Below are 57671 nucleotides of genomic sequence, written 5' to 3'. Positions count from 1 at the left end.
AGATTGATCCCACTTCGAGATGATCTAGCTTGATTATTACCGTTACCTAGAAGTGTGCGACCTAAGTTATATAATTCGTCTACTCCTCCCCTACCACTATTTCTATAAGTGTTAACAGCTGTGGTCTGTTGTCCATTATCAGCAGAAACTAAGTTTTGGAACACACTATTACGTACAACATAAGCATCTTTGTCACGGGGTACTGTCAAGACAATCCGACAAGAAGGGTTAGCTTCAGTTGTCACGCAGACAACGTTTTCATTATTCAATGTCCCTGTCTGGAGTTCTTGTAAGCCATCTGGGCGATATAACTCTAAGCGGCTAGCAATTGTTTGACAGCGCCTTAGTGGATCCCAGCCACCACCTAAAGCCGCAGGAGTCGCCCAAGGAAAGTATTGTCCTGGTTGGCTTTGGGGCTGATACATGACGGTATATTGACCATTGTAAGACTGGCAAAAAAACCGAGTCCCATTGTTAACGTTGGGCGAAGCGGGTATGTTTGTTGGTGTATTTATAGGTATTGATGTGCCTGTTGATGTTGATGAACCTGATGGTACAGTTGGTACAACAACACCATCGCTACTAGAGTCATATTGGGCAAAAGCTACAGAGTTACCCAAAGATAGGGATAAACCAAGACAGCTTAAAGAAACAAACTTCAGCAGTTGTGATGACATAAATCTTCTCCAGCAAAAATGTGGTAGGGAATTGATACTTTCATTGACGAATTATTTTATGTTTTGATTCATCAAGAATTCTGCTTTTTTTCCTCTCGTTCTTTTTTCTTTCGTTCTTTCTTTTCTTTGAGTAGCTGCTTTACCCTAGCTTTAACCTCTGCATGACGACCTACTCCTTCATAAGCGTAGCGGTTGTAGCCACCACGAGTAATGAGGTCTTCTATATAACTAACTCGTTCATTACCGCCTGGATGAGAAGACAACCAAGTAGGAGGAGAATATTTCTTTTGTTTGTCTAATGTCACCATTAAATTACGCAAGCCATCAGCAGCATAGCCGCTAGCAACAATTAAGCGAGTGCCAAGGGTATCTGCTTGACGTTCCATATCACGGCTGTAACTTAATCCGAAAAGTTGACCAACAGTACCACCTAGGGGAAGATACTGGGTGACGTTAGAGACGAGGTTCCCTTGAGTAACTAATTGAAAACCGTGGGATAGAACTACATGAGATAATTCATGACCAATTAACCCAGCCAATTCTGCTTCTGAATTAGCTTTAGCGATCGCACCTGCATTAATAAAGACTTTACCTCCAGGCAGAGCAAAGGCGTTAAGGTCTTCTTCTGGAATGACGAAGAATTCGTATTTAAATTCATCTCGTCCTGCTACTTTCGCTAGTTTTTGCCCAATTTCATTGACGTATCCCACAATTTGGTCATCTATGATCACCTCCAGCTGTTTTTTTGCCTGTTTTGCTACCGACTCACCTACAGATTCTTCACCTTGTAGCAGCAAAATAGTAGAGTCAATCGCAGAAAATGGCCCCAAAAGGCTGCCAGTTACGGCATAACCTAATGCACCTGTGATAATGTTGGCGAGGGCATTGCCTCTAATTTCTTCTCGGATGTGGGATTTGTAACGTTTGAGATTTGTTTGGGCTAAATTCGTAAACTCAGGTGCTTGTGGATCTTTGGGGTTGAGAATAGCAAATTGACGCGCCGCTAAAGAAGCTTCCATCCATTTTTTGGCTTCAGCTAAAGCTGTGACTCTAGCTTTAATCAATTCTGGCTGATTAGGATACAGAGAAGTTGCCCGTTCTAATACTTCTAATGCTTCCTGGGGGCGATCATATTGTTTGAGTACTTCGGCATAGCGAATATTACCAGGAATAAATTCTGGATATTGCTCAACCAATAATTGTAATGGTACTAAAGTTCGAGTTTGCAGTTTAGTAGCAATTCCCGCTTCTGCTTCCCGCCAATAAACTTTACCTGCTGGGGATAGTTGTGCTGGATCAAGTATCGCTGGTTTGCGCGCTGGAGGCGCAATTATTTTTGTAAAGGGTTTTTTGGCTTCTCGATACAGTTTTTCTGCTTCTGGAATTTGTCCTGCTAAATAAAGCCTATCTGCTTCTATTAGTTTTAGCTGACGGGTGATTTCTTCAGGAGTAAGTGTAGGTTCTTGGGTCGAATCTGGCTTTTCTGAATCAGTGGTTTCTGGAGTAGATGTAGGTTGGTTGGGATCTGTTGTGGCTTCCGGAGTTGCTTCTGGGGTAGATGAACGTTGCAGCGCATCTTGTAGCTTTTGTGCTGGGGTTTCTGGATTGGGTGTGCTTGTAGTTTCAATAGTGCTAGAAGCAGGTTCTTGTGCTGGAACGGGTGCGATCGGTTGTGTCAAGATAATTAAAATCGTTGTACCAACTGAAAGCAATAACCAGTTCAAGGCTAGCAGCAGAGACTTTCCGGTTCGTTTCATGCTGAGATATATACAATACAAAAGGCTCTTTAATTAAATGTAGGAGCGATCGCCCTCATCCGCCTAGGGTAATTTGATAAACTTCTTGCGAAACTTAGAGAGTAGACAAAAAACTTTAAACAGCTGCTATGTTTTTCTGAGGAATCTTGACAGTAAATGTTGTTCCAACTCCTACTTCACTATTTACAGCAATTTCTCCTTGATGACGCTCTACACATTTTTTAACGACTGCTAATCCGAGTCCAGTACCAGCAACATTTTCAACATTTTGTCCTCGATAAAAAGGCTCATAGATTTTTTCTCGTTCTCCTAGTGGAATGCCTATTCCCTCATCTATTACCTGGAAAATTATAGTTCCTGGCTCCGAATTTAAAATTAAGTATATTTTACCTCCATCAAATGAGTATTTGATGGCATTTAATAACAGATTGCTAAGTATGCAATACAAAAGTTTCTCATCTAAATTGGCACGAAAATATTGACCATTGCTTATAAATTTTATCAATTGTTGATTTGTGCCAAACAATTGTACTTCTTCTATCAAATTTAAACAAAAATTTTCTACGTTGATGGTTTGAGGTTTATAATCTAACTGATTTGCTTCTGCTCTAGTTAAAGTTAATATATCGGTTAATAGATGATTCATTAATTTTGCCGAAGATTGAATCCGGGAAAGATTTTTTAATTGTTGCTCGTCTACTAATTCTTCTAAAATTTCTCGTAATAATTGTGACGAAAGTAATATCACACTTAAAGGTGTACGAAATTCATGAGAAATCATAGAAAACAAACGAAGTTTTAGTTCACCTAATTCTTTTTCTTGAGATAGAGAAAATTCTAAAATTTCAATTTTTTCACGTTGCACCCACTGACGTTCAAGTATGATGCATAAACTAGAAATTACTAAAAAGCTTAGAATTGTCCCTAGTATTTCTATTAATATTCTTAAATGAATACTATACTTAGATTGCTGTAGAGAACTTTGCAGATAAAGTTGCTCTTCAGCCTTCATATCTGCCATTACAGGTAGAATTTTTTCTCGGAGTTTAACACTGCGTTCTGTAATATTGGTTTGTAGTTCTAATTCTGTTTTATCTTTTTGATAAAGTTGTATTGATTGCTCTAAAAGAGCTAATCTCTGATTGACTAATGAGTTCAATTGTGTCAGTCGCTGTTGTTGAATAGAACTAGGATGTATCTGTTCCTTTAACAACTTTAGTTCAGACTGCATATTGATTATTTCATTTTGATAGCGCTTTAAATCTTGTTTATTTCCTAAAAATATATACCCCCGTCGTGCCGATTCTGCAACTGTCATTGCCGCATAGAAATTCGTCAAAGTATTGAGGGTTTGATAAGTATACTGTACTTGATTAGCACTTTTTTGAATTTCACTGGTATTTTTAAATGAAGCAAAAGTGACTAATCCCATAAGTAACAGGGTTAAAGTAAATCCTACTGCAATCCATTTTCTTGTAAAAGACCATTTTATAAATTGCCGATTCATAAATTTTTTGGAAAAATAACTGATTTCATGCTTGCTTATTCTATAAAAACTAAAGAGTGGGCGTACCATGTAAATGTTTACATGGTAAAGTTAATGTCATACCTCCGTGCTTATTTCCTGCTGAACCTAGGGATAAATTATGCGAATTCTGGTAGTTGAAGATGATACTCAACTGGCAGAGGTATTAACAGAAGCTTTAAGCAGACGCCAGTATGTAGTAGATATTGCTAAAGATGGAGAAGCAGCCTGGAATTCAGCAGAGTCAATGAAATATGATTTGATGGTGCTAGATGTGACACTACCAAAGCTAGATGGCATCAAGTTTTGTCAACGCTTACGTACTACTGGAACCACTAATCCAGCACATCGTAACTCTGGCGTACCAGTGCTGATGTTAACAGCTCGCGATACTGTAGCCGATAAGATTGCCGGGTTAGATGCAGGAGCAGATGATTATGTAGCAAAGCCATTTGACTTAGAAGAGTTAATGGCTCGGATACGTGCTTTACTCAGGCGTGGTAATTCTGCAACTACAGTGAGTTTATCTTGGGGGAAATTACACTTAAATTCCAGTACTTATGAAGCTACTTACAACGATTCCCCTCTGTCATTAACTCCCAAAGAATATGCGATTTTAGAATTGCTGATTGCCAATGGCAGAAGGGTATTGAGCCGTTCTAGTATTATTGAGCAAGTTTGGTCAGTAGACGACTCTCCAGTAGAAGAAACTGTGAGGTCTCACATTAGATGTCTTCGGCAAAAACTGAGAGCTTTAGATGCGCCGGACAATTTTATTGAAACGGTTCATGGACTAGGGTATCGCCTCAAATAGTCCGCTATTTCTGATACATACATTTATTCAAATTGTTGTATCTGCACAATTTCTACACAAATTCTACACAGTAATTGCATGTGTAGGTTATATTCTTTTGGTCAGATGTGGTGAGGAAATACAAATATTTAAATCAATGAACCAAGAGAGTAGCTGTCGATGAAATGGAAATATTTATATCATGGTTGGCTGATTGAATTGATACCCTTGCCTCAAGGCTACGTATTTAAATGTTGGATGCCAGATGAGCAAATAGGAATCAGTAATTACCATGTTTATCCTCAAATATGTGACGCTATCAGGGCAGCCAGAAAAAGAGTGCAACTGGAATCTACAAGTTTGTCGCTGATGCGGTTTTTAGATGAATCATACAAAAATCACTATCTCAGTTCTAAAGAACATCTGGCTTTGGTAAGTTCCGTTTTCGACTTTACTATTTCAGCCAATAAACCTAAAATTTAAGACTTTTAACTTTAGTAATGAATAACCAAGTTTTTTATTTATACAAAAATATAGCTATTCCAACCCCAAGCGATCGCATATCCAAACACTGCTGTAATCAAGTAGGGTCAGAAACCTTTGGGAACGTTAAACACTATGACCGCGGTAGTGGCAGGTAATAATTGACCAGTTTTAATTTTCAATTGGAGCGAAGCGACTGATTCAGTGGTCTACAATCAGTAGTGGGTTCAAACCCTTACTGATTGTAATTTTACATTTTTAATTTTTAATTGGTTTAACACTCCCTTTGCCTGATAAGCAGCGGGAGAGTCAAACCTAATTTTTCATCACTCCATCTAGCAGCACACCAGCATCAAAACGTACCGGATCGGTACAGGGTAGCCCAGTTTCTGCGGTTGTTTGGGTGATCGCCTCTAGAGCTGTCAATTCATCTAAATGAGCAGTATTCAAAGCTATAGCCGCTACTGGCACGTTTCCAAAGGCTCCGCCTGCACTAGCAACAGTTTCATAAAGCTGAATTACTTTTGGTAAAGGTGGAATTGGTACATGGGGATGATTGCGATTATGAGTTTGCCCCGCCCGATGTACTAATACTAATTGGGTTGGTTGGGAACCACGGATGAGGGGTAGAGTTGCTGTGGAACTAGGATGCAATAGTGAACCTTGTCCTTCAATGTGCAAGATATCATAGTTTTTGCCATAGCGCATCACTATTTGTTCCACAGCACCCGCGGCAAAGTCAACGCGCACGGCATCTAATGCCACACCATCACCCTCTAACATCACACCAGTCTGACCTGTGGCCAAAAATTTAGAACGCCAGCCTCGCAGTTTTGAAGCCCAATGTAACTCTAAACTAGTTGACATTTTACCGATCGCCATGTCGGTTCCCACAGTCAATACCCGCCGACAAGGCAAGGTGCGGGCGATTCCACTGGCAACACTTAAATTAGATGGTTCTTTCCGTACATCCCAAATTAATTGCCCAGTTTTTAACAGTGCATTTAATTCCGGTATATTTGCCAATGGTGTATGCAAACCGTTTACCAAAGACATGCCAGCTTCAAGAGCGTTTTTGATTTCCAGCCAGTACTCATCTGGAATAGCACCACCACCTGGGGCAATGCCAATGACTAAGACTTCTGGCTTGTAATCTAACGACTCCGTTACTGATGCCACAATTGGGACATCACGCTTGATACCTGTTAATTCTGGTAAAGATTTGTCCGCAGACTCGCGATCAATTACGACTACGATTGGCGCTTCACTGTAACGTAAAAGTGACAGCCCCGTTTTGCCATGAGGCCCGCTAACTCCTTCATGCAGCAGAATTGCTATTCGTTGATTAAGTGGTAGACGCACTGTGTTGTACCCCCAAACCTGGTAAATCGTTTGGCAAAACTCTTCCTTGTTGTATCAATGCACCTGTAAAGGGGTCATCGATTAAGTTAAGGTGACTATCTAAATCTAAATAATCAGCTAGTGGCGCTAGTTGTGCCGCTGCTGTATTCGCTAAGGTGCTGTCAGAATAACAGCCGAACATGACTTGCAAACCGTAGGCTCGTGCTGTGTGTACCATCCGCATGGCCTCGGTTAGTCCTCCTGATTTCATCAGTTTGATATTGATGCCATCTACATAGTTTGCCAGATGGGGAATATCAGCGCTAGTAAAGCAACTTTCATCGACAAATATCGGTAGGGAAGATTCCTTTTTGAGTTCTGCTAAACTCTTTTCTTGCCCCCTTGGCAATGGTTGTTCTACATACTTTATCTCTAAATTGGCCAGCCAATTACACATTTCAATCGCATCTGACAAACTCCAGCCCCCGTTTGCATCCACGAAAAATTCTTGGTTTTTTGCTTCTTCTTGCACTGCTAATAGCATTTTGCGATCGGCATCTATGCCCTCTGGACTGCCTAATTTGACTTTAAAAAGACGAACATCGGTAAATTGCAACCAGTCTCGCGCCCTTGCCCTGGCTCCTGCTGGTGAATTAATGCCAATTGTTACAGAAGTTGGTACTATGACATGGCGATCGAGTCCCCAGATTTGCCATAGAGGTAAACCCACACGCTTGCCTAGCCAGTCGTGCATTGCTATATCCAATGCTGCTCTTACGGAAGAAGGAACCTGCTGTTTTATTAATACTTGCTCAACTTCCTGCCGCTGCAAAGGACTGAATGCTTGCAAGACTGGCGCGAGTTGCTCTAAGCAGTTTTTGATTGTATCAGTTGATTGTGAATGATTGCCAACCCCAAATGGCGACGCTTCACCCCAGCCTTCGAGACCATCCTGCAAAATCCTCACCCATACATTCGTTGTCTGCGCCGTTGTGCCGCGACTAATGGTCAAAGGGAATCGTTTGTTAACCGTAAATAGATTTACTTCAACTTGCATAAGTCTGCTCAATCTTTGGCTAGAGCAAAAACAGTGTAAATTCAAATTCTAGATGATCTGAGGTATCTGTTATACTTTTTTACCATAATTCTATTTTTTAATTTATCTATGAACAACTTAAAAAAATGGAAAATATTACAATCAAAAATGGTATTAGATCACCGCTGGTGTCAGGTCAGACAAGATGAAATAGAATTACCAAACGGTCAAATTATAGATGACTTTTTTGTAATTGTTAGACCAGAAATTGCCTTAATTTTACCCATCACAAATCAGCAAGAGATTGTTTTTGTACGTCAATATAGACATGGTGTTGGTGAAGTTTTATTAGAACTACCAGCAGGAGGTTTTGATGCCACAAAAGAAGATGCTGCGATCGCAGCAGTCAGAGAATTGCAAGAAGAGACTGGTTATATTGCCCAAAAAGTTACTAAATTGGCTACTTTATACGACAATCCTGTCAAAGATACTAACAAAATACATTTATTTTTAGCAGAAAATGTTACTAAGTCTGGAGAACGAAATTTAGATATTACAGAAGAAATTGAAGTTGTATTAATTCCTATAGAGTCAGTGTTAGATAAAGTTACTCAAGGCGAAATTTCTGTAACAGGAACTATTACAGCTCTATTTTTAGGTTTAAAATTTCTCAATTAATTTCTATAACTTAAACACACTCTATAAATTTTTAGCATTCTTGGCGTTTTTGGCGTTCTTGGCGGTTCGATTTCTTCTTTTTTGTGAATTAATTTTGTATAGCGACTTAATAAACAATTGCCATGTTCTGAATACGCCACACTCCTTGTTGTCGAATTAAATCATATCGGACACGTAAAGTTTCATCAGAAGATTTTTTTGCCTGACTATTTTCATAAAACTGTGTTACTTCCTTAACCGTAGCTACCGCTACTGCGCGATCTGGGTAAATCTCAGCTTTATTGATATATTCCACTTTAACAGTGTGATTGTACTGGCGATAACGGTTTGCTGCTCTTTCTTGCTGGGCAATTAACCGCCACTGAGATAAAGCCGAACCAACTAAAATATCCTGTAAACCATCTACTTCATGATTTACTCCTAAAGCCGCAGCTTTAGTAGATAACCAAGTTTCAATAACTTCTTTTGCAGTTTCCTCGCTCAGAGTTCCTTCTGGTGATTGTAATTTACTGTTGCTGTCAGGAATAGTTATTGGTGGTTCATTAAGCTGTACAAATAATTGTTTTCCTTGCAAAGATGGCGCAGGAGAAAACAGATTCTTTACCCATCCAAAAGTTGTGGAAACTAATAACCAAAAAACTAATATACCCACCAATGAAGCAAAAACTGTCCAGACTAATCGTGTTTTACCTTCTAGGGTACTGGCAAAGGTTCGCCGTTGCCCAGATGGTGTACGCTCCCGGCTGACAGGTTGACCAGTTTTGCGCTTCCTACGCTTTTTGACCTGACGGGGTGGAGAGGTTTTAGTTGAACCATTCAGGTTGTGATTAGTTGTTTTAGCTGTGCGTTCCGCAGTAGAAAGCGGTGTCGTTGGTATTTCTGATCTTGCACTTCCATTAGAGTGAGTATTTGGTGATGTATTGGAGTTGGTTGGTGAAGAAGTGGAATACTCAGGTCTTTTGTGGTTTAGTGTTTCCGGTAATTCTGGGTCAGATGTTTTACTATGATGAAATTGTTGGGCAACATTAGTAGAATGACTGCGTTGACGTAAGTTATTTGTCTGTGGTTGGGAAAAAGACTGGCGATTAATTACAGCCCATTCATGAGTAGTTTCTGCATCTGTAGGTAGTCCTTCTAAATAAGCTTGTACCTGTTGGTTAGCAAAGTAATCTTTCAGCGAAGCTTGTTGCCTAGCCAAATCTCGAAAGTGGGGAAATACTTCATGTTGTAACCACTGTTCTGCATATAAACATAATCCCGGTAGCAAGTCTGGAGAGTCTTGGGATTTTTCCCGAATAAAAACTAAGGCTTCGTATTCTTGACTTAGCTCTAAAACACGGGTTGCTTCTTCGGTTTGGCCTAGTAATAGGGCACATAGCGACTGTTCTAAATGTACATCTTGGCGTTTACCCAGATGTATCAGCAATTGCTTGGACTGACGAATTAAAGCTGGTTGACGTTGAGCAAATCCTCGCGCTATGAGAGCATAAACCGCTAAATAGGTAGCAACAGCCGAAGGACGCTTGCTTTCGGCTTCAAAGAGTTTGTGCTGTTCTGCGACTGTGAGGTGGTTACGTAATTGTTGAATAAATCGCAGAAAGTCATCAATGTTTAAACCCGATTCATCATTACCAGTACCATCAATTCCCCCGCGATCGCTTAAAATATTTTGCAATAATTCTAGACCTTGGCGGCGTTCGGCAGTTTTTTCTAGAGGTAGTGCGAGTAATTCTAAAATTCGGTACGGTCGCAATTTGTAAAGGTCAGCCTGCATTTCTGCTTGTACACTTGCAAACAGACCGCCACGAGCTAGCATTTGTTGTCCAGTTTCTAAAGACACCGCAGCATTTTCATAGTGACCTTGCTGCCATTGTTCTCGACCTAATTCTAAGCAGGCCAAAGCAACAGTCAAAACAATATCTGGACTTTCAGTACTTTCTAGAAATTCTTCACTTGCCAGATTATTACCTATGCTGGCAACTGCTGTACCGTTTTGATTTGCTAGGTAGGTATGACCTAGTTTCAGTACCAGTTCGTATTCTCCTAATTCTTGCAGAATTAATAAAGCACCAACTAATTCCTGTGGAGAAATTTCGATACTGAGACTCTGTGTATCAGGATCACCGTGGTTACTTTGGGCACGATCTCCCAATGCTACTCTAGCGTTAGCCGTACCATCAGGGTCATAGGCGTGGGCAAGATAAAGCTGGTCGTAACTGCTACGTTCTTTAGGATTTGATAAAACCACGTAAGCTTCTTCTATAAGTTGTTTTCGAGAAGAAATTGCTGATTGAGAATACTCCCGTCGCGGCAATTGTACAATGCGATCGCTGTATGCTTGCCGCAACTGTTCATCACTTGCCGCTAACGGTAGTCCTAAAATTCGGTAGTAATCTAGCGGAATTCGCACAGCCTACTTCCCCTGCACCGTGATCAACATAATTCACCTAGAGCATTCCAGGCATGTAAAACCGTGCCATAATAATAACGGTTAATAATACCGCGAGTTACTTACACTATAAGTGTATGTTGCAACAATTAGTTTTATGACTTCCCTAAATTTGAGTCATATTTTAGTACTAATATTTTGCCACCGCCTAGAAAGCACTAATATATTGTCTTAATTCTTAGTACTCTTGTGTTTAAGAACTGATGTAAGCCTGTAACACTATAAGAAAAACCATAATAAATTTCATTGGTGGATTGGTGTTGTACTGGTAGAAATCTATGATTGATTGTATTTAGTACTGCGATCGCCCTGGTGATACGGTGATAAAAACACCACCGTAGGGTAGATTTTTATAACAATAGGGAAAAGTATAGTAGCATAATTCAAATTAAACTACAACTTTATACTTAGACTCATAGAGATTTTCAATGCCATCTTTTCTAAATTGTTCATGGATAGGCAGAAACCAAGCTATTCTGTTTGATAGCCTATAAGCGGGATCTGGGAGTAGAAAAACTCAGAGAACGGCTATTACCGTTAAGGTTAAATCCTCGTTAAGTCAAGGATAAAAACGCAAAGTTTGCCCATTCTCTATTTACCTATTCTCCATAACCTTTTGTGGTGCATAAATTTTAGTTGTTGACTCCAGCACTTCCCAGCTTGTTAAAAGCAGATATTGTGTGAAAGCAACCTATTTTTGAGTTGGTAAATTTTAGTTTTACTAAAGGGATACTAAAAAATAATGGTTCAAGAACGCACGTTACCTACATATAATACTGCCACTACCCAGATCACCAAAGAAGAAGGGTTACGGTTGTACGAGGACATGACATTAGGGCGCTTTTTTGAAGACAAATGCGCTGAAATGTACTATAGAGGTAAAATGTTTGGTTTCGTCCATCTGTACAACGGTCAAGAAGCCGTTTCTACTGGTGTGATTCAAGCAATGCGACCAGGTGAAGATTTTGTTTCTAGTACTTACCGCGACCACGTTCATGCTCTGAGTGCAGGAGTCCCAGCAAAAGAGGTAATGGCAGAGCTATTTGGCAAAGCCACAGGCTGTAGTAAAGGGCGTGGTGGTTCTATGCACATGTTCTCTAAGGAACATGGCTTACTAGGTGGCTATGCTTTTGTGGCTGAGGGCATTCCTGTAGCAGCAGGCGCAGCTTTTCAAAGTAAATACCGCCGCGAAGTACTGAAAGATCCCAACGCTGACCAAGTAACCGCTTGTTTTTTTGGTGATGGTGCTGCCAACAACGGTCAGTTTTTCGAAACTTTGAATATGGCCGCCCTCTGGAAACTGCCTATTCTTTTCGTAGTAGAAAATAATAAGTGGGCAATTGGAATGTCTCACGAACGAGCAACTTCCCAGCCAGAGATTTACAAAAAAGCCAGCGTGTTTAACATGGTGGGCGTAGAAGTAGATGGTATGGATGTATTGGCAGTGCGAGCCGTAGCCCAAGAAGCTGTCGCCCGCGCCCGTGCAGGTGAAGGCCCAACATTAATAGAAGCTCTAACCTACCGTTTCCGGGGTCATTCCCTCGCAGACCCAGATGAACTGCGAAGCAAAGCTGAAAAGGAATTCTGGTTTTCCCGTGACCCAATTAAGAAACTTGCAGCTTATCTTCTAGAGCAAAATTTGGCAGATGAGCAAGAACTAAAAGCTATTGAGCAAAAAATTCAGGATGTAATCGACGATGCCGTTAAATTCGCCGAAAGCAGCCCTGAACCTAACCCCAGTGAATTGTATCGCTTCATATTTGCAGAAGACGAGTAATTGAAATGGGGCATGGGGCATTGGGAAGAAGGGTAAAGGGAAAGGGGTAAGGGGGAAAGGATTTGTTTCTTCATCCTTTACCCTTTAACCTTTAACCCCTTTGGGGTTCGCCAGTCGCTCATGGGGGAAACCCCCAAGACCGCGCTGGCTCACCTTTTCCCCTCTAGCTGCTCCCCTGCTCCCTGCTCCCTCTAGCCCCCAACCAAGGACTCAAATTTGTGTTTACCATTGACCTTCAACAGCAACAGTACAAAACCTACATCCTTTCTGATGAAACTGCTGGTTCTCAACTGGAAGTTGTACCAGAACGCGGCGGTATTATCACCTGTTGGCGCGTCCAAGGGCAAGAAATTTTCTATCTGGATACTGAGCGTTTTGCTAATCCTGATTTGAGTGTCAGAGGTGGAAATCCAATATTATTTCCTATCTGCGGCAACTTGCCAGATAATTCTTACACCCACAACGGCAAACAGTACAATCTCAAACAGCATGGCTTTGCCCGCGATTTACCTTGGGAAGTAACTGAGCAAGCAACCCAAAATCAAGCTAGCCTTACCCTCGTCCTTAATAGTACAGAGCAAACTAAAGCTGTTTATCCCTTTGACTTTCAAGTAGTTTTTATCTACAAGTTGCAAGGCAATACTCTAGAAATTCAGCAGGAGTATAAAAATCTCTCGTCCACACAACTGCCTTTTTCTACAGGTTTCCATCCTTACTTTTCGATAAAGGATAAAACTCAGCTAAAATTTGAAATTCCTTCCCACGAATACCAAGACCAGAGAAATAAGGAAATTCACCGATTTAATGGGAATTTTGACTTTAATCTCGATGAAATTGACGTTGCCTTTAAAGAACTCACAAGTCAATCGACTACGGTGATAGATAACAGCCGGAAGTTAAAATTGACTTTAGATTACGGCAAGGAATATCCCATTTTGGTATTTTGGACAATCAAAGGCAAAGACTTTTATTGTTTAGAACCGTGGACTGCCCCACGTAATTCTTTGAACACTGGTGAACACCTAACTGTGTTAGAATCAGGGGCTAGCTACAATGCATCTGTAAGGTTAACAGCTAATTTTTTCTAGACCCCTTTACAAAACTACAGATGTCTGTGCTATACTGGGAAAGTTGCGAAATGCAACGAAAGGGTCGCTAACTCAACGGTAGAGTACTCGGCTTTTAACCGATTAGTTCCGGGTTCGAATCCCGGGCGACCCATATAAGAATTATTGATGGTTATTCAAAGCTGACTCAGAGATATTCTGAGGCGATCGCTTATTTATAAAAATGTTGTTTGAAGACCCTGAAATTTAATCCTAAATTTAATTTTTGTCTGTAGCACCTAACATCTGTAAAAGTTTCTCAGCATTATCTAAATCCCCCACAATTCGCCGAATCGGCACAGGCCAGACTTTAACAAGGGTAGGAGTCGCAGAAACTTGATCGATTTCTGCTTGTTCTGGATTAGTTAAAACATCAACAACTTTCATAGTGTAGGGATATCCTAGCGATCGCTCTAACATTTCGTGCAGATTCTGGAGGATGCGTTCAGTATTGGCGCTATGCCCAGCAACAAACAGACGCAGGACATAACATTGTGGTTTTAACTGTACATTTTGGGCTGCTATGACTGGTTGAGAGTATTTTGGTACTGGTTGGGAAAGGTCTAAGTTTACGACTAAATCATGATCTTCCCAAAGTTGGGGAAATGAGGAGCGATAAGTTGCTAATACCATGCGATCGCACAAACCCTCTTGCCAAGGGGCTGTTTGCCAAACTAGCTCACCTGTACCGAAAATAGCGTTAAGCACAGCCTGATGTCGGATCACTGCTGGATAAGCCTCTGCAAATGTTCGCACTTGGTGGCTGTGCGGATCAAGCCAGTGGTCAATCGTCGCGGTGTAGCAAGGTACTAAAAAATGAGGTGGTTCTGGCAAATCTAAAATTTCTTGTAAAGCAGTGCATAAATGCAAATGCCATCGACCTTGTTTGTTTGAGTCGATGCAGTAAATTAAATCTCCTCCAGGTGTGAATAAGGCAATACCTTTGAACAACTGGGGTCTGGATAGTTTGTCTGTAGTCAAGTCAGTTACAGGGGCTAGGTAATTCAGAGAAGGGGAGCAGGGGAGCAGCTAGAGGGGAAAAGGTGAGCCAGCGCGGTCTTGGGGGTTTCCCCCATGAGCGACTGGCGAACCCCAAAGGGGTTAAAGGTTAAAGGGTAAAGGATGAAGAAACAAATCCTTTCCCCCTTACCCCTTTCCCTTTACCCTTTTTCCCAATGCCCCATGCCCCATTTCAATTCTTACCTTTTACTGTACCTAAACTCGTCCTCGGAGAAACTGTGCCATTTCATTTGGAGTTGGTGACATCTCTAAAGCTGTTTCTTCTGTAATGCGCCCGTCTTGGTAGAGTTCAAGCAGTGATTGATTCATGGTGATCATGCCATCAAAGCTGGCTTGCTTCATCAACTCGGTAATTTCATCATACTTACCGTCTTTGATCCATTCTTTGATAGCCTCGGTGTTGATCAAGATATCGTGGAATGCAGCCCGCTTACCATCAGTAGTGCGGCACAAACCTTGAGCAATTACCGCCACCAAAGACTCGGAAATTGCTACCCGCATCGCATCTTGTTCTTCACCTGAATACAAATTCAATATCCGTTCAATAGTTTTTACGGCGCTATTGGTGTGGAGGGTTCCCATTACCAAGTGACCAGTCTGAGCAGCTTTTAAGGCGGTGTTGACAGTTTCTTTATCCCGCATTTCTCCCACTAGAATCAAATCGGGATCTTCCCGCAGAGCTGCTTTTAAAGCATTGTCAAACTTTAGGGTATGCATTCCCACTTCTCTTTGTTTGACTAAAGACTTGCGGCTTTGGTGGACAAATTCAATCGGGTCTTCAATGGTGATGATATGTTTAGCCATCTCTTTATTGATGTAGTCAATCATCGCTGCCATTGTTGTCGATTTACCAGAACCAGTAGGCCCAGTCACCAAAATTAAACCTTTATGGTGATGGCAAATATCCCGAAAAATCGAGGGTAGTCTCAACTGTTCCATAGTCAAGATTTTCAGCGGAATCAACCGCAGCACCATTGAATAGCCCTTAAGCGAACCAAAGACATTAATCCGCACGCGAGCAAAGTCGTACTGAGTTGCGCCGTCAAATTCTAAGTATTCTTCAAAGCGCTGAATTTCTGCCTCACTCATTACCTCCTGCAACCAACTCATAAAAGCTTCTTTATTGGTTTCTGGATAATCCGTTGATTGAATTTCTCCTCGGTTGCGGAAACGAGGTATTTCACCGATACCTAGGTGAACGTCTGAATATCCCTGATCGTAAGCTTCCTTAATAATCTGTGCCAAGGTCAATCCTGGAGCGCTACTTTTTGGCATCGGTGGCGGAGGGCCCGGACGGTGGGCCGCACTAGATCCAGCACTGGAGGGAGTTCTATTCACTGACGACATATCCAACGTTTGTGTAGATTGGCGCTGCGTCATTAACGATGGTGGCAGCGGCGGCATTGGGGGCACATTTCGGGAAGCAACAGGATTTACACTTGATGGATGCTGTGATTCTGTCATATATCTTTAAAATGTGGCGTTCATAAACTTTAATTAGTCAAAAGTCTCTATTAGCAAGCTTTAAAGCGCTAGGAAGTAGAATTATGACTGTCTGTTTGCTTAAATTTTCAAAACAATGGTTGGTTACGTTTCAAAATCAATACTTGTATATTTTTTATCCATAACCTAATTCTCATAAGTTAATTAGAAAATTTTTGGCTTACATACCCTTGTTTATCACACTATAGCCCTATAGCAGCCTCAGCATTATTCCTATAAGACATCGTGTTATTCACTACCAATGTTTTATTGTAAATACTTTATATTGTTAAATGAAAAAAATTTTCTCAGCATAAATACAAGTTGCTAGCAATTAACAGCAAAATCAGCAGCAGATAATTTATTCAGCAACTTCTTAGAATTATGAGAGCGTTCATCAATTTTTATAAGAAGTGTTAAGCATAATCTAAGTCAAGAGTGGGAAATGCATATTAGGAGCTACTAGGCTTTAGCTTCTATTCCTGAAGACAGATGCCGGAAAGTAGTTTTAAACTTAATTGTTAACTTGAATTTACATTCATAATTACAAAAAATTAAGTGTAAACTTTAGTAAATAAATGCTCATTTTACTAATAGATTTTTATATACTTAATTTCACTGAAGAACAATTCAGTTGGCTCGTTAAAAGCGAGATATAGCTGAAGTTAATTATGCTGTGTAATTAGGAGGCAAAGTCATGGTTTTGGCTCAAAGCTCTAATCTAGGGAAGACCTACTCCTTGTTGGTGGTCAAAAGCTTTTTAATCTGGACTTTCACGTTGGCAGTATGCTTGTTGGTTGTCGGTTTTCCGTTAGTGGTTTTGATGGCTACGGTCGGTTGTCTGTTGTCAATTGTGTTGCAATCTGTAATGCCTGTTAGTGCAGTTTTACTGGTTGCTGGTGGTTTGATTATGTTTAATGTCATGGCAGTTGCGATCGCAGCTGGTGTGTTGACTTTCAAGGGAATACATCCTAGTGATGTTAAATGGTTAAGCTGGCTGCATGGAGAAGCAGACCAGGCGCAGACCACTGTCTATGCCGCTTGCCCTTTAACTTGTGACATCGAGCTATAGTTGATTCCACTAAATTCGACAAACAGTGCATCTGCCCGGTTAAGCCGGGTTTTTTCATGCTTATTTATAATTTGTTAGTTGTTAGTTGTCAGTTGTTTCTTCCACTGACCACTGACCACTGACCACTGACCACTGACCACTGACCACTGACTAATGACTAATCAAAAACGAGTTTGTATTATTTTGGGTACACGTCCGGAAGCGATTAAATTAGCTCCGGTAATTCAGGTTTTTCAAAATTCCCCAGACTTTGATTTGCAAGTAATTTTAACTGGACAGCATCGTGAAATGGTTGAGCAAGTGATGCAGCTGTTCAACTTAAAAGCAGATCACAACTTAGAGATTATGCAACCACAGCAATCTTTAAGCGATATTACTTGCCGCAGTTTGCGAGGCTTGGAAGCATTATTCCATGAAAAAAAGCCAGATTTAGTAATAGTACAGGGAGATACCACCACAGCTTTTGGAGCAACTTTAGCAGCTTTTTATCAAAAAATTCCTGTAGGTCATGTAGAAGCAGGGTTAAGAACAGATGATTTATTTAATCCTTTCCCAGAAGAAGCTAATCGGCGATTAATTTCTCAACTGATTCAATTGCACTTTGCACCCACTACTTTAGCTGTAGAAAACTTGCAACGTTCTGGTGTATTGGGAGAAATTCACTTGACAGGTAACACAGTGATTGATGCATTGTTAAATGTTGCTGCAACCCAACCAGCTTGTGATGTACCCGGTTTAAACTGGGATTCTAATCGCACTTTATTAGCAACAGTCCATCGGCGGGAGAATTGGGGAGAACCATTACAAGCGATCGCTCAAGGATTTTTGCAAATATTAGATAAGTTTTCTGATACTGCTTTACTTTTACCATTGCATCGCAACCCGACGGTCAGAGAACCATTGCAAGCGCTTTTAGGAAATCATCCCCGAATTTTTTTGACTGAACCTTTAGATTATGCAGAATTAGTAGGAGCAATTGGGCGATCGCATTTTTTGCTAACTGATTCTGGTGGTTTACAAGAAGAAGCACCTAGCTTAGGAAAACCTGTGCTAGTTTTAAGAGATACTACAGAAAGGCCGGAAGCAGTGACTGCGGGTACAGCTAAACTTGTAGGAACTACGAGTGAGAATATTGTTGCAGCTGCGACTGAGTTACTCAGTAACCCAAAGGCCTATGAAGCTATGGCCAATGCTATTAATCCTTTTGGAGATGGTCATGCAGCAGAACACATCTTGCAAATTGTAAAAAATTATTTACAGGTTTCTTAAGCAACGTCAAAAAGTAAGAAAGCAGGGACAAGGCTCATAGCATAAACGCAAGGCTTTCTCCTCTTCACCCCAATACTGTTCGGTTAAGCATTTTTAACTGGAAATTGGGCTTTGGGAAAAGTTATTGGGTAAGGGTTACAGGTTTTTTCCCCTTGAACCCTTCCCCTTTTCCCCTTAACCGAAAGATATTGCTCTTCACTCTGCCTCTTTTAACTTCTAAATAAAAAGCTACGAGTTTGAGGCCCAACTATACCATCTACACGTAAACCATTACTTGCCTGAAATTGTCTAACTCGGCTAGCAGTTACTGGGCCGTATACTCCATCAACTGTAAGACCACCTAAAGCTTGTTGTACGTCTCTAACAGGCTGACCTTTAGCTCCTATATTCAGAATCACTGGGCCGCCAACACCACCAGGTCTAGTGGTAGGACGAGGGTTAGATGTATCGCTAATCCAATTAGCAGCAACGTATCTACCTGTAGAAAGCCTAGCAAAACCGTTATTGTATCCTGTAATCGTTGCAACTGGGGCACCATTAGGGATACATCCTACAACTTGGTAGGCTGTGCTTGGGCCAGTACGAACACGTAGACAACTACCATTCGTTCTGACATAAGCTGCTGAAGCTATTTGAGCTTGGGTGAAAGCGGCAAAAAGTACACTAATGCCAGCTAAAGTTAGCCAAGCAGAAGATTTCAGTAGTTTTCCTAAATTGAATTGCAGCTTGGGGAAATTGTATTCGGTATATTCGGCTTGTCCAGTTGCCTCTTGGTTAGCAATAACCATGAGGGAGTAAGCAATATATTCCATGATGAGTACCTGTAAGTGATTTTAGAGAATTTATGTTTTCGGTATCTTTGATTACAAATAATCATAAAGCGTTTTTACTGGTAGCATAATAAAAAAATACTAAGAATTGGTAAATTTTTTCATTCAAAAGCGATCGCACTGATGAATATCAAGATTGGCAGGCGATCGCTTATCGAAAATATAAATAAAATTCAATTAAGATTTAATCTTTTCACTAATTTTTTATCTAGTTAAAGTATGAAAATTATCAGATCTAATCTGACTGCCATTTCGCCATACTTCCACTTTCTCACGGTTGACTAAATAGGAAAAACTACCATTATCTGCTTGATATGTATCTTTACCTATATTCCAAGCTGGGATTTTGACTGGCTGGCTGGGGTCTTGTTTCAATTGCCCAACATAAAATAAATGGCCATGATCATCACAAACTTTGACTCGGATGCTGGCAGTCTCACCTTCAATGACGGTTATGCCACTACATTTAGTATTAGTTATAGGTGCAACATTGGTAGGAATTGGTTGTGGAGGTGAAACTTGCTGAACTATTGGAGGTTTTGAGACTGGGCGACCTCTAGAAGCAGAGATAGTAACTGGCTGTGGTGGTATTTTGCTAGCCGTAGAAGAAGATAATTTTCGCAAGGGATCAGCCGCTAAACGACCATCTGGGTGAAATTCAAAGTGCAAGTGAGGCGCTGTACTATTACCTGTAGATCCCATTTCTGCAATGATTTGACCTTGGCTGACCTGTTGATTCTTGCTCACCAAAAGACGGCGATTGTGTCCGTAGACTGTGAGACTACCGTCAGGGTGCTTAATTTCTAAAGAATTTCCTAATCCCCAATTATCCCAACCTGCTTTGACCACTGTACCGGATGCCGCAGCTACAATTGGAGTGCCAGATGCCCCTGCAATATCAATTCCTTCATGTTGATATTTACGGAAGCCTTGAGAAATAAACCCTTGAGTTGGCCAAATTAAGTTGGAAGCAGGAATAGGAGTTTGCCGAATTGGAGAATTGTCTACTACCTGAGTGAAGGCGGAGGTAGTTGTACTGAATACAGCGATTGAGGATATTAATCCAATATAGGTATATCTACAAAATCGACCAATAGTAAGTTTTTTCATAATTAGTCAGTCTAATTTAAGATAATAATTCAGACATTCTTTAGTTGTCTGTTGTTTCAACCTGATATTGATTAAATCAGGAAAATAAACTTATAAAGTTGGCAAATTGGCAACCGCAAATTTTATACCATTGTCGGTTACAAATATAACTACCCATTAAGTAAAAAAATAAAGTTTCCTATGGTGGGCATCACCCACCATAAATTTGTCAAGTGTAATATTTTTCTTATTGTAAATATTCTCGTGTCAGCTGGTTTTTACCAAAAAGCTCCATATCATATTCCAGATTATCTAGAAAAATTGAGAAAATTGTTCTGTCATATTCACCTTCACAAAAGGTTTCTAAAAACAAACCATTTACTGGATTATGAATATAGGCTTTCATAAACATCAATTCAGAATTTAATTCGTTGACATATTCCAATAGCTCTAATTTATTTATATTTGGCTGACAAGAGTAAAGCGCTCTAATTAATACTCCTCGATTGGGAATATGTTTAACAATCAAATTATTCTTTCTATGATGACGACATAAAAGCAAATCATTATCTTCTTCAACATGATATCCATTAAATTCTAAATGATTACGATATCTCACTAAAGGATGAGCTAAAGAATCACCAATATTAATTTCTGGCATGGGATAAAGCCTCGCAAATTTTTCCAAAAATTAGGTTAGCTAAACTTAGTATTCCCACTCAGCTAGAAACTTCATCAAGACTGCCGCTAAAAATAATACTTACTGCATCTCAGTATATGTCGGAGGCCAAGAAAAGGTCTTATCAGACGCGATAAATCGCGTCTCTACATGAGGCTTTTTGGCTTAACTGAACAATATTGATTTTTAACCCTTAAGATACAATGACTTAATACCTGCGCTCTTTTGGCTCAAACATAGTAATTGCTACTGGACGATATTGAATGTCAATTCCTGCTGGTGAATAGTAAGCCATTGTGTGCTTCAGGAAATTAGTATCGTCTCTTTGGGGGTAATCTTCACGAAAATGAGCGCCGCGACTTTCTTGGCGATTTAGAGCTGATGCTAAAATTGTCTTTCCTACTACCATTAAACTCCGCAGTTCTAGGGCTTCTACAATTTCTGTATTCCAGCAACTGCCTTTATCATCTAAATAGATTTGAGGGTATTGCTGTTGTAATTCTTCTAATTTATGCAAGCCCTCACTCATTAATTCTTGAGTGCGGAAAACTCCACAGAACTGAGTCATGCAATCTTGAAAGGCTAGACGAATTTGGTTAATGCGATACTGTCCTGGCTGTTCTAGCAAAGCTTGAATTTGTTGCTTGGCTTCATTAACATAATATTGCTCATCTAGTGTTGGTAATTTGCGGTTTTGCACAAATTTGGCGATCGCCGCCCCAGTGCGTTTACCATAAACCACACATTCCAGCAGAGAATTACTACCGAGGCGATTAGCACCGTGGACAGAAACACAAGATGTTTCACCAGCAGCAAAGAAACCGTCAACTAAACTATCACCACTGCTACGGACTTGACCATCGGTATTCACTGGGATACCACCCATACAATAATGAATTGTCGGGCGGACTGGCATGGGTTGAGTTACTGCATCCACACCTACTAGGCGGTGTGCTTCTTCCCAGCAAAAGGGAACACGACTCATAATTTTTTCTTTGCCCAGATGCCGCAAATCAAGATAAACAAAAGGGCCGCCAGCGCTACCATCGGGATGAACACCACGACCTGCACGAATTTCGTAGGCGATCGCTCGTGAGGTAATATCACGAGGAGCTAGTTCCATGCGGCTAGGTGCGTAGTTAGCCATGAAGCGATCGCCTTCACTATTGATTAAATACGCTCCTTCTCCCCGTACTGCTTCGGAAATCAGCACTCCTACTGGATACAAGCCAGTGGGATGAAATTGGACAAATTCCATATCTTCTAAAGGCAAGCCGGCGATCGCAGTCATTGCTAAACCATCACCTGTAGAAGCATAATCATTAGATGTGGTGTTATAAACGCGACCGTAGCCGCCAGTGGCAAACATTACAGCCTTAGCCCGCATCACCTCTATATGCCCATCCAAGAGGCTGTACATTACTACACCCTTTGCCTGACCTTCTGACAAAATCAGGCGCATTACATACCATTCTTGGTAAATTTGCACACCATAACGCCGCAAATTATTAACCAATTCATGCAAAATCGCGTGACCAGTCTTATCAGCAGCATAACAAGTGCGGTTATGAGAATGTCCGCCAAAAGCCCGTTGGGCAATGCGACCATCGTTCAAGCGAGAAAATAAAACACCCATGTGTTCTAAGTCAATGACTACATCCGGCGCTTCTTGGGCGAGAATAGCCACTGCGTCTTGGTCTGCCAAGTAGTCAGAACCTTTAACAGTATCAAAAGCGTGAGCTTCCCAACTGTCTTCTGAATCCACATTTTTTAGGGACGCTGCCATTCCACCTTGAGCTGCGACCGAATGTGAACGAATCGGATGGGTTTTAGCAACTACAGCAATATTTAAACTAGGGTCAGTCCGGGCAATTTCTACAGCGGCGCGGCAGCCTGCTAATCCACCCCCGACAATAATTACATCATGTTCCAGCATAGTTAGCCCCTGACTGCAAAAAACGGTTGTTCTAGAACACCAATTCAGTAATAGTGGATGAACCTCTCCCCCATCCCCTCTCCTACGAGGCGAGGGGAGTTTAGCTCGCCCTTCCCTAGTAGGGAGGGGGCTGGGGGGTTAGGTTTTTGATTACTGAATCGATGCTCTAGCTGTTCTATTGTAGAGACGTGATCAATAAAAGGTATGGTGTGGGAATGCGATCGCATCTTGACAAAAAAAATTCCCTGTTTATAAACAGGGACGTTATAACAAATTTTGAATTTAGGTGAAAACTTAAAAATTAGGAGTTAGGTGATAGAGGGAGTGATTGATAAATTTTCACTCCTAACTTCTCACTCCTAACTCTTTAGCTACTAGCCTGTATAGGCTTTTGTTGGGAAACATTACCGGGTATAGGTTCGGTTTTTGTTCCTGGTTCTACAGCAGTTAATTCAATATGATTTAACAATGTAGTGACAAATGCAAACAGCAAGAAAGGCAGCGATAGCAGAACGACGAGACCTACCGTTGCTAAGGCATACACAGGCCGTCTCGCACCCATCAACGCCAAGGCTGAGGCCAAACTAATAGTGATTGTAATTAGCCAAACAATTATTTGACCGTAAATATCACCAAATGTCAGGGTACAGACAAACCGATAGTTTTGAATATTATTCTTGTTCATCACATTTGCCTCAAGTCTCTCCTATAGGTTCTACGTTAGAGCCATGTGTGGCTTGCAGACAATTTCTAAATATTTTTGCAAGGTTTGTAATATCGCTTAACAATTAACTTTTTAGTGACCAAATGTAACCCTAATAAGTGACTTTGGGAATAACCTATGGACATAAGATTTTGAGATTATCCAATCATAAAATTTATGGCTGTTGTTACTGCGATCGCCATTATGCATCTGGTTGATTTTTCTTACAAGTAAGAAATTCAGATAAAGCCTTCACTACCAATTGTTATTAAAACAAGTTGATTGAAACCCAACATTATATTATTAAAGGCTGGGTTCCAATCAATTGAACTCACTTTAGTTATTCGGTGGTGGTACTTCCGCTGGGGGAGCAAGTGAAGCATCCGGAGCAATTTCTTCTACAGTAATTGGTTCTTTGTCCTCAGCTTCATCATGAGGTTGCGCGGCTTCCACTAATTCAGGAGATGGGGGATTTGGTGGAATTACTTCTGGCAAACTCTCGACTAAAGACTCGGTTTCGCTAGGAGTGATATCCTCCTCTACTGGATGTTCTGGTGTGGCATTAGTTTTGTCGATAATCTCAACAGCAGGTTTTTCTGCTAATACAGAGGCAATATCTTCAGGTTTGGAAATTGGTTTCTTTTGCGCCTTGTCTTTCACACCACTGAAGGTGCTACTCAGACCCTTTTGCCACTGAGCAAGCCGTTCTGGAAGGGACAACTTAGCCACTTGCCCTTGAACACCAGTTTTCACTGTCTCAGGACTGGGTACTTGAGTTTGTTGTGCCTGTGGGGTCAGTTGTCGACGTAATGAAAGAGTTTGCCAGCCAAACCAAACTAAAAGCGCCACACTAGCTACATGACCTAGAAGCAGACCCCCAGAAATGCGTGGTGCAAAAATCCATAATACTAAAGCGTAAAACAGCCCTACACCACTCCAAACAAAATCATTCTTTCGGTGGATTTCGGGAAAAAAGAAAGCTGCTATGTAAATGGCTAAACTACCAAGTCCGACCACAAAAGCTAGGACAAATGCCAGCATTTTTTGGTTACTCCTTACTGCGTCTTTTGATTAGGGGCTAGGGGTTAGAGGCTAGAGGCTAGAGTTGATAAAAAACTACTTAAGTTTCTAGTCCCTAGTCCCTAGTTCCTAGTTCCTAAACTAACAATTTTGCAAATTTTACAAGTCAATTGTTGATTTAGATACAAATTAAAATTAATTACTCGTGTTAGTTGTGGATTTTTGTCATTTATATCAACTCTTAAGGTCTTCTTTAGGAGAGAAGCGAAAATCTCGGACTACCCTAAAGATAAAAGGATCTGCAAGAGTTAGCCAAAACAATTTATGACACTACAAAGCTTTGGTGTGATTGGATTAGCCGTTATGGGTGAAAATATCGCTCTTAATGTTGAGCGCAATGGCTTCCCAATTGCAGTTTACAACCGCTCCCGCGAAAAAACGGACGCGTTTATGGCGCAGCGTGCGCCAGGAAGGAACGTCAAAGCCGCCTTTACCTTAGAAGAATTTGTTGCAGCATTGGAACGTCCCCGCAAAATCTTAGTGATGGTGCAAGCTGGTAAACCAGTAGATGCGGTGATTGCTCAACTCAAACCTTTGCTCAATGAAGGCGATATCATTATCGACGGTGGTAACTCTTGGTTTGAAGACACAGAAAGACGCACTCAAGAATTAGAACCGACTGGACTTCGGTATCTTGGTATGGGTGTCAGTGGTGGTGAAGAAGGGGCGCTAAACGGCCCTTCACTGATGCCTGGAGGCACACAAAGTTCCTACGAGTTCTTGTCGCCCATTTTCAACAAAATTGCCGCCCAAGTCGATGATGGCCCTTGTGTAACTTATATTGGCCCTGGTGGTTCTGGCCATTATGTCAAAATGGTACACAACGGCATTGAGTACGGCGATATGCAGCTAATTGCTGAAGCCTACGACTTGCTGAAGAATGTTGTTGGACTTGACCCTAAGCAGCTACATGAGGTGTTTGCTGAATGGAACACCACCGATGAACTCGATTCATTTTTGATTGAGATTACGAAGAATATCTTTCCCTACATTGACCCGGAAACAAAGAAACCTCTAGTAGATTTGATTGTTGACGCAGCAGGTCAAAAGGGAACCGGACGTTGGACTGTGCAAACTGCATTGGAGTTGGGTGTTTCCATTCCCACAATTACAGCCGCAGTGAATGCCCGGATTATATCTTCGATTAAAGAAGAACGGGTTGCAGCATCCAAGATGTTGACAGGGCCTAGTGGCAAATATGATGGGTCAACCAAGGACTTTATCAACAAAGTCCGCGATGCTCTTTATTGCTCGAAAATCTGTTCTTACGCTCAAGGAATGGCGCTGCTATCTACAGCTTCAAAAACATATAATTGGAATTTGGATCTGGGCGAAATGGCGCGGATTTGGAAAGGTGGCTGTATTATTCGGGCTCGCTTTTTGAATAAGATTAAGAAAGCTTTTACCGAAAATCCAGCTTTGCCTAACTTGCTTTTAGCGCCTGAATTTAAGCAAACAATTCTCGACAGACAGACAGCTTGGCGCGAAGTCATAGCGACAGCTGCAACACTGGGCATTCCAGTACCCGCATTTAGTGCATCTTTAGATTATTTTGACAGCTATCGCCGCGATCGCTTGCCCCAAAACCTCACTCAAGCCCAACGCGATTACTTCGGCGCACATACTTACCAGCGTCTTGACAAGCCTGGAACTTTCCACACAGAGTGGGTTCCTATTGATGAGGCTAAGAAAAAATAAATTTTCACGCCTCTAAATTTTTAGTTGATTTATTAGGTGACTCTAGTATCTAGAGTCACTTTTTTTTCAAAACTAAAAATATACAAATAAAATTCAATAGGTATATATTTCTATTGATTAAAATTTTATAAATGTTAACTTAACTGTCTTAACTGTCTTAACTGTCCTTGCATTTTTGCTTTGATGCTGAGAATATTGAAAGACTTGTTTACCAGTAGTAATACATCAGCAATTTTACGATGGATTTAATGGGTAAACACTAATTAGAAAATTGAACAACAATTCTTTCATTTATCAATGGCATTTGCCAAAGAGCAAATTTTCAAAAAATCAAAGAGGTAATTTATGAACAATCTCAAACAAGCACAGCCTGCTTCAGAATTCATGAAAAAAAACTTAGGTATTTCTGAAGCTCCTATTGAAGCATACCTGAACTACGGATATGCACTACTCGCTATTGCTGGAGCTGATGGAGAAGTTTCAGAAGCCGAACTTAACTGGTTACTAACTCATCAGCGTCTTGTTGGCGCTCCTGAAGAAATAATAGAAAAATACAAAGCATTTGAATACAAAAATGCTGATTTAGAACAATTGTTAAACAAGATTACAGTTGATGTTTCTACTTGGTCAAAATCAAGGTCATTGTTGTATCATGCAATTCAAATGGCTCGTGCCGATCAGCATTACTCAATTGAAGAGCAAAAAGCTGTAAAAAAAGCAGCTAAACTACTGAAGGTTGAAGATGATATTGCGCTTGCTCTCAATCGGTTGATAGAAACAGAAGAAGCCGTAACTGCATTACGTAAAGCGCTACTACAAACTGAGGTTTTAGCTTAATTGAGCAGAACCCTCACATCCACATCAGCTTGATTCAATGTAGGTGTAGGGTGTGAGGTTGGGGTGTTGACTCTGTACCTTAGATACAAGCTTGAAAGCCCAGATAGAATCTGACTTTCCTAATTTTGAATTTTGAACAAAAATGTTGAACGCAGTTCCTACCTAAATCAAAGATTTAGATAGGGTGCGTTTAATTGATATCACAGATCGTTTTCTTGCCCTACACCCTACACCCCACATCCTAATTTTTTGTAAAATGGAACCGGAATTCAACTTTTTTCAGCATTGGTATCCTATTTCGCCAATCGAAGACTTAGATCCCAAGCAACCAACAGCAGTGACGCTTCTGGGACTGCGTTTAGTCATCTGGAAACCCAAATCATCTGAAACTTTTCAAGTATTTTTAGATCAATGTCCCCATCGTCTTGCACCCCTAAGTGAGGGTCGCATTGATGACGAAACAGGGAATTTAATGTGTAGCTATCACGGTTGGCAATTTGATGAGCAGGGAATTTGTACTCATATTCCCCAAGTGGAAAATCCAGAACTTGTGAGCAAGAACAAAGAAAATTTGTGTGCTGTAGCACTACCAGTTCGTCAGCAACAGGATTTACTCTGGGTTTGGCCAGATACAAAATCAAGGGAACAAGCCGCTAATACACCCTTACCTTTGTCACCCCAAGTAGATGCAACTAAAGGCTTTGTTTGGTCTTCTTTTGCACGAGATTTAGAATATGACTGGCAAACCCTTGTAGAAAATGTAGCAGATCCGAGTCATGTTCCTTTTTCTCATCATGGCGTGCAGGGCGAGCGCAAACAAGCAAAACCAATCCCGCTTAAAATTGTGCAATCAACACCCAATTTGATTGAAGCAACTACAGAAGAAGGTTTACAAAGAACAATCACTTTTGAACCACCTTGTCGCTTGGAGTATGCGATCAATTTTGGTGATGGCAGCAAACAGCTGGGACTTGTCACCTACTGTATACCTGTGTCTCCAGGTAAGTCTAGAATTGTCGCTCACTTTACCCGTAACTTTGCCAAAACACTCCATCATCTCACACCCCGTTGGTGGGATCACATCAGCGATCGCAATCTGGTTCTTGATGGAGATATGGTTCTTCTACAGCAGCAAGAGTATTTTCTCCAACAAAGAAAATCTACCCAAAGCTGGAAAACCGCCTATCAGTTACTTACAAGTGCAGACCGTTTAGTAATTGAGTTTAGGAATTGGTTTGATCGCTATTGTCATGGACAACTACCCTGGAGCGAAGTTGGAATCTATGTTCCGCTAACATCGAATATCAATAGCGATCGCCAACAAATGCTTGATCGCTACAATCAGCACACGCAACATTGTCGCAGCTGTCGAGAAGCACTTTTGGTTGTGCAACGCTTGCAAGCAGTGCTTTTAATCTACTTTGTTATTACTGTTTGCGCTGTTGTTCTCCTTCCTGATGGACTGCAACTGACTCTGGGTTTACCCTTAATTGCGATCGCACTACTAGGTCTAGGAGCTTATGCTTGGCTAAGATTCTGGCTTCGTCCAAGATTTTACTTTGTGGACTACATCCATGCACACAGATAAAAGCAACTTTCAGGCACTTTTGCAGTAGTTCCCTGCTCAATTTCAATAAATGAGCCAACAGATACTCACAAGATGAATATACTAATTATCCTGGGCGAAGTCATATTTTTAATAGTCATTTTTTCGCTGTTGAACTGGTTGATTAGCAGAATTTCCAAGCAGGTAACTAAAGTTTCTTGGCTTCAAGGAAGAACTACAAATATCACTTTTCTGCACCGCAGTGTCAGCAGGTTTTTAATTTTCATTTCTCTGATTATGTGTCTGGCACTGGTTGGTGTAAATGGAATAATAATTTATCGAGGTGGAAATATTCAGGAATTTCAACTTAATCTAATTCGTAGTCTTCCTACCCAATTTTGGATCAATATTTTTACGGCAAGCTTGAAAAGTTTAAGTTTGCTATTGCTAGTTAAATTTAGCATCCCACCCTTAAAGCGTGGTATAGATTGGGTCTGCGATTACGCAAAGAGAGCCGATCAAATAAAAGCTAATGATGAGAGTACCGAGGCTTTTTTTAAAGTTTTAAAAAGAATTATTATTCATACTATCTGGATATCTTCTTTTATCATCTGTGCTAAATTTCTCTACCTCCCAGAAGTCGTTCCCAAATATATTTACATTGGTTTAAAAATATACATCATAATTACAATTGGTTTACTCATTATTAAAGCTGTTGCTACCATCGTTGATACTCTCGACGCACTGAGTCTTAAATACTCCAATTCTGACAATCTACTGCGTTTATACGAGCGTTTACGCCACTTAATTCCACTCTTAAAAAAATGTTTGGAATACGTCCTCTATGTTGGCATAGTAAATCTTGTTGTTCCAGAAATAGAACCCATCGCTTGGATAAGTGCTTATACCCCTAGAATTGTGCAGATTATTGGGGTTTATTTTATTAGCAATGTTTTGATTGAAGTCGTTTACTTTATCCTGGATGAGTTTTACTTAAAAACTACAGATTTAAATGACTCACAGCAACAGAAACGGCTGACGCTGATTCCCTTAATACGGAGTTTTGCCAAATATTTCGTTTACTTTACAGCCGGAGTAACTATACTCAAGCTGATTGGCATTGATCCTGCGCCTATCTTAGCAGGTGCAGGAATTGTGGGTATAGCAGTTGGTCTTGGGGCGCAAAACCTGATTAATGATGTCGTTTGTGGATTTTTGATTTTGTTTGAGAACTATTATTTGGTTGGTGATTATGTTGAAGTTGGGAAAGTAGAAGAGAGAAATATTGAGGGGATTGTAGAGGCGATTGAACTGCGAACTACTCACGTCCGCCATCCTGATGGTCAATTGCAGATAGTTCGTAATGGAGATATAGGATCAATTATTAACTACTCTAAACAGTATATATATCCAAGGGTGGAAGTTAGCGTTTCCTATGACTCCAATCTAGATCATGTATATAGGGTGGTTGAAAAAGTAGGACAGCAGTTAAAAGCGGATGAACAGGATGTTCTGGAACCAACGCGGGTAGCTGGATTAGAAAACTTTGGGGAGAATAATTTATTACTTCTGACGCTGACAAAAGTCAAACCGGGAAAACACCTTCATATTCAGCGTGTTCTTCGCAAAATATTAAAGGATACTTTTAGCGAAGAAGAAATTGAAATTTGCGGTTTTTCTAAGAATTGAACAGTGGCTGGTCGAAATTAAATATAAAGGCTTTTAATATCTGGCTTTTTCATTGATTTGGTGTGTTATTCTTCCCAAGATATTTAGCTTTTAACTCTTCCAATTCTTCATCTATCTTGCTTTTGCTAGTAGAGTGAGAAGTTGAATTTGGCGATTGTGATGGATTTGTTGGAGGCTTGGCATTTCCTAAAAATTGAGTTTTCATTTCTTCTAGTTCTAAATCAATATGACTAGGAGATTTCGTGATAGAGGTGGGTGCAGACATTGGCGGTGCTTGAACAAAAGGTTTTGCAGCCATTACTGGTGTAGTGGTTACATGGGATTGTTTATTTAAGTCTTGGAAAACTTCATCTGCTGTTTGATAACGCCGAACTGGGATACTTGTTAGCATCTTGTTGATAATGCGGCTCAATTGATTACTCACGGGAGTTAGTAAGTGTTGTTGCCAAATCCATGTATCGTTGTTCGTATCATAAGAATCAAAGGGCGATCGCTGTGTTAATAAATTAATACAAGTAGCACCCAAACTGTAAATATCGCTGGCAAAAGTAGCCCTACCCCTAATTTGTTCAGGTGCAACATATTCAGGACTACCAATACTAGTTCCAGTTCTATTTAAGGCAGCACCTGCTGTAGATTTAGAAGCACCAAAATCTACCAGAACTAATTTGCGATCGCTACCACGTAAAATAATATTTTCTGGCTTAATATCGCGGTGAATAACTTGCCGATGATGACAAAATTGCAGTACAGGCAATAAATCGTGGAGTAACTGCCATATCTGCGTTTCGCTGAAAGCTCCCTTTTGGGCTAATTCCTGCGCTAGATTTGGCCCATCAATAAATTCTTGTACAAGATACTGCCGATCATCTTGGGTAAAATATGCCAGCAGTTCGGGAATTTGAGGATGATTGCCTAATTCATCTAATCGCACCGCTTCTTGGTTAAATAACTCCACGGCTTTTTGCACTGTGTTAGTGCCTTGGGCTTGGGGATAAAATTGCTTTATCACACAGCGGGGTTTAGAAGGTTTATCCTCATCTACTGCCAAGAAAGTTCTGCCAAAACCACCTTGTCCTATGGGTTTGATGGCGCGGTAGCGTTCCTTAAGGAGTAACTTAAAACCACAACTCAGGCAAAAGTTGACATCATTGGGATTTTCCGATTTTAGACAACGGGGATTAAGGCAGTAGCTCATGGAAGTTGGCACTCTTACTTATCTTTATTGTGCCCTGTCCTCAGCAGAAGCGAGTCTATATTTTGCCAATTATCCAGCTTTAGATTATTCATTCCCGCACCCAATTAAAATTATAAAAATGCAGCTACAGCCGAGGAAAAACTTATGTCGTTGATGGAATTGAGCCTTGATACAACAGATGAGGCTGTTGATTGGGTCTGTACGCTGCTGGCTGAAATTATCGATATTGATGATATTGAGATCACAAAATATCTGGAACAGAGCCAATCGAAATTAGCTGAGCAAGATTTAGTACAACCCCCTTGGACATTTACGATTCGCTTACACATTCCTTATAATGTCCACTCGCGGGTAACTGTAGAAAAAATTGTCAATTTGCTGTCACCTTTGCACCGTACAGGACTAGCAACTACAATTCAAACAACTGTGGTTGAGGCAAAATCAACAGGCGCAGGCATCCATAACCCGCTGGTTCACCGGATTGGCAAACGATTTGTTGTGCTTGCTCCTAATGCACCTTACCAATCTCAAGTTACAGACGAAGTAATCTTGAGAATGCAGACCAGTTTAGCTTTTGGTAGCGGTTTACACCCAGCAACTGTTCTCGCTCTTCAACTACTTGAACGGTACATTGTCCCGACGATGAATGTCCTCGACCTGGGATCTGGTTCTGGTATTTTGAGTGTAGCGATCGCCAAACTGGGGGCGACGGTTTTAGCATTAGATAATGACGCTATTGCTGTACAAGCAACTCAGGATGCTGTAGTTCTTAATCAGGTAGAGCAACAGGTAACAGTGGTGGAAGGAAGTTTAGGAGTTGGCAGTGACCTGGGGCATTGGATGGGTGGAATTACAAGTAATAATGTATCAAAAATTGAAAGTGAGCCAGTCTTTGACTTGATCGTGGCCAATATTTTAGCACGAGTGCATATTGCCCTTGCCGATGACTTTAGGCGATCGCTGCGTCAACCTGGAATACTAACTACAGCCGGCTTTACCACTGATCACGAGGAAAATGTAGTTACGGCTTTAACAGAGGTAGGATTCGAGGTCATCGATTGTGAACGATTCAACGAATGGGTTGCATTTGCTTACCGCCTCTCTTAACCCAAAAATAGCTTATACGCGAGATTTTGACTTTCATCCCAATAGCGATAACCAAGGGTGTCAAGAAATGCTTGCCATTCCTTCATTTCTTGGGGTGGTACTTGCATCCCTACAACAATGCGTCCATAATCTGCCCCATTATTACGATAGTGGAACATACTGATATTCCAGTTGGGACTCATAGAACCGACAAATTTCATCAATGCACCAGGGCGTTCTGGAAACTCAAAACGGTAGAGTAACTCGTTGTGAGCCAAAAGAGAGTGTCCCCCAACCATGTGACGCAGATGTAATTTTGTCAGTTCATCATCTGTTAAATCAATGGTTTTAAAACCGCAGCCTTCAAAGGTTTCTACTATTTTGACTGCATCAGCACGGTTTTGAATTTGCATACCCACAAAAATATGCGCTTCTCGTTCATCAGCAATGCGATAGTTAAACTCTGTGAGATTGCGTTTGCCGATACATTCACAAAACTTGCGTAGACTACCTTGTTCTTCGGGAATTGCGACTGCAAAAATAGCTTCACGGCGTTCACCGAACTCGGCTCGTTCTGCTACAAAGCGGAGGCGGTCAAAGTTCATGTTAGCACCGCAGGCGACGGCAATTAATGTTTGTCCTTGGATTTTTTCTCGTTCTGCGTAGGCTTTAGCAGCTGCGATCGCTAATGCACCGGCAGGTTCTAAAATTGATCGCGTATCTTCAAATACATCTTTAATTGCGGCGCAGGTGGCATCTGTATCCACTAAAATAATTTCGTCTACGTAATTCTGGCATAGACGAAAGGTTTCTTCACCTACTTCCCGTACTGCTACTCCATCAGCAAATAAGCCCACCTGAGGTAATCGTACCCGATGTCCAGCTTTTAGCGATTGATACATCGCATCAGCATCCACTGGCTCAACACCAATAATCTTGATCTCCGGACGCAGCCGTTTCACATACGCTGCAATCCCCGAAATTAATCCACCACCGCCAATTGCGACAAATATGGCATGGATGGGCTGCTGGTATTGCCGCAGAATTTCCATGCCAATAGTTCCCTGTCCAGCAATTACATCTGGATCATCAAAAGGATGAATAAAGGTCAATCCTTTTTCTTGTTCTAGTTGACGGGCGTAAGTGTATGCATCATCGTAGGTATTGCCATGTAACACAACCTCTCCCCCTCGTGTTTTAACTGCATTCACTTTGACTTGGGGTGTAGTCACCGGCATGACGATAATTGCCCGTGTTCCCAACCGATTAGCAGCAAGGGCAACTCCTTGGGCATGGTTGCCGGCAGATGCAGCAATGACACCCTGTGCTAGTACATCAGGAGGCAAGTTCACCATCTTGTTGTAAGCACCACGTAACTTAAAAGAAAATACTGACTGCATATCTTCTCGCTTCAATAGAAGCTTGTTATTCAGTCTTGCAGAAAGATTTGGGGCATACTCCAGTGGTGTTTCCTGGGCAACATCATATACACGGGCGGTCAGGATTTGTACCAAGTAGTCGCAATACATGGGGTTAATGGGTTAGCAAATGCCAGATGGAGTATAATTTTACGGCACTTGTGTACCTATTCTGTTGTTGAGGCGAGGATTGTTAGGGATTCGTGGCAAAGATTGGCTATGCAGAGGTAAAATTGCTTTCTAGCCTCATCTAAATCTAACTGAATATATAGGAATCTGCTTTGATTCCTGAAATCATTTGCGTAGGCATGGAACAGGGAACAGGTAAGAAGGAATAAAGCGGAAAGTCTGCCGGGGATACTCCCCCCGGAGAATTTTTCAAGAAAGTGTACTGAGTTTTGTTCAGTATGACTCAAAGAGGCTTCTTGACTATTGCCTATTGCCTATTGCCTATTGCCTGACTACGCAAATAATTTTATAAATCAAATCGGATCGCTATATTTGTGTTGACTGGGCGATCGCAAATAATTTATTGACTAGATTTTGAACTTTATTCGCCAATTTTCATAATTTAACAGCGATATTTCATTAATTATACAAAGTGAGCGATCGCTTATATTCTCTTTTACTCATTAATAAGCTGATTTATTGAAGTTACACTACTAAATTATAGATTTAAATGTTATTCCGTAAGTAAAGTTTTTTGCTACATTTGAACATAGCATCTTTACTTAGCTAGGACTTACGCAAAATTCACCTAATTGGGTCATTACGAGCGATAATGACGTAATCATCTCAAAATCCGGGATCGCTTGCCTATAATACGTTACGGCCGCTATGACAAATTTTGCTTACGCCAGTCCTGTTAGTCAAAAAAATGTTAAGAAATCATCATTCCTAGTTTAAAACACTACCACAAAACCATAGAGTTTGATATGATGCATAATAATTATTGATTATGCAGAGAATAACTACTCAGTATAATCTATTCAAGACCTGAATGAATTGACTTTCAAACAGAAATAAATTTTTCTGTGTCAAAAATTTAGTAGTATTTCACAGTTTAAGGTGAGTCATGAATAAAAAATGGGCTGTTAAACGATTGACGGTAAATCTGACATTAGAAGAAAGAAATAAACTGGAAGAATACTGTGCAATTACAGGAAGGGCAGCAACCGATGTAATTCGGGAGTTGCTCCGTTCTCTTCCAGTAGAAAAAGAGGCTGCTGGGGCAGGACGTTAAAATTAGTTTTCGATATTTCGTTATTCTATTTTCTTAGAATCCATCCAATCGAATATCCTTCCAAATTTCCGAAGGCTGCCATCCTGAGTTCCCCACAGATTGAACCTCAGGATTGTCGCGTTTGGGAATATAGTTAGGTTCTTGACTCTCTAGATATAGTTCTGGTTTTTTCTCAAAAATAGTTTCTGAAATCTCTGGAGTGTCAGTTGAAAGAGTTTGCTCTTCTGCTTCCTCCATTAATTTTATTTTCTTTAACAGTAGCCTTTCCGATTTTTTGATTAGTTGCATATCTATCTAAAGGTTTGAAAACTGAACATTGAAAAATGAGAACCTAAACATTGATTCTGAGAGAGACTAATAAGTCTTTCAAGAATCTTCAGAGAGATCCGTAAAAAGCTTTTATGGAGTCTAGTGTTGAAAAATTTACCTAGGAAAAACTAGGATACAGCAATTTTATGGAAAATACGAGTGATTTACTCAGAAATTTTTACCTAGGGAACTGATAATTTTTTGTGTACCCAGATAAAAATGGGTATGGTTTGTTTACCATACCCATTTAACTAATGTTATGTCAAATACTAGATTTGTGGCACGTACTGAGGCTTTTCAGGTACTTCAGTGTATTCAGCCACAATCTGACGGAACTCTTCGCCGTCAATGGTTTCTTTCTCGATGAGCAAATCCACTAAGCGATCAGTGACGGTGCGATGGTCACGTATAATTTTCTTAGCGTTTTCGTAACAATCTTCCACAATTACGCGGACTTGAGCATCGATACGAGAAGCGATCGCTTCTGAATATTCAGATCGGGTTGTCCAGTCACGACCCAAGAACACTTCTCCTTGTTGGCTTTCTAGCGACAATGGCCCTAAGTCTGACATTCCGAACCGAGTCACCATTTGTCTTGCCATTCCTGACAACTGCTGTAAGTCTCCACCAGCACCAGTTGTGACTTCTGCAGGGCCAAAAATCACTTCTTCAGCGGCGCGACCACCCAAAGCGCCAGTAATCCTGGCTTTGAGTTGAGAACGGGAAATTAAGCCTTGTTCTTCGTTGGGAGTAAACCAAGTCAAACCTTGTGCCTGTCCTCGTGGAATCAGGGTGACTTTTTGCACTGGGTCATGGTCTTTCAATAAAGTCCCAACCAAAGCATGTCCAATCTCGTGGTAGGCAATTAAGCGCTTGCTCTTGCTATCTACCAAAGGAGTACCTTCCATCCCTGCAACTACACGATCCACGGCATCATCAATTTCGCGGAGGGTGATTGCTTCTTTGCGTCTTCTGGCGGTAAGAATCGCGGCTTCGTTGAGTAAGTTGGCTAAATCTGCACCAGTAAAACCAGGAGTCCGGCGAGCGATCGCATCTAAGGATACACTGGGATCTAGTTTTTTGTTACGTGCGTGAACACCCAAGATTTCCAAACGTCCTTTGATATCGGGTGCATCGACAGTTACTTGTCGATCAAAACGTCCTGGGCGCAACAAGGCTGAATCTAATACGTCGGGACGGTTGGTAGCAGCAATAATAATGATGCCTGTGTTACCTTCAAAGCCGTCCATTTCGGTGAGCAACTGGTTGAGGGTTTGTTCTCTCTCATCGTTACCGCCACCAATACCAGCACCCCGTTGCCGTCCTACAGCGTCGATTTCATCAATAAAGATGATACAAGGGGCGTTGTCTTTGGCTTTCTTAAACAAATCGCGGACACGGGATGCACCTACACCTACGAACATTTCCACAAATTCCGAGCCGGAAATGCTGAAGAATGGGACACCTGCTTCCCCAGCGATCGCTTTTGCTAGTAAAGTTTTACCAGTTCCTGGAGGCCCAACTAACAGCACTCCTTTAGGAATACGCGCACCTACAGCAGTAAATCTTTCTGGCTGTTTCAAGAAAGTGACAACTTCTTGCAGTTCTTCTTTTGCTTCTTCGATACCTGCTACATCGTCAAACTTTACTCCGGTTTTGGCTTCCATTTGAAAGCGGGCTTTAGACTTGCCAAAGTTCATCGCTTGGCCTGGGCCGCCGGGCATATTACTGGAGCGACGGAACAAAAAGAACAGTCCAGTAATCAATAAAATTGGGAAAATCAGATTACCCAATAATCCCCAGATAGCGCCATCATTCCGCATGGGGTGGGCATCAAAACTAATTCCTTTGTCTTTGAGTTTAGTAATTAACTCAGGAGCGTTGATTGGCAGATCCACCCGCCAACGCTGGATGCGATTTTCAATATCTTGATCGTTAGCTTCGATAATTGCTGTCCTGCCGCCTTCATAGAGATCTACACTAGTAACGCGATCAGCGTCCAAGTATTCTAGAAAGCGACCATAGGTCATACGAGTATTAGCTGCATTTTTACCCATCTCAGCAGGAGCGCCAGCAAATGCCCCTTGCCAGAAGAAAAAGCCAATTACCAAAGCTGGCAATGTCCAGAGTACCAGGACTCTCCAAGAGAATTTCATCTTAATTTGCCTCTAGATGCCATTAAAATTAACTATCTCTAGTAACTACTGGTGTTATTACCTTTTGGTTTTGCAACTGCCTGGATTGGGTGAACCATTGTCCAATGCTGTCTTAACCTGTGTTACTAGATTAGGTGTACAACGGATGTTTATAAATCCATTTTGTTTAATCTGATGTCTGATCATGCATCGCCATAAAGCTATAAAGGCATTATGGTAAATCTATGATGCCGACAAGAATCTTAATTAAAGTTAACTTAATTTTAATACACCTTGGATAAACAAGCAGAGAATTTAATCGCGATCGCCAGTGATAGTCAGAAAATAGCGAAGCAAAACACAAAATCCACCATCTGTCAATAATGAGAAGGCTGCATCAGGCCTTCTGCGGTAACTATAGCTATGAAGAATTTATATTTGCGGGGTTAGGGAAAATAAAATAAAATTACTCTCTACTTAAACTCCATCATGGTTATCCCAGAACTCGAACAACAACTCCTTCAACTTTCCCCCAACGAAAAACTGTATATTATCCAACTCCTTGCCCAAAGCCTCACTATACAAAATACCCACTCAGAGCAACCAAGCAAACTCTCAGAATTCTTTCGTCAATCCCCCTTGGCTGAACTCACCGAAGAACTCGACCTGAGCCGAGATCGCAGCCTGACCCACGATGCCTTCACCCCATGACCTACCTCCTTGATACCTGCCTGATTTCTGAACTAGTTGTCAAACAACCAAATCAACAAGTTTTAGATTGGCTAGATGCCCAAGTGCCAGAAACACTTTACCTAAGCGTGATTACAATTGGCGAAATAGCTAAAGGCATCAGCAAACTGACTGCATCTAAGCGCAAAGAATCTCTAGCAACTTGGCTAAATGAAACCCTACCCAATCGCTTTGAACACAAAATTTTAAGTATAGATGCCTCAACAATGATGTTGTGGGGAAACTTAGTCGGACAACTAGAACAGAATGGACGACCTCTACCCGTCATGGATTCTTTCATTGCAGCCATCGCCTTGCAAAACTCTCTATCACTTGTTACCCGTAACGAAAATGATTTTGCTGGAACAGGGGTTGTAATCATTAATCCTTGGTCTATTTGAGCTAGTCACCATCCCAAGTAATGTTGCCTCTGATCTGTGCAGATCGCTACAGTTAAATTTCTAGAAATCATCTAGCTGAGTTAATTAAAAAATGCTATGAACGACGAATTTTATTATAGGGGATTAGAAAAAGCGAAACAAAAAGACTACGCTGGAGCGATTGAGGAATTTAATCGTGCTTTACAACTAACACCTTACTTTGCTGAAGCTTACTTGCAAAGAGGTTTAGCATATTATGACTCAGGAGTAATTCACCAAGCTGTTTCAGATTACACTCAAGCCCTCAACTTTTATCCTGATAGTGTAGAAGCAAATTATTGTCGGGGATTGGCCAGGGTAGCCCTCAAAAATTTGCCTGGAGCGCTTGAGGATGTTGATCGCGCTATTCGTCTTAATCCCCATCATGCTGCGGCTTATAATTTGCGGGGAATAGTGCGGCGCAAACAAGGGTATATTCAAGATGCGATCGCTAACTTTAAAAAAGCAGCAGAGTTATATTTAGCACAACAAGACAAAGAAAATTGTCGCCTGTGTTTGGCAAAAATTAAACAGCTACAACCGCCAGAAAAACAAATTGTTTCGCCACAAAATTCTCAGATTACACCCATAATATCGACAAACGAATATTTTAAGCAGTTATTAGAGAAAGCAGAAAAAGGAGATACGCGCTCTGCTATTGCCGATTTAGACTGGGTATTGCAAGCCGATCCGCAAGATGCCCAAGCTTATTGCTGTCGTGGTGTGGTACGTTGCAAAATGGGGAATTATCAAGGAGCGATCGCTGACTTTAACCAAGCACTACAATTAAATTTTCACGATGCGGTAGTTTATCGTAATCGCGGCAAAGCACGTTCGCTTTTGGGAGATAATCAAGGAGCGATCGCTGATTTTAATCAAGCTCTGCAAATTAAACCCCAAGATGCCTTAATCTATGTTGCCAGAGGCAATGTCTATCGGGCAATTGGCAATTATCTTGATGCAATTCAAGATTACACCCAAGCACTGCAAATCAATTCAGATGATGCCCAAGCTTACTACAATCGTGGCATTGCCTATACTTTTTTAGAAGAAATGCAACACGCTGTTGCCGATTATCAACGGGCAGCTAGTATTTATTGTGAACAAGAAAACTGGGAAAATTACCACCAAGTTTTAAACAGCCTCAAAAAAATCCAGCAATCTAGCCCTGAATCAAAACAACAAAAGTATAATTTGCTACGACAGCGACTTTTGCGATTAGTTGGGGGATATTGGGAAATCGCCCAAAAATTGATTGAACAGCAGCAAAATTACCATCCTGGGATGTCGCAAGAGTGGTATTTGCAAAAAGTGATCGATGATTTAGAACGTGATCGCGGGAGATAATATTCTAAAGTTATGATCTGTTTCCCAACAAAGCCGCTTAATTTAATGGAGTTATGTAATGTCTAATATACGAGAAGAAATGCCTGTACTTGCCCGTCACGAAGGAGATTGGGTAGGTACGTATACATTAGTTGATACAGCAGGACAAATTCTCGATCAATATGAGTCTCACTTAAGTTGCCAATTTCCCGAAAATAGCCCCCATCCCTACTACCAAGTCAATCGCTACAAATGGTCTGATGGGAAACAAGAGGAATATGAATTTCCAGGAATGTATAGTGATAAAAAACTTTTATTTGACACTGAACGCATTCAAGGTAAAGCTTGGGAAGCAGATGATTCCGTTGTAATTTTATGGTTTTCATATAAGACAAACCCAGAAATGAACTTATATGAAATGATCTATATTAGCCCAGACAATAATTATCGCGCTCGGACTTGGCATTGGTTCAAAAATTATCAAATTTTTCAGCGCACCCTGATTCAAGAAGAACGGCTAAGATAATAATTTTAAAATTTAGAGATTAGTTTTTCTTCGTGTCTTTGTAGTGCAAAAATGACACGACAAAGGCACAAAGATACAAAAATTAAAATAGGTTTTGTTACACATATTGGCAATAGTAAAACATGGCAAAAGCAGACAAAATAAATTTTTCTACTCCTAGTGGTTTTCCAGAATTTCTTCCTAGCGAAAAACGTTTAGAATTATATTTACTAGATACCATTCGTAAAGTTTTTGAAAGCTACGGCTTTACACCTATTGAAACTCCCGCAGTAGAACGTTTAGAAGTGCTGCAAGCTAAGGGTAATCAAGGCGATAATATTATTTATGGCATTGATCCCATTCTGCCACCAAATCGACAAGCTGAGAAAGAGAAAGCCGGCGAAACTGGTTCAGAAGCCAGAGCTTTAAAATTTGACCAAACAGTCCCATTAGCAGCTTATATTGCTCGTCATTTAAATAAATTAACCTTTCCCTTTGCTCGCTATCAAATGGATGTTGTGTTTCGGGGCGAACGGGCAAAAGACGGACGTTTTCGACAGTTTCGCCAATGCGATATTGATGTAGTTGCTCGCAGTCAACTCAGCTTACTATATGATGCTCAAATGCCTGCAATTATCACCGAAATATTTGAAGCAGTTAACATCGGTAATTTTTTGATTCGCATCAATAATCGCAAAATTCTCACAGGTTTTTTTCAGTCAGTAGGAGTTGCCGAAAACAAAATTAAATCTTGTATTGGTATTATTGATAATCTGGAAAAAATTGGTGAGCTTAAAGTGAAGCAAGAGTTAGAAAAAGAAGGTATTTCGATAGAACAGACTCAAAAAATTATTGATTTTATTAAAATTGATGGCACAGTTGACGAAGTATTAGATAAACTCAAGCACCTCTCTTGTAATCTACCAGAAGCTGAGCAATTCGGCTTGGGAGTTACCGAACTAGAAACTGTGATTACAGGCGTTCGCAATTTGGGAGTCTCCGACAAGCGTTTCTGTGTTGATTTATCTATTGCTCGTGGACTTGATTATTATACGGGTACAGTTTATGAAACTACTCTATTAGGACATGAAGCTTTAGGCAGTATTTGTTCTGGCGGCAGATATGAAGAATTAGTAGGAACCTTTTTAGGTGAAAAAATGCCTGGCGTAGGCATTTCTATTGGGTTAACTCGCTTAATTAGTCGCTTACTGAAAGCTGGTATTTTAAATACTTTATCTGCCACACCTGCACAAGTAATGGTAGTAAATATGCAAGAAGATTTGATGCCTATTTATTTACAGGTGTCTCAACAACTGCGTCAAGCTGGTATCAATGTTGTAACTAGTTTTGATAAAAAAGGATTGGGTAAACAATTCCAGTTAGCTGATAAACAAGGCATTCAATTCTGCGTCATTATTGGCTCGGAAGAAGCAGCAGCGCAAAAATCTTCTCTTAAAGATTTGAAATCAGGCGAACAAGTAGAAGTAGAATTAGCTAATTTGGCTGAAGAAGTGAAACGGAGGCTTCAATGATTAAGCTGATTTCGAAAAGAAAGGGATAGAGAATCTTTTCCCCAACATCCAATACTCAGTTTAATAAGTTTCTGGAAGATTAGGTTTATCTTTTATCTTTGGCGATCGCCCAATGTTTGACGCTAAACTATAAGATTTCAACTTTGCTTGCATGATCATAGAACCAGTAAACCAAATATTTGGTAGTTGCTCTTCTCTGAAAAACTTTTTAGTTTACTGATAAAGCTAGTTGAGGTTTTAGGTTACATTTGGGCTTAATTTTTGTTTAAGTCTCGCTAACCTACGATGTGGGGTGAAAAGTCACAGATGTAGTTGGGATAATTAAGCGTTTGGCAGTTCATGAGGCTGCTTAGGCTCAAGTTGTGCTTGCGAAGTTCTTCTTACCCAAGGGGTAAACCGACTAGGATGAACACATTCAGCACCATTCAGTTCGTCTTTAAGGTTACTGGCGAAAATCTCAAAAATCTCAACCAGAGCTTGGCGATCGGTTAAGCAACCTTGAAGGGCAATAAGTTGTTCGAGAGTCCAATTATAAAGTTGGGTATCACCCTGTTCAATACGAAAATATAACTGACTCTCAAACTGTCCTAAACGGGCGTAAAAGTTCTCCACCTCAGCTTTGATTGACTGCATATCAATGTAGAACTGTTGTTTTTTGATATCTGATAAAACCGTCGTTTTGAGAGATTCCGTGAAGTTTTGGTTAATCTCATTGTTAACGATGGTAGATACTTCATTGCGGAAGTTGACAATTTTATTGTCTAAGTTGACATTGATGCGATTATCAAGCTCGTTGACGACATTATTAACAACTAACTGAACATTGTCACCTGTAGATTGGTTAACAACAGACTTGATGCGTTGATCAAAATCAGCTTCAATTTGTCGGACTACCAGGCTCTTAATGTTTTGGTTTTGATTAGCAATTTTGATGTTAACTACCGCATCAATACGCTTATCAATGTTGCTTTGGATCTGCTGAACCACTTGAGTGGTAATGTCTTGGGCTTGATTAGCAATTTTGATGTTAACTGCATTGTCAATCCGTTCCTGAATGTAGTTTTGCATTTGCTGAATCACAAGATTCTTAACATCCTGGGTGTAATCAGAAATTTTCAGGGTGACGACATTATCAATACGCTGATCTATGTCAAATTGTATCTGCTGAGTTACTTGATTACTGATCTGTTGAGATTGATTAGCAATTTTGACATTAACGACATTTTCAATGCGCTGGTCAATGTCATTTGATATCTGGTTAATGACTTGAGTGTTAATCTGTTGAGATTGATTAGCAATTTTGACATTAACGACATTTTCTATCCGTTGCTCCAGTTCTGTTTGCATTTGCTGAACGACTGAAGTCTTAATCTCTTGAGCTTGATTAGTGAGTTTCAGATTAACGACAGACTCAACATGCTCATTGAGTTCTGTTTGTATCTGTTGAATTACTAAGTTTTTAACTTCTTGGGTTTGCTCAGTAATTGCCAGATTAACCTGGTCATTAACTATTCTGGGAATTCTCGTAATAAACAAGTCGTTGAGATTCTTGTTAAAGTAATTAGACCAACCTTGGAAGTTCTGGTTAAAATTTACCTCCATTTGTTGTATAAGAGTCTTCAGCATGAACTCAAGCCGTGCTACCTGCATGGCAAGTGTCTTAGCTTGGCTTTGATAGCCTTTGAGTATCGAGTTTTCAAGACTTTCCCAGTAAGCTTGTTTATTTTCGTCTTTTTGAGCTGTTACGCTTACTGAGCTTTCGATATTGGTAGCCATCTCTTGCCACATTTGCTCCATCTGATCTTGATCGAAACTGAAGCTGAAATCATTCTCACCGCTGAAGCGACCTCCTCCAGTGGTAGTTCCACCACCAGTGCTTACAAGGGTGACATTGTCTTTATTCCCATTACCGCCTGTCCCTACTGTTACTTGGGGTTTCTTCTGCCCTTCATACTCTTCGGTTACTTCAGTCTCACTCACTGTGTTAATTTCTAGAACGACTTGTCCTTTGTTATCTTCTTTGTAGGTATCAAAGAAAAATCCTAAAATAGTAGTTTTTTCTTTGACTTCTAAAATGAATTCCTCTTGTAATCCGTTGAGCGAACACCAAGTTTCTTTAACTTCAAGACCAGTAAGATTAGAAATAAATTTTCCATCTTTAATCCATAGTAAAGCCCAAGGTTCTAATTGGAATTTTTGCTCAGAAGACCAATAAGTTGCGTTGCCTTCACGAATTTTGAGCTTGTAATTGCCTGGTTCCAATTCAATAAAATTAGAATTTGGTTGCTTCAGCTTAGATAGAACTTTTTCATCAAGAACATAACAGTTATTTTTACTACCAACTGTTAGAGTTTGAGGATTAAAATGTGATTTATTGCTGCTAATTAAAAGATTAACTGCTCCTTTGTTATCACTATTATTCACATCAAAAAACAAAGCACAGATAACAGCTTTCTTTTTGACTTCCAACTGTAACGTCTTGTTATATCCGTTTAAAGTTGTCCAAGTTGCACCTGTTTCAGCGCCTGTGTTTTTGTTGATAAATGTACTACCATCAACCCCATATATCCAAAGTACAACCAAAGGTTCGCCTTCAGTTTCGCTCTGAGCATAACTATAGCGACCACTGGTAATTTTTATATCAAAAGTCCCTTTCTCCAAAGTAAAAGAGCTAGCAACATTTTCTTGCAGGTGGTTCATTGCATTAGCGTCAATAACGTAACAATTGTTTTTGGTGTCAATAGTTAAAAGTGTCATGTTGTCTCCTGAAGAGTTTTACCGTTTTGAGAAGTTTTAGCTTGGACTATAAACTCTATGGTACTGAAGTTTAAATTAAAAGCGATATCAGGACTTGAACCAGATCGAAGGTAAAAAAGAGTATAGTGCTATCTGGGCATAGCTTTCACATTGAAAAAAATTAATAGACCTAACATTAAACCGTGGTTATCAACCAGGAATAGTAATTATAGACGCTGGATATGGTAACAACACATCCTTATTATTAGAGTTAGAAAGTTGGGATTTAAAGTATTTAGGAGAATTAGCTAAAAATCACAAAACTATAGTTAATGATCAAGAGAATATTCAACAAATAATTAGATTAGATGAATTACCCCAGAGCTTAGCCCAAGGGTATTTTACAGAAATTCAATTCCAGTTTTAATAGTAAACATATCGGCGTAAGCACAAAAAGCTCTATCTCTTAAAAGCACATCATTTGGTTTGAAAAAACTGTACATTTTTCTCGCCACTAATTTACTATTATCGGAAAATGCGTTTTTACATTTGGTTGTCTTAATTGATACTGATGCTTAAGTAAGGATTATGCTTGCATTATTATTTAATAATGAAGGATTAAAATTCTTTAATTTCAAGCGAATTTTTAAAAGTTAGATTTTGAACTTACTTGACTTTTTATTAAAGTCCAGAACAGAGCCTCAATAATCCTACTTAGGATTGGTATTTTAAACTTATTTATCCCTCTTACGAAAGATGTGACTAATGCATAGAGCCAAGATAAGTGCAAGTGCGATTCGTCCTAATACTTCTCGGTTAAGGTCAAAATCGGTGTACTGGGGTTTGGCAGAGCTAGAGTATCCTGCCAATTATCGGGATAATCTACTTGTAGCCGTTATTGTTGAAACCCGTCAGGGTTTTGAGAATGTCAGGGAAATTGCCGCAGTTGACGGTATCGATATGGTAGTTTTAGGAGCAGGCGATCTGATGGCAGACATCGCAGACGATTTTGCTGCACTGACTAAGTTAGGAACTTACGATAATTCAGAACTTAACCGATTGATGGCGGAAGCTGAAGCGATAGTTCGCTCCACCCCTGATTGTTGGCTTGGGGGTGTCAGTCGCCATGCCGCCGGAGGTCGCGAACTGTTCGCTAAGGGCTATGATTTCGTGCTACCTGCTGCTGATGGCTGGTTGCTAACCGATGCGGCGCGCTCGATTCTGACTGCTATGAGAGGTTAAAATTTTCGGCGTTGCTGAGTGAAAATATGAATTTGCTTCACGCAGAGTCGCAGCGAAAAGTTGTCATAGCGAAGCGTAAAGCCTGCGGCATAGCTACACTTAGAGCGAGTCTGCGAGCGTCGGAGGGTTTCCCTCCGTAACAAACTTTTCAAGACAGAGTCGCAGAGAGTAAGATTTGAGAATACTTGGTTTTTGAATTTCATATCTTAATTCAGCAACGCCAAATTTTCAGTTTAAAAAGTGGGGAGCTATTTAGATGGCGAAGACTCGTGAAGTCATTATTCCTAAAGGGATGGAAATTTTATACGAAAAGTATCATTACTGCCCTGGCATTAAGGTAGGCAATACTTTATATATTTCAGGACAGGTGGGACGCGATGAAAATTTACAGGTAGTAGAGGGAGTAGAAGCCCAATTTGTCCAGACTTTCGAGAATGTAAAAAAGGTACTGACAGCAGCAGGAGCGACTTTTGATGATGTGGTAGAGATGATTACTTACCATGTGACAGGGGTGAATCTCGGTAGTTTGGAAGTTCAGCCTTCTAATGGTTCAGAACAGCAGTTTACTATTCCACATCTGTCACTGTTTATCAAAGTAAAAGATCGCTATTTTACTAATAATTTCCCGACTTGGACAGGCGTTGGTATTACTGCTTTATCTACACCAGGACTAATCGTAGAGATTAAATGTACAGCAATCTTGGGAAATTAGAGGCTGAACTATTCTGAATTGTTCAAAAATTCGATTACTACCTGCGCTATTTCTTCAGGTATCTGATTCATCATGCAAATTGTTCCTTGGTCAAATTCAACTACTTTGCCATGAGGAATTGCTTGAGAAAGAAAATAGCGATCGCCTGCTTTTGCTAAACTCAATTTTTCAAATTCTTTGACATCATCCATTCCCCAAATAATCAGAGTTGGACACTTAATAGAACGAAATCTTTCTGGTGCATCTAAACAGTAATTGCCGACAGCCCAAACTGCATATAAAGGATGACCAAAACATTTTAAATCGTCTAAAACCCAACGGTGATTTAATTCGGCAGAGCCTACGTATCGAGAACGGGCTAACCATCTTTCCATGAGATGCCCACCATCTTCTTTGATGTTAAAACCTTCCTCAAATCTTCTAAATAGCTCTGCTTGCCCTCCTTCACCGAAACCAGCTACATTACCCAAGATTAGTTTATCAACGCGATCGCCATAAGTTGCTGCTACTTCTCCGGCTACAAAAGCACCTGTATGGTTTCCCATGATGCTGGTTTTTTCTATACCTAATTCATCTAAAAGCGCGATCGCTGTTTTCGCATAGTCAGCGATTGTATACATTCTCGGTGGTTTATCCGAATCACCAAATCCCATCAAATCCATTGCTATGACTCGTCTGTGTTTAGCAAGGATAGGCATAAGTTCGCGATATTCATCACTACTGCGGGGGTTCATGTGCAGCAACAGCAGCGGTTCACCCTCGCCACCGATGCGATAAAGAATCTGTCCATCTTCTGTATCTAAAAAAGCTCGTTTAATTTTTTGTTTCATTATTATTTGAGCGATCGCAGTTAGATTTTTTGCCCATTCATACGATTGGGATTACTGGTGATCGGGTAATATTATTTTGATGATGGAGGGATAAACTGTGCAAATACCTCTGCCCCTGTCAGGTTCTTGGTTGCATTCGCAAAACAGTAATATTTAGGTTTTTCATCGATGAATAACTGATGATCGAGAATAAGATCTTCACCGTTATCGAATAGTCCAACAGGCATGAAGTACTGGTTATTTTGTTTCAATTTATAAAATAGATGGCTACCACATTTATTACAGAATCCACGCTCTGCCCATTCTGAAGATTGATAAAACCCGATATTTTCTTCACCAGAGAAGCTAACATCACTTCCACACTCAATTACTAACAAAGGCCCTCCACCCCACTTGCGACACATACTACAATGGCACGCTCCTAGATGATTACTCATACTTGTTGTGGACATGCTTACTGCTCCACATAAGCAGCTACCGTTTGCAACATTTAGATTAGACATATTTTGCTCTCCTTCGGTAAGATGTTAATCACAAATAAATAACTATGTTATTCTGCTGCGATCGTCAAGAAGAAATTGACCGCCACAGTCTTAGTTGGCAGTTACCTTTAGCTCTTTACTTTGGGAAGCTCTCGGCGACATCTTCAGAATCTCGCGGGTTTGCGCTGGCGTTGCAACTTCCCGACCGAGTGTATGCGCCATCTTTGCAATTTTGTCTACTAACTCGCCGTTGTGCGGTTTACCAAAGCGAGTGTAAGCATAATCTCCTAGTCCAATCGCGACATGGCCTCCCATTGTAATTGCCCAAGCTGCCACCCTCATCACGTCTCCATTCCAGCAAAGTGCCAGCCACTGGTTGCCAGCAGGAACCTCAGCTATAAACGCCTGCAAACCCGATATAGTCGCCGCAGCTCCAGCCGGCATTACTTCCCCAGTAAAAACAAACTCCCAAAGCGTCTCCTGTGGCAAAAGTCCCATTTCCTGGAAGCAACGCGCTGTTCGCATTTGTCCTACATCCCAACAAACTGAACTGACGTAGATATTATGCTCCTTGAATACTTCCAGCACCGCCCTAAGGTTATCACGGCTATTAACATACACTTGGTCATAGGTAGTAAACTTTTTTGCCTGGGGATTCCAGAAATCCACGTTGAGCGACCCGAAATCCACTGGTGCCATGTCAACCCGCAAAACTGGATCGTCATTCACTGCCAAGATGTGCCGGACGCGATCCTCTACCTGATTCTGTGTAATGTAGCCAAGCGTCGGATGAATTAGGAGATCCGTTTGTTCGCGAATTCCCTGTATCACTTCGAGATAAAGTTCAACTTCGTTGCGCGGTTTCCCACTATCTGGGTCTCGCCCGTGCCAATGGAAAATCGAAGCCCCTGCTTCCCAGGCACGAACTGCTTCGCGGATGATCTCTTTTGGAGAGTAGGGCAAAGCAGAATTGTCTTCGCGATAAGCTATTTCGTTACAACGACACTCGATAATCAATGGTAATTCGTCGTTCATTGTCTTCTTGCTAAATAGGTAGGCAAATTTATTTGTATATTTACTGGGCAGTTATATTTTTTGTTCCTTGTTCTCCCTCAATGCAAAAATACTTAATCAATTTTGTACAAGTATTTATTATTTTTCCAGAAAATCAACTACTACTTTTAATACTTCTTCTGGCATTTGATTGACCATCCAAAGGTTTCCACCTTCTAATTGAATCCTTTGATTATTAGGAATTACTTCCTTAAGCCAAGATTGATTTTCAGCTTTGGCTAAACCAACTTTTTCTAATGGTTCTAAAGCCTTATCTCCTGACAAAATCAGGGTCGGGCATTTAATTAAACGAAATCTTTCTTGGGCAGAAAGACAATAGTTAGCTACAGCCAAACCAGGGTATACAGGAGCGGCAAAGCACTTCAAATCATCTAAAACACAACGATGATTTAACTCTCCATTACCGATGTAATTGACACGAGCTAACCATTGTTCCATCAAATGGGAGCCATCTTCTTTAATTTGATACCCTTGAGAATATCTCTTGAGGATTTTATCTTGTTCTTCTGCGTCAAATCCAACTACATTGCAGAGGATGAGTTTTTCAACTCGTTCTGGGTAAGCTACTGCCACTTCTCCTGCAATATAAGCGCCCGTAAGACTACCGAAGATGCTTGTCTTTGTTATGCCTAATTCATCCGAAAGTGCGATCGCAGTTTTAGCATAATCTGCAACTGAATAAACTCTGGAGGGCTTGTCAGAATCACCTAACCCCATTAAATCCATTGCAATTACTAATTTTTTGGCTGCCAAAATAGGCATCAGTTCTTGAAATTCATCACTACTGCGGGGAGTCATGTGCAGTAAAAGTATGGGTTCGCCTTCTCCACCGATACGGTAAAGAATTTGTCCATCTTCTGTGTCTAAAAATGCTCTTTTGATCCGTTGGCTCATTTCCTGATACACCCTACATTACTGGAGTTGAGATTCAGATTTAATATTATGGAACTACAATAATCTTCCCGATCAAATCTCGGTTTTCCATTTTGATCAGTGCCTCAGACACCCCTTCTAGATCAACTATCTCATCAATTGTTGGCTGTATCTTTCCTTGAGCAACTGCTGGAATCACCAAATCCCTGAGTGTTCCCAAACTTGCTTGATAATCATTGTTATACCAAAGAGCAATGCCGTAAATTGTAGCATTGCGTCCTAGCAATTTTCCCAAAGGCAAGGCAGCATCCATACCCGTAGTAGTACCATAGCTGACAATACGGCCATTATTAGCGATCGCATCCAAACAATGGGCAAAAGTTACTTTTCCTGCGCCATCAAGTGCCACTTGTACCCCTAAGTTGTCGGTAATTCTTCGCACCTCGGCAACTACATCTTGATGGCTATAATCAATTGCCTGTAATGCACCTAACTCTAGTAATCGTTGTACCTTTGCTTGATTACCAGCAGTCGCAATGACTCGCCCTCCTAGCAGTTGAGCAAGTTGAAGTGCGGCGCTGCCAACACCGCCACTACCTGGATGTATCAAAACCCACTCTCCAGGCTGGACATTGGCTTTGTGAATTAGTGCCATCCCAGCAGTTAGATAAGCAATAGGTAAGCTAGCCGCTAGTGTAAATGATACGTCATCGGCAAGAGGTAACAATTCGGTTGCCAGACCAAATGCCATTTCCGCAAAGGCACCCCTAACACGTCCAACAACACGCATTCCAGGCACTAATTCTTTGACTCCTAACCCCACAGCATCAACCTCACCAGCAGCTTCCTGCCCTAGGATATAAGGTAGTTCTTGATGACCATATCCGCGATAGGTTCCATAGGTGGTCTGTAAGTCAGAATTGTTAATACCAGCAGCCATTACCCGAATCCTGACTTCACCAGGATTTGGTGGCAAAACTTCTATCTCATCTATTCGTACAGCAGTTGCCCCACCGTAGTTATGAATACGTGCTGCTTTCATCATTATGCAACAAAATATGATTAGGTTTGATATTTCAAGTTTGAGTTATGTTCCTAGTTGCCAATCAGACATCGGCTTTTGCCTGGATTTCAGAATGGGAGCGTTTCAAATAACGTCCCGTTGGGGAACCTAGAACTTGTCCGTTGTTGTAAATCAGATTTCCCCGCAAAAAGGTACTCTTCACCCGTCCAGTTAACTCCACACCTTCAAACGGTGTATAACCTTGTTGTGACTCTGACTCAGCAGCGTGTACCACAAAACTTTCATTGGGATCTACTAATACCAAGTCTGCATCGTAGCCAATGGCGATATCACCTTTTTCTAACAAACCAAAACGCTGCGATGGGTTCCAAGATAGCAACTTAGCTATATGGTTGTAAGACATTCCCCGCTTGCTACCTTCACTAATTACACCAGAAAGTAAATATTCTGTACCGCCAAAACCAGACTTTGCTAACCAAATATTATGCGGGTCTTTAGCACTGCGTTTTTGTTCGGCAGAACAGCAAGCATGGTCACTAACTATCCAATCTACTTGATGGTTGAGTACTGCTTGCCACAAGTATTCCACATCAGCACGGGGACGAATAGGAGGGTTGACTTTTGCCCAAGTACCATTGGGAGTATCGACATCTAATAGCAAATGCCCCACAGTAACTTCTCTGCGAAAATTGATATGAGGAAAAGCAGTTTGCATAGTCAAAGCTGCTTCCATTGCTTTACGGGAACTTAGATGTAACAAATTGATGTTTGCACAGTTGGTTTCATGTGCCAAATAAGAAGCAATGCAAATTGCTAAACCTTCGGAATGAGGGGGACGCGCTGCACTGTAAGCTTTCAATCCGCTAAGACTAGAATCATTTTCTACTATTTTGGTGTAGGCGTTGAGAATTTCTGCAACTTCGCAGTGCAAACTCAAGCTGATAATATCTCGCGCTTCTGGATGTGCTTCTATTAAGCGAGTTAGACCGCGCATAATAAATTCAAAATGGGCGAAGTCGTAGCGTTCCTCTTTATTAATCATCAAAAAGAGATTTTGCTGGTCTGATAAACCATGCAACCCGTAACCGCCATAAAACATGAAGATTTTAAAGGAAGATATACCGTATTGTTCAAACAGTAGCGGTATTTCTTCGATATGCTGGCTAGCTATAGGTGCAATGTGATAACTGTAATCTACAAAAAAATTACCTAAGGATAAGGCCAATACCTCTGGGAAAAAATCGCGGTATGAGCCGCCTTTGTTGAGATAATACTGCCCGGTGCGGATGTAATTCAGGCTTGTAGTCACGCCTCCCATTGCGGCTGCTTTGCTTTCAGTCACAGCATCTTTATCGAGGGGTTGATAGATACCGATGTGCATGTGGGCATCCACGACCCCAGGAAAGCCCAGCAAATTTTGGGCATCAAATATCTCTTGGCTTTTGTCTGAGCTAATATTAGGGGCAATCTGGGCAAATTTCCCATCCTTAATTCCCAAATCAAGTAGTTCGACAGTATCTTTATGAGGACAAACTACTCGCACATTTTTGATAATTAGATCTAATAGGGGAGACTCAGACACAATAGACCTCATACTAAAATGAGTACAAAACCCAAATTTTTAATGTTTAAACATAATATTTAATATTATTCCGCTTAAGCATTGTATAAGTTCAGATCTTACTACTCTAGACACTAATTTTTTAACTAGTGATGGATAAATCCTTATCATACCGGGACACAGACTAATTAATCAAAACTCCTCTCCTACAGTGCGATCGCTTGACGAGCTTCATCGATAATTATCAACGAACAATGCATATCCAATACACCTGGCGATTAGAAATCGCGGCTACACAAACGAAGTCCCTTCGGGTTCGGGAGTTCACAAGACGCTCGAAGACTCGCTAACGCTGCGCTAACGACGGGAACCGCCAAGACTGCGACTCCCTCACCGCCTACGCGGACTCCAGGAAATTTCATTCGCCGGGACAGAGGTGTTTTTACGAAAGTGAGATGCTCCCTCTTGCGTTTTTGCTAAATTTAACTCATGATTACTCCCAAAGCGATCGCTTAAACTGTTCTATGCTTTTTGAAATTTTTTAACTGTTTATTCACAAAATTATTTACTAGAAATCAACTGAATATTTTTCGCAAAAAAGCTAATATTTTTATTCATACAAAACAAAGTTTATAATTTTTTATTTAATTTTTATCTGTGCCTGTTATCCATCTTGGATGGCTGATAAAAATATTCATATCAAATAGTTTTGATAGTCAGTTAATGCCTTTTTAATATGAAAAGATTAGGCGTAATTAAATTAAAACAATTATCTATATTTCTAACTTGCTCAGATTGATTATAATTTAACTATAAACATGTCTGTCTACTAATCAACAAAGGCTGAACAAGCTTACTACGACTATAATTTAAGTATAAGACATAATCAGTTTAAAGTGATTACCAGTAATGCTTTAAGCAATAAAAATACGATAAACTTTTATAGCTCAACCCTGCCAAAAATTTTCCTATTATTAAGGGGAGATCACCTCAATGGAGAACGTAAAAATGCTAGAAGAATACCGTCAGCATGTTGCCCAAAGAGCAGCATTAGGAATTCCCCCTTTACCATTAGACGCAAAGCAAACATCACAGTTGTGTGAATTGCTGAAAAATCCGCCCAAGGGTGAAGAAAGTACATTATTGCATTTATTGCGCGATCGCGTACCCCCTGGTGTTGATGCTGCTGCTTATGTGAAGGCTGGATTTCTCACCGCCATTGCCAAAAAAGAAATTACTAGTCCTTTGATTTCACCTATTGAAGCGGTGGAATTACTAGGCACAATGGTGGGTGGTTATAATGTGCAATCTTTAATCGATTTGCTGCAATCGCCTACTGTATCTGTATCAGATTCTTCTGAAACGCCTTTAGTAATGGGAGGAGAAGGAAAGGAACCCATAGCCGCCTACGCTGCTGACGCTTTAAGTAAAATCTTGCTGGTGTATGATGCTTTTCATGATGTTTTGGAGTTATCTAAAACTAATCCTTACGCCAAGCGAGTGATTAATTCGTGGGCAGAAGCTGAGTGGTTTACTATTCGTCCGCAGCTACCAGAATATATTAATGTCACGGTTTTTAAAGTTCCCGGCGAAACCAACACCGATGACTTATCCCCCGCCACTCACGCCACGACTCGCCCGGATATTCCCCTACATGCCCTAGCAATGCTAGAGTCACGGCAACCTGGAAGTTTAGAAACCATTGCCGAATTGAAGAAAAAAGGACATCCCGTTGCTTATGTCGGAGATGTAGTTGGTACTGGTTCTTCTCGTAAATCTGCCATTAACTCGGTATTGTGGCATTTGGGAAATGATATTCCTTTTGTACCCAACAAACGGGCTGGAGGGTATATATTAGGTAGTGCGATCGCGCCGATCTTTTTTAACACTGCTGAAGATGCCGGTGCTTTGCCTATTCAATGCGATGTCACCAAACTAGAAACCGGCATGGTGATCACTATCTATCCTTACAAAGGTACAATCGTCAACGAAGCAGGCGAAGTTATTTCTACCTTTACCCTCAAACCCGATACCATCCTCGATGAAGTCCGTGCAGGTGGACGCATCCCCCTACTTATTGGACGCACCCTCACCGACAAAACCCGCGAAGCCCTCGGTTTAGCACCTAGTACATTGTTCATCCGTCCCCAGCAACCCAGCGATACAGGCAAAGGTTACACCCTGGCACAGAAAATGGTGGGTAAAGCCTGTGGATTACCCGGTGTTCGTCCTGGTACATCTTGCGAACCCCTCATGACCACTGTTGGTTCCCAGGATACCACTGGCCCCATGACCCGCGATGAATTAAAAGAACTCGCTTGTCTGGGTTTCAGTGCAGACTTAGTAATGCAAAGCTTCTGTCACACTGCGGCGTATCCCAAACCAGTTGATATTAAAACTCACCAAGAACTACCAGACTTTTTCTCCCAACGTGGCGGTGTAGCTTTACGTCCTGGCGATGGGATTATTCACTCTTGGCTGAACCGGATGTTGCTACCAGATACCGTAGGCACAGGTGGCGACTCTCACACCCGCTTCCCCTTGGGTATTTCCTTCCCCGCTGGTTCTGGATTAGTAGCCTTTGCTGGTGCTTTGGGTGTTATGCCTTTAGATATGCCAGAGTCGGTATTAGTACGTTTTAAAGGTGAATTGCAACCCGGCATTACTCTAAGAGATATTGTCAATGCAATTCCCTACGTAGCTATGCAAAAAGGTTTGCTAACAGTAGAGAAGCAGAACAAGAAAAATATCTTCTCTGGTAAGATTCTAGAAATGGAAGGCTTACCAGATTTGAAAGTGGAACAAGCCTTTGAACTTACCGATGCTAGCGCAGAACGTTCTTGTGCAGGTTGCACTATTAAATTGAGTATCGAGACAGTTGCCGAATATCTGCGTTCTAACATTACGCTGTTAACGAATATGGTAGCGAGGGGCTATCACGATGAGCGTACCATTATGCGCCGCGTTGCTAAGATGCAGGAATGGTTAGCAAATCCCGTGTTAATGGAAGCTGATGCAGATGCAGAGTATGCCGAAATTATTGAAATTGATTTGAACGAAATCAAAGAACCAATTGTGGCTGCTCCCAATGATCCTGATAATGTGAAATTATTATCGGAAGTTGCTAATGATCCTGTGCAAGAAGTATTTGTTGGTTCTTGTATGACGAATATTGGTCATTATCGGGCAACAGGCAAAGTGTTAGAAGGCGCAGGTGAAGTAAAAACTCGTTTGTGGATTTGTCCCCCCACGCGCATGGATGAACACCAACTTCAAGAAGAAGGTGTATATGATATTTTTAAAGCTGCAAATGCGCGCACAGAAATGCCTGGTTGTAGTTTGTGTATGGGCAATCAAGCGCGAGTTGCTGATGGAACAACGGTCTTTTCTACCTCAACTCGTAACTTCAACAATCGCATGGGTAAAGATGCACGAGTTTATCTTGGTTCAGCAGAATTAGCCGCAGTTTGTGCATTGCTAGGACGCATTCCCACAGTACAAGAATATATGGATATTGTGGCGCAGAAGATTCATCCTTTTGCTGATGATTTGTATCGGTATTTAAACTTTGATCAGATCGCTGGTTTTGAGGATGAAGGACGAGTAATTGCATTGGAAGATATGCCCAGGATTGAGGATATTTTGGGTATGCCAGCTAGTAGTTTGCGTTAATTAAGTATAGTATGGTGGGCAATGCCCACCTCGCAAACTGATTATTTTTGAAAAAGCTTAGAAATAGCTATTAAATCACGTCCTTGTATCTCAACTGTTGATGAGTCTTTTCTTGTGAAGGCTTTTTCTCCAATAAATGAAACCTCAGTTTGGGCTGGAATAGTAATCCTAATGACTGAATGACCTTTATATGATATCGTGTCAAACTTAGTTAGTACATGTGTCTTTAATATTTCTGTAAGAGCAGAATTATGAATTGTATTCGTTAGCAATCTCACATATTGCTCGACAGTTTGCTTTTGTAGCTTTGCTTCTCTATCAATTCCTACAATATATCTTCCATTAATCTCAATAGGTCTTACATTATCTAGCATTTCGATCTTATCAGCGTCCTTTTGAGAGTCAGTAACTCCAATATGAATATATCCATCGCTATCTGACCCTAAATTTGCTATTCCACATATAGTTTCAACAATTCTTTCTAGTAAATCTTTATTTAGGCTTCTTTTCGCCGATAAATCGAGTAACCCTTGCTTACATTCATACCTTGAGGTTTCTATGCGAGAACGACGCAAAGAGTTTTCAAGATCAAGTACGAGTTCAACGCCATGTCCTAAAGCAGATGGTTCTTTTTTAGCAAAACAATCTTGAATTAGACCTATAGTTTGCTTAATATTATTCTTACGATCATCGGTTGTTGTATGGTGATACCAATTCACTAAAAAAATGATAGAAATAGTTAAGTCAGAAATATGAGCAGAAGTTCATGGCTGGAGTCACCAAAGTAAAAATAGAAGAATCGGCAGAGGAATTACGTGAACTGCTGAAAAAACAGAAAACAGCATTAGGAAAAGAACGTATTCAAGCATTGTATTTACTAAAGATAGGTCAGGTAAGGACAATACAAGATTTAGCGGTAGTGTTGGGAAGAGGAAGTGCCACAGTACAAAGGTGGTTCAAGGCTTATACAGAATTGGGAATCGCCAGTCTAGTATCAAGAAAGAAGGGTTCAG

48 protein-coding genes, 1 tRNA gene and 1 pseudogene (1 of these 50 running past the window's edge) are annotated in these 57671 nt (G+C 40.7%); 24 read left to right on the top strand and 26 right to left on the bottom strand.

The genetic code is table 11. From position 1 onward, the window contains the following. The 3 genes from I8751_RS10220 to I8751_RS10210 all read right to left on the bottom strand — a co-directional run. Positions 1 to 677, bottom strand: the 5' portion of a protein-coding gene (locus tag I8751_RS10220) for a COP23 domain-containing protein (protein ID WP_214439055.1). 94 nt of this gene lie to the left of the window's left edge; only the first 677 of its 771 coding nucleotides appear in the window; the start codon lies at positions 675 to 677; its stop codon lies off the left edge, out of view. A 71-nt stretch (positions 678 to 748) separates the two neighbouring features. Then, entirely contained in the window at positions 749 to 2434 is a 1686-nt protein-coding gene (locus tag I8751_RS10215; RefSeq protein WP_214439054.1) for a M48 family metalloprotease, read from the bottom strand. A gap of 115 nt (positions 2435 to 2549) precedes the next feature. Further along, positions 2550 to 4010, bottom strand: a complete 1461-nt coding sequence (locus I8751_RS10210; protein WP_225894079.1) for a sensor histidine kinase — start codon at positions 4008 to 4010, stop codon at positions 2550 to 2552. A 70-nt stretch (positions 4011 to 4080) separates the two neighbouring features. On the opposite strand from I8751_RS10210, the gene I8751_RS10205 reads away from it, so the two are divergent. Together I8751_RS10205 and I8751_RS10200 are read left to right on the top strand one after the other, a co-directional pair. Then, complete coding sequence (locus tag I8751_RS10205; protein ID WP_214439053.1) at positions 4081 to 4773, top strand: response regulator transcription factor; 693 nt, start codon at positions 4081 to 4083, stop codon at positions 4771 to 4773. Positions 4774 to 4932: 159 nt separating this feature from the next. Continuing rightward, entirely contained in the window at positions 4933 to 5235 is a 303-nt protein-coding gene (locus tag I8751_RS10200) for a hypothetical protein (RefSeq protein ID WP_214439052.1), read from the top strand. A 315-nt stretch (positions 5236 to 5550) separates the two neighbouring features. On the opposite strand, the gene I8751_RS10195 is transcribed toward I8751_RS10200, so the two are convergent. Beyond that, positions 5551 to 6597 carry a DUF1611 domain-containing protein gene (locus tag I8751_RS10195; protein ID WP_214439051.1) on the bottom strand — a complete coding sequence of 349 codons (1047 nt, stop codon included), beginning with the start codon at positions 6595 to 6597 and terminating at the stop codon, positions 5551 to 5553. Further along, a complete protein-coding gene (locus tag I8751_RS10190) occupies positions 6581 to 7633 on the bottom strand; it encodes a dipeptide epimerase (protein WP_214439050.1) in 1053 nt (350 codons plus the stop codon). Before I8751_RS10190 ends, I8751_RS10195 begins: the two co-directional genes overlap by 17 nt. Positions 7634 to 7741: 108 nt before the next feature. On the opposite strand from I8751_RS10190, the gene I8751_RS10185 reads away from it, so the two are divergent. Next, a complete protein-coding gene (locus tag I8751_RS10185; RefSeq protein WP_214439049.1) occupies positions 7742 to 8290 on the top strand; it encodes an NUDIX hydrolase in 549 nt (182 codons plus the stop codon). 106 nt (positions 8291 to 8396) lie between these two features. Here the strand turns inward: I8751_RS10185 and I8751_RS10180 are convergent, their stop codons facing one another. After that, entirely contained in the window at positions 8397 to 10700 is a 2304-nt protein-coding gene (locus I8751_RS10180) for an IMS domain-containing protein (protein ID WP_214439048.1), read from the bottom strand. A gap of 781 nt (positions 10701 to 11481) precedes the next feature. On the opposite strand from I8751_RS10180, the gene pdhA reads away from it, so the two are divergent. The 3 genes from pdhA to I8751_RS10165 all read left to right on the top strand — a co-directional run bounded on the left by pdhA (position 11482) and on the right by I8751_RS10165 (position 13737). Next, on the top strand, positions 11482 to 12516 hold the full coding sequence (pdhA, locus tag I8751_RS10175) for a pyruvate dehydrogenase (acetyl-transferring) E1 component subunit alpha (RefSeq protein ID WP_214439047.1): 1035 nt from the start codon (positions 11482 to 11484) through the stop codon (positions 12514 to 12516). Between the two features lie 218 nt (positions 12517 to 12734). Beyond that, positions 12735 to 13604, top strand: a complete 870-nt coding sequence (locus tag I8751_RS10170; RefSeq protein WP_214439046.1) for an aldose epimerase family protein — start codon at positions 12735 to 12737, stop codon at positions 13602 to 13604. A 61-nt stretch (positions 13605 to 13665) separates the two neighbouring features. Continuing rightward, a tRNA-Lys gene (locus I8751_RS10165) sits at positions 13666 to 13737 on the top strand. 104 nt (positions 13738 to 13841) lie between these two features. On the opposite strand, the gene I8751_RS10160 is transcribed toward I8751_RS10165, so the two are convergent. Next, entirely contained in the window at positions 13842 to 14603 is a 762-nt protein-coding gene (locus I8751_RS10160; protein WP_214439045.1) for a circadian clock KaiB family protein, read from the bottom strand. 234 nt (positions 14604 to 14837) lie between these two features. Next, entirely contained in the window at positions 14838 to 16106 is a 1269-nt protein-coding gene (locus I8751_RS10155) for a type IV pilus twitching motility protein PilT (protein WP_214439044.1), read from the bottom strand. Between the two features lie 715 nt (positions 16107 to 16821). Between I8751_RS10155 and I8751_RS10150 the strand changes: the two genes are divergently transcribed. Further along, on the top strand, positions 16822 to 17196 hold the full coding sequence (locus tag I8751_RS10150) for a hypothetical protein (RefSeq protein WP_214439043.1): 375 nt from the start codon (positions 16822 to 16824) through the stop codon (positions 17194 to 17196). Between the two features lie 153 nt (positions 17197 to 17349). Next, positions 17350 to 18465 (top strand): non-hydrolyzing UDP-N-acetylglucosamine 2-epimerase, encoded by a 1116-nt coding sequence (gene wecB / locus I8751_RS10145; RefSeq protein WP_214439042.1) that lies wholly within the window; start codon positions 17350 to 17352, stop codon positions 18463 to 18465. Positions 18466 to 18674: 209 nt separating this feature from the next. Here the strand turns inward: wecB and I8751_RS10140 are convergent, their stop codons facing one another. From I8751_RS10140 to I8751_RS10115, 6 genes are all read right to left on the bottom strand, one after another. Beyond that, a complete protein-coding gene (locus I8751_RS10140) occupies positions 18675 to 19277 on the bottom strand; it encodes a peptidoglycan-binding protein (protein WP_214439041.1) in 603 nt (200 codons plus the stop codon). Between the two features lie 222 nt (positions 19278 to 19499). Next, positions 19500 to 20405 (bottom strand): M23 family metallopeptidase, encoded by a 906-nt coding sequence (locus I8751_RS10135; protein WP_214439040.1) that lies wholly within the window; start codon positions 20403 to 20405, stop codon positions 19500 to 19502. A gap of 226 nt (positions 20406 to 20631) precedes the next feature. Next, complete coding sequence (locus I8751_RS10130; RefSeq protein WP_214439039.1) at positions 20632 to 21045, bottom strand: DNA mismatch repair protein; 414 nt, start codon at positions 21043 to 21045, stop codon at positions 20632 to 20634. 226 nt (positions 21046 to 21271) lie between these two features. After that, a complete protein-coding gene (locus I8751_RS10125; RefSeq protein WP_214439038.1) occupies positions 21272 to 22999 on the bottom strand; it encodes a succinate dehydrogenase/fumarate reductase flavoprotein subunit in 1728 nt (575 codons plus the stop codon). Positions 23000 to 23366: 367 nt separating this feature from the next. Then, complete coding sequence (locus tag I8751_RS10120; RefSeq protein ID WP_214439037.1) at positions 23367 to 23684, bottom strand: hypothetical protein; 318 nt, start codon at positions 23682 to 23684, stop codon at positions 23367 to 23369. 354 nt (positions 23685 to 24038) lie between these two features. Next, complete coding sequence (locus I8751_RS10115; RefSeq protein ID WP_214439036.1) at positions 24039 to 24743, bottom strand: Ycf66 family protein; 705 nt, start codon at positions 24741 to 24743, stop codon at positions 24039 to 24041. A gap of 303 nt (positions 24744 to 25046) precedes the next feature. Between I8751_RS10115 and gndA the strand changes: the two genes are divergently transcribed. The 4 genes from gndA to I8751_RS10095 all read left to right on the top strand — a co-directional run bounded on the left by gndA (position 25047) and on the right by I8751_RS10095 (position 30552). Continuing rightward, a complete protein-coding gene (gndA, locus tag I8751_RS10110; RefSeq protein ID WP_214439035.1) occupies positions 25047 to 26480 on the top strand; it encodes an NADP-dependent phosphogluconate dehydrogenase in 1434 nt (477 codons plus the stop codon). A 345-nt stretch (positions 26481 to 26825) separates the two neighbouring features. Further along, on the top strand, positions 26826 to 27317 hold the full coding sequence (locus tag I8751_RS10105; protein WP_214439034.1) for a TerB family tellurite resistance protein: 492 nt from the start codon (positions 26826 to 26828) through the stop codon (positions 27315 to 27317). 256 nt (positions 27318 to 27573) lie between these two features. Then, positions 27574 to 28905, top strand: a complete 1332-nt coding sequence (locus I8751_RS10100; RefSeq protein ID WP_214439033.1) for an aromatic ring-hydroxylating dioxygenase subunit alpha — start codon at positions 27574 to 27576, stop codon at positions 28903 to 28905. Between the two features lie 72 nt (positions 28906 to 28977). Then, the gene (locus tag I8751_RS10095; RefSeq protein WP_214439032.1) at positions 28978 to 30552 is read left to right on the top strand and encodes a mechanosensitive ion channel family protein; all 1575 of its coding nucleotides are present in this window, start codon (positions 28978 to 28980) and stop codon (positions 30550 to 30552) included. A 49-nt stretch (positions 30553 to 30601) separates the two neighbouring features. Here the strand turns inward: I8751_RS10095 and I8751_RS10090 are convergent, their stop codons facing one another. Continuing rightward, complete coding sequence (locus I8751_RS10090; protein ID WP_214439031.1) at positions 30602 to 31750, bottom strand: serine/threonine-protein kinase; 1149 nt, start codon at positions 31748 to 31750, stop codon at positions 30602 to 30604. A gap of 144 nt (positions 31751 to 31894) precedes the next feature. Here I8751_RS10090 and I8751_RS10085 point away from each other — a divergent pair, with 144 nt between their 5' ends. After that, a complete protein-coding gene (locus I8751_RS10085) occupies positions 31895 to 32857 on the top strand; it encodes a 50S ribosomal protein L11 methyltransferase (RefSeq protein ID WP_214439030.1) in 963 nt (320 codons plus the stop codon). Here I8751_RS10085 and ilvA read toward each other — a convergent pair. Further along, positions 32854 to 34365 (bottom strand): threonine ammonia-lyase, biosynthetic, encoded by a 1512-nt coding sequence (ilvA, locus tag I8751_RS10080; protein WP_214439029.1) that lies wholly within the window; start codon positions 34363 to 34365, stop codon positions 32854 to 32856. The two genes, I8751_RS10085 and ilvA, sit on opposite strands and share 4 nt — an antisense overlap. 964 nt (positions 34366 to 35329) lie before the next feature. Between ilvA and I8751_RS10075 the strand changes: the two genes are divergently transcribed. Continuing rightward, complete coding sequence (locus tag I8751_RS10075; protein ID WP_214439028.1) at positions 35330 to 35497, top strand: ribbon-helix-helix domain-containing protein; 168 nt, start codon at positions 35330 to 35332, stop codon at positions 35495 to 35497. 33 nt (positions 35498 to 35530) lie between these two features. On the opposite strand, the gene I8751_RS10070 is transcribed toward I8751_RS10075, so the two are convergent. Further along, a complete protein-coding gene (locus I8751_RS10070) occupies positions 35531 to 35785 on the bottom strand; it encodes a hypothetical protein (RefSeq protein ID WP_214439027.1) in 255 nt (84 codons plus the stop codon). 290 nt (positions 35786 to 36075) lie between these two features. Then, positions 36076 to 37962: an ATP-dependent zinc metalloprotease FtsH2 gene (gene ftsH2 / locus I8751_RS10065; protein WP_214439026.1), complete on the bottom strand. Its 1887-nt coding sequence runs from the start codon at positions 37960 to 37962 to the stop codon at positions 36076 to 36078. Between the two features lie 468 nt (positions 37963 to 38430). On the opposite strand from ftsH2, the gene I8751_RS10060 reads away from it, so the two are divergent. From I8751_RS10060 to hisS, 5 genes are all read left to right on the top strand, one after another. After that, positions 38431 to 38652: a hypothetical protein gene (locus tag I8751_RS10060; RefSeq protein WP_214439025.1), complete on the top strand. Its 222-nt coding sequence runs from the start codon at positions 38431 to 38433 to the stop codon at positions 38650 to 38652. After that, positions 38649 to 39071, top strand: coding sequence for a type II toxin-antitoxin system VapC family toxin (locus tag I8751_RS10055; RefSeq protein WP_214439024.1), 423 nt, complete (start codon positions 38649 to 38651; stop codon positions 39069 to 39071). The genes I8751_RS10060 and I8751_RS10055 overlap by 4 nt, the downstream gene beginning before the upstream one ends. A gap of 96 nt (positions 39072 to 39167) precedes the next feature. After that, a complete protein-coding gene (locus I8751_RS10050; protein ID WP_214439023.1) occupies positions 39168 to 40436 on the top strand; it encodes a tetratricopeptide repeat protein in 1269 nt (422 codons plus the stop codon). 58 nt (positions 40437 to 40494) lie between these two features. Next, complete coding sequence (locus tag I8751_RS10045; RefSeq protein ID WP_214439022.1) at positions 40495 to 40941, top strand: DUF3598 family protein; 447 nt, start codon at positions 40495 to 40497, stop codon at positions 40939 to 40941. A gap of 122 nt (positions 40942 to 41063) precedes the next feature. Beyond that, the gene (gene hisS / locus I8751_RS10040) at positions 41064 to 42452 is read left to right on the top strand and encodes a histidine--tRNA ligase (protein ID WP_214439021.1); all 1389 of its coding nucleotides are present in this window, start codon (positions 41064 to 41066) and stop codon (positions 42450 to 42452) included. Between the two features lie 321 nt (positions 42453 to 42773). Here hisS and I8751_RS10035 read toward each other — a convergent pair whose 3' ends face one another. After that, positions 42774 to 45209 carry a hypothetical protein gene (locus I8751_RS10035; RefSeq protein ID WP_214439020.1) on the bottom strand — a complete coding sequence of 812 codons (2436 nt, stop codon included), beginning with the start codon at positions 45207 to 45209 and terminating at the stop codon, positions 42774 to 42776. A gap of 157 nt (positions 45210 to 45366) precedes the next feature. On the opposite strand from I8751_RS10035, the pseudogene I8751_RS29555 reads away from it, so the two are divergent. The 3 genes and pseudogenes from I8751_RS29555 to I8751_RS10025 all read left to right on the top strand — a co-directional run. After that, positions 45367 to 45603 (top strand): annotated as a pseudogene (locus I8751_RS29555) (IS701 family transposase); the annotation flags it as partial. A 350-nt stretch (positions 45604 to 45953) separates the two neighbouring features. Then, positions 45954 to 46430 (top strand): aldolase/citrate lyase family protein, encoded by a 477-nt coding sequence (locus tag I8751_RS10030; protein WP_214439019.1) that lies wholly within the window; start codon positions 45954 to 45956, stop codon positions 46428 to 46430. Between the two features lie 256 nt (positions 46431 to 46686). Then, positions 46687 to 47142, top strand: coding sequence for a RidA family protein (locus I8751_RS10025; RefSeq protein WP_225894078.1), 456 nt, complete (start codon positions 46687 to 46689; stop codon positions 47140 to 47142). Positions 47143 to 47150: 8 nt separating this feature from the next. Here I8751_RS10025 and I8751_RS10020 read toward each other — a convergent pair whose 3' ends face one another. The 6 genes from I8751_RS10020 to I8751_RS09995 form a co-directional block, all read right to left on the bottom strand. After that, positions 47151 to 47972 carry an alpha/beta fold hydrolase gene (locus I8751_RS10020; RefSeq protein ID WP_214439018.1) on the bottom strand — a complete coding sequence of 274 codons (822 nt, stop codon included), beginning with the start codon at positions 47970 to 47972 and terminating at the stop codon, positions 47151 to 47153. 71 nt (positions 47973 to 48043) lie between these two features. Continuing rightward, positions 48044 to 48475, bottom strand: a complete 432-nt coding sequence (locus tag I8751_RS10015; protein WP_214439017.1) for a GFA family protein — start codon at positions 48473 to 48475, stop codon at positions 48044 to 48046. 90 nt (positions 48476 to 48565) lie between these two features. Next, entirely contained in the window at positions 48566 to 49489 is a 924-nt protein-coding gene (locus I8751_RS10010) for a BKACE family enzyme (RefSeq protein WP_214439016.1), read from the bottom strand. 117 nt (positions 49490 to 49606) lie between these two features. Then, entirely contained in the window at positions 49607 to 50422 is an 816-nt protein-coding gene (locus I8751_RS10005; RefSeq protein WP_214439015.1) for an alpha/beta fold hydrolase, read from the bottom strand. Between the two features lie 46 nt (positions 50423 to 50468). Further along, on the bottom strand, positions 50469 to 51446 hold the full coding sequence (locus tag I8751_RS10000; RefSeq protein ID WP_214439014.1) for a quinone oxidoreductase family protein: 978 nt from the start codon (positions 51444 to 51446) through the stop codon (positions 50469 to 50471). Positions 51447 to 51507: 61 nt separating this feature from the next. Then, a complete protein-coding gene (locus tag I8751_RS09995) occupies positions 51508 to 53007 on the bottom strand; it encodes an amidohydrolase family protein (protein ID WP_214439013.1) in 1500 nt (499 codons plus the stop codon). A gap of 987 nt (positions 53008 to 53994) precedes the next feature. Between I8751_RS09995 and acnB the strand changes: the two genes are divergently transcribed. After that, the gene (acnB, locus tag I8751_RS09990) at positions 53995 to 56658 is read left to right on the top strand and encodes a bifunctional aconitate hydratase 2/2-methylisocitrate dehydratase (protein ID WP_214439066.1); all 2664 of its coding nucleotides are present in this window, start codon (positions 53995 to 53997) and stop codon (positions 56656 to 56658) included. Between the two features lie 41 nt (positions 56659 to 56699). Here acnB and I8751_RS09985 read toward each other — a convergent pair whose 3' ends face one another. After that, entirely contained in the window at positions 56700 to 57377 is a 678-nt protein-coding gene (locus I8751_RS09985; protein WP_318780310.1) for an AlbA family DNA-binding domain-containing protein, read from the bottom strand. A 47-nt stretch (positions 57378 to 57424) separates the two neighbouring features. Between I8751_RS09985 and I8751_RS09980 the strand changes: the two genes are divergently transcribed. After that, positions 57425 to 57671, top strand: a 247-nt coding sequence (locus I8751_RS09980; RefSeq protein ID WP_214439012.1) for a helix-turn-helix domain-containing protein, incomplete at its 3' end; no start/stop codon positions are given.

This window comes from Atlanticothrix silvestris CENA357, from assembly GCF_016056295.1.
Lineage (GTDB): Bacteria > Cyanobacteriota > Cyanobacteriia > Cyanobacteriales > Nostocaceae > Atlanticothrix > Atlanticothrix silvestris.
Note: the sequence above shows the minus strand (reverse complement) of the source record. Positions and strands in the feature narration are given on the sequence as shown.

Bases quoted from the DNA above. Each gene is read 5' to 3' on its own strand.
- I8751_RS10030 (WP_214439019.1), top strand. From the start codon at position 45,954: ATGCATAGAGCCAAGATAAGTGCAAGTGCGATTCGTCCTAATACTTCT.
- I8751_RS10060 (WP_214439025.1), top strand. From the start codon at position 38,431: ATGGTTATCCCAGAACTCGAACAACAACTCCTTCAACTTTCCCCCAAC.
- I8751_RS10210 (WP_225894079.1), bottom strand. From the start codon at position 4,010: ATGGTACGCCCACTCTTTAGTTTTTATAGAATAAGCAAGCATGAAATC.
- I8751_RS10205 (WP_214439053.1), top strand. From the start codon at position 4,081: ATGCGAATTCTGGTAGTTGAAGATGATACTCAACTGGCAGAGGTATTA.
- I8751_RS10150 (WP_214439043.1), top strand. From the start codon at position 16,822: ATGGTTTTGGCTCAAAGCTCTAATCTAGGGAAGACCTACTCCTTGTTG.
- I8751_RS10045 (WP_214439022.1), top strand. From the start codon at position 40,495: ATGTCTAATATACGAGAAGAAATGCCTGTACTTGCCCGTCACGAAGGA.
- I8751_RS10185 (WP_214439049.1), top strand. From the start codon at position 7,742: ATGAACAACTTAAAAAAATGGAAAATATTACAATCAAAAATGGTATTA.
- I8751_RS10075 (WP_214439028.1), top strand. From the start codon at position 35,330: ATGAATAAAAAATGGGCTGTTAAACGATTGACGGTAAATCTGACATTA.
- I8751_RS10020 (WP_214439018.1), bottom strand. From the start codon at position 47,972: ATGAAACAAAAAATTAAACGAGCTTTTTTAGATACAGAAGATGGACAG.
- I8751_RS10140 (WP_214439041.1), bottom strand. From the start codon at position 19,277: ATGGAATATATTGCTTACTCCCTCATGGTTATTGCTAACCAAGAGGCA.
- I8751_RS10115 (WP_214439036.1), bottom strand. From the start codon at position 24,743: ATGCTGGCATTTGTCCTAGCTTTTGTGGTCGGACTTGGTAGTTTAGCC.
- I8751_RS10190 (WP_214439050.1), bottom strand. From the start codon at position 7,633: ATGCAAGTTGAAGTAAATCTATTTACGGTTAACAAACGATTCCCTTTG.
- I8751_RS10200 (WP_214439052.1), top strand. From the start codon at position 4,933: ATGAAATGGAAATATTTATATCATGGTTGGCTGATTGAATTGATACCC.
- I8751_RS10215 (WP_214439054.1), bottom strand. From the start codon at position 2,434: ATGAAACGAACCGGAAAGTCTCTGCTGCTAGCCTTGAACTGGTTATTG.
- I8751_RS10085 (WP_214439030.1), top strand. From the start codon at position 31,895: ATGTCGTTGATGGAATTGAGCCTTGATACAACAGATGAGGCTGTTGAT.
- I8751_RS10010 (WP_214439016.1), bottom strand. From the start codon at position 49,489: ATGAACGACGAATTACCATTGATTATCGAGTGTCGTTGTAACGAAATA.
- I8751_RS10090 (WP_214439031.1), bottom strand. From the start codon at position 31,750: ATGAGCTACTGCCTTAATCCCCGTTGTCTAAAATCGGAAAATCCCAAT.
- I8751_RS10055 (WP_214439024.1), top strand. From the start codon at position 38,649: ATGACCTACCTCCTTGATACCTGCCTGATTTCTGAACTAGTTGTCAAA.
- I8751_RS10120 (WP_214439037.1), bottom strand. From the start codon at position 23,684: ATGAACAAGAATAATATTCAAAACTATCGGTTTGTCTGTACCCTGACA.
- hisS (WP_214439021.1), top strand. From the start codon at position 41,064: ATGGCAAAAGCAGACAAAATAAATTTTTCTACTCCTAGTGGTTTTCCA.
- ftsH2 (WP_214439026.1), bottom strand. From the start codon at position 37,962: ATGAAATTCTCTTGGAGAGTCCTGGTACTCTGGACATTGCCAGCTTTG.
- wecB (WP_214439042.1), top strand. From the start codon at position 17,350: ATGACTAATCAAAAACGAGTTTGTATTATTTTGGGTACACGTCCGGAA.
- I8751_RS10000 (WP_214439014.1), bottom strand. From the start codon at position 51,446: ATGATGAAAGCAGCACGTATTCATAACTACGGTGGGGCAACTGCTGTA.
- I8751_RS10035 (WP_214439020.1), bottom strand. From the start codon at position 45,209: ATGACACTTTTAACTATTGACACCAAAAACAATTGTTACGTTATTGAC.
- acnB (WP_214439066.1), top strand. From the start codon at position 53,995: ATGCTAGAAGAATACCGTCAGCATGTTGCCCAAAGAGCAGCATTAGGA.
- I8751_RS10070 (WP_214439027.1), bottom strand. From the start codon at position 35,785: ATGCAACTAATCAAAAAATCGGAAAGGCTACTGTTAAAGAAAATAAAA.
- I8751_RS10005 (WP_214439015.1), bottom strand. From the start codon at position 50,422: ATGAGCCAACGGATCAAAAGAGCATTTTTAGACACAGAAGATGGACAA.
- I8751_RS10025 (WP_225894078.1), top strand. From the start codon at position 46,687: ATGGCGAAGACTCGTGAAGTCATTATTCCTAAAGGGATGGAAATTTTA.
- gndA (WP_214439035.1), top strand. From the start codon at position 25,047: ATGACACTACAAAGCTTTGGTGTGATTGGATTAGCCGTTATGGGTGAA.
- I8751_RS10135 (WP_214439040.1), bottom strand. From the start codon at position 20,405: ATGAAAAAACTTACTATTGGTCGATTTTGTAGATATACCTATATTGGA.
- I8751_RS10100 (WP_214439033.1), top strand. From the start codon at position 27,574: ATGGAACCGGAATTCAACTTTTTTCAGCATTGGTATCCTATTTCGCCA.
- pdhA (WP_214439047.1), top strand. From the start codon at position 11,482: ATGGTTCAAGAACGCACGTTACCTACATATAATACTGCCACTACCCAG.
- ilvA (WP_214439029.1), bottom strand. From the start codon at position 34,365: ATGTATTGCGACTACTTGGTACAAATCCTGACCGCCCGTGTATATGAT.
- I8751_RS10050 (WP_214439023.1), top strand. From the start codon at position 39,168: ATGAACGACGAATTTTATTATAGGGGATTAGAAAAAGCGAAACAAAAA.
- I8751_RS10105 (WP_214439034.1), top strand. From the start codon at position 26,826: ATGAACAATCTCAAACAAGCACAGCCTGCTTCAGAATTCATGAAAAAA.
- I8751_RS10095 (WP_214439032.1), top strand. From the start codon at position 28,978: ATGAATATACTAATTATCCTGGGCGAAGTCATATTTTTAATAGTCATT.
- I8751_RS10015 (WP_214439017.1), bottom strand. From the start codon at position 48,475: ATGTCTAATCTAAATGTTGCAAACGGTAGCTGCTTATGTGGAGCAGTA.
- I8751_RS10130 (WP_214439039.1), bottom strand. From the start codon at position 21,045: ATGCCAGAAATTAATATTGGTGATTCTTTAGCTCATCCTTTAGTGAGA.
- I8751_RS10155 (WP_214439044.1), bottom strand. From the start codon at position 16,106: ATGACAGAATCACAGCATCCATCAAGTGTAAATCCTGTTGCTTCCCGA.
- I8751_RS10125 (WP_214439038.1), bottom strand. From the start codon at position 22,999: ATGCTGGAACATGATGTAATTATTGTCGGGGGTGGATTAGCAGGCTGC.